At 66.2% G+C, this 53952-nt stretch carries 66 protein-coding genes, 1 tRNA gene and 1 riboswitch (2 of these 68 only partly in view); of the genes, 39 read left to right on the top strand and 28 right to left on the bottom strand.

Annotated features, from left to right (window positions below):
* Positions 1-573, top strand: partial view of a VWA domain-containing protein gene (locus MWU77_RS02135; RefSeq protein ID WP_247272822.1) — the 3' end only. It extends 1362 nt beyond the left edge of the window; 573 of the gene's 1935 nt are visible here — the last part of the coding sequence; its start codon lies beyond the left edge, outside the window; the stop codon is at positions 571-573.
* Positions 574-583: 10 nt separating this feature from the next.
* Here the strand turns inward: MWU77_RS02135 and MWU77_RS02140 are convergent, their stop codons facing one another.
* Together MWU77_RS02140 and MWU77_RS02145 are read right to left on the bottom strand one after the other, a co-directional pair.
* Positions 584-1753 (bottom strand): MFS transporter, encoded by a 1170-nt coding sequence (locus MWU77_RS02140; RefSeq protein ID WP_247272823.1) that lies wholly within the window; start codon positions 1751-1753, stop codon positions 584-586.
* A gap of 3 nt (positions 1754-1756) precedes the next feature.
* Positions 1757-2149 (bottom strand): hypothetical protein, encoded by a 393-nt coding sequence (locus MWU77_RS02145; RefSeq protein ID WP_169687866.1) that lies wholly within the window; start codon positions 2147-2149, stop codon positions 1757-1759.
* Positions 2150-2210: 61 nt separating this feature from the next.
* Here MWU77_RS02145 and MWU77_RS02150 point away from each other — a divergent pair, with 61 nt between their 5' ends.
* Together MWU77_RS02150 and MWU77_RS02155 are read left to right on the top strand one after the other, a co-directional pair.
* Positions 2211-3926 carry an ABC transporter ATP-binding protein gene (locus MWU77_RS02150; RefSeq protein ID WP_247272824.1) on the top strand — a complete coding sequence of 572 codons (1716 nt, stop codon included), beginning with the start codon at positions 2211-2213 and terminating at the stop codon, positions 3924-3926.
* Entirely contained in the window at positions 3923-5713 is a 1791-nt protein-coding gene (locus tag MWU77_RS02155; protein WP_247272825.1) for an ABC transporter ATP-binding protein, read from the top strand. Before MWU77_RS02150 ends, MWU77_RS02155 begins: the two co-directional genes overlap by 4 nt.
* Here MWU77_RS02155 and MWU77_RS02160 read toward each other — a convergent pair.
* On the bottom strand, positions 5702-6628 hold the full coding sequence (locus MWU77_RS02160; protein ID WP_247272826.1) for an AEC family transporter: 927 nt from the start codon (positions 6626-6628) through the stop codon (positions 5702-5704). The two genes, MWU77_RS02155 and MWU77_RS02160, sit on opposite strands and share 12 nt — an antisense overlap.
* 160 nt (positions 6629-6788) lie before the next feature.
* Between MWU77_RS02160 and MWU77_RS02165 the strand changes: the two genes are divergently transcribed.
* The gene (locus MWU77_RS02165; protein ID WP_169687862.1) at positions 6789-7652 is read left to right on the top strand and encodes a DUF559 domain-containing protein; all 864 of its coding nucleotides are present in this window, start codon (positions 6789-6791) and stop codon (positions 7650-7652) included.
* 104 nt (positions 7653-7756) lie between these two features.
* Here the strand turns inward: MWU77_RS02165 and rpsR are convergent, their stop codons facing one another.
* The 4 genes from rpsR to rpmB are packed head-to-tail and all read right to left on the bottom strand — an operon-like array spanning position 7757 to position 8734.
* Positions 7757-8014, bottom strand: a complete 258-nt coding sequence (gene rpsR / locus MWU77_RS02170; RefSeq protein ID WP_054719669.1) for a 30S ribosomal protein S18 — start codon at positions 8012-8014, stop codon at positions 7757-7759.
* 11 nt (positions 8015-8025) lie between these two features.
* On the bottom strand, positions 8026-8331 hold the full coding sequence (rpsN, locus tag MWU77_RS02175) for a 30S ribosomal protein S14 (protein WP_247272827.1): 306 nt from the start codon (positions 8329-8331) through the stop codon (positions 8026-8028).
* A 2-nt stretch (positions 8332-8333) separates the two neighbouring features.
* The gene (gene rpmG, locus MWU77_RS02180) at positions 8334-8498 is read right to left on the bottom strand and encodes a 50S ribosomal protein L33 (RefSeq protein WP_054719658.1); all 165 of its coding nucleotides are present in this window, start codon (positions 8496-8498) and stop codon (positions 8334-8336) included.
* Entirely contained in the window at positions 8498-8734 is a 237-nt protein-coding gene (gene rpmB, locus MWU77_RS02185; RefSeq protein ID WP_169687858.1) for a 50S ribosomal protein L28, read from the bottom strand. The genes rpmG and rpmB overlap by 1 nt, the downstream gene beginning before the upstream one ends.
* 117 nt (positions 8735-8851) lie before the next feature.
* Here rpmB and mrf point away from each other — a divergent pair, with 117 nt between their 5' ends.
* The 9 genes from mrf to MWU77_RS02235 all read left to right on the top strand — a co-directional run bounded on the left by mrf (position 8852) and on the right by MWU77_RS02235 (position 16835).
* Entirely contained in the window at positions 8852-10120 is a 1269-nt protein-coding gene (mrf, locus tag MWU77_RS02190) for a ribosome hibernation factor-recruiting GTPase MRF (RefSeq protein ID WP_247272828.1), read from the top strand.
* Positions 10117-10374 (top strand): type B 50S ribosomal protein L31, encoded by a 258-nt coding sequence (locus tag MWU77_RS02195; protein ID WP_169687856.1) that lies wholly within the window; start codon positions 10117-10119, stop codon positions 10372-10374. The genes mrf and MWU77_RS02195 overlap by 4 nt, the downstream gene beginning before the upstream one ends.
* 28 nt (positions 10375-10402) lie before the next feature.
* Positions 10403-10576 carry a 50S ribosomal protein L32 gene (gene rpmF, locus MWU77_RS02200; RefSeq protein ID WP_169687855.1) on the top strand — a complete coding sequence of 58 codons (174 nt, stop codon included), beginning with the start codon at positions 10403-10405 and terminating at the stop codon, positions 10574-10576.
* A gap of 45 nt (positions 10577-10621) precedes the next feature.
* A complete protein-coding gene (locus tag MWU77_RS02205; RefSeq protein ID WP_169687854.1) occupies positions 10622-11311 on the top strand; it encodes a response regulator transcription factor in 690 nt (229 codons plus the stop codon).
* Between the two features lie 8 nt (positions 11312-11319).
* Positions 11320-12702, top strand: a complete 1383-nt coding sequence (locus tag MWU77_RS02210; protein WP_247272829.1) for a HAMP domain-containing sensor histidine kinase — start codon at positions 11320-11322, stop codon at positions 12700-12702.
* Between the two features lie 113 nt (positions 12703-12815).
* Positions 12816-14048, top strand: a complete 1233-nt coding sequence (locus MWU77_RS02215; RefSeq protein WP_247272830.1) for a S1C family serine protease — start codon at positions 12816-12818, stop codon at positions 14046-14048.
* Between the two features lie 74 nt (positions 14049-14122).
* Positions 14123-14620, top strand: coding sequence for a molybdenum cofactor biosynthesis protein B (locus tag MWU77_RS02220; RefSeq protein WP_240959053.1), 498 nt, complete (start codon positions 14123-14125; stop codon positions 14618-14620).
* Positions 14621-15384: 764 nt separating this feature from the next.
* The gene (locus MWU77_RS02230; protein WP_247272831.1) at positions 15385-16146 is read left to right on the top strand and encodes an MspA family porin; all 762 of its coding nucleotides are present in this window, start codon (positions 15385-15387) and stop codon (positions 16144-16146) included.
* Positions 16147-16199: 53 nt separating this feature from the next.
* The gene (locus MWU77_RS02235) at positions 16200-16835 is read left to right on the top strand and encodes an MspA family porin (RefSeq protein ID WP_247272832.1); all 636 of its coding nucleotides are present in this window, start codon (positions 16200-16202) and stop codon (positions 16833-16835) included.
* 86 nt (positions 16836-16921) lie between these two features.
* Here MWU77_RS02235 and mscL (MWU77_RS02240) read toward each other — a convergent pair whose 3' ends face one another.
* The 4 genes from mscL (MWU77_RS02240) to MWU77_RS02255 form a co-directional block, all read right to left on the bottom strand.
* Complete coding sequence (mscL, locus tag MWU77_RS02240) at positions 16922-17350, bottom strand: large conductance mechanosensitive channel protein MscL (protein WP_247272833.1); 429 nt, start codon at positions 17348-17350, stop codon at positions 16922-16924.
* A gap of 116 nt (positions 17351-17466) precedes the next feature.
* Positions 17467-18201, bottom strand: coding sequence for an SAF domain-containing protein (locus MWU77_RS02245; protein ID WP_247272834.1), 735 nt, complete (start codon positions 18199-18201; stop codon positions 17467-17469).
* Between the two features lie 111 nt (positions 18202-18312).
* Positions 18313-18600: an FmdB family zinc ribbon protein gene (locus tag MWU77_RS02250; RefSeq protein ID WP_169687846.1), complete on the bottom strand. Its 288-nt coding sequence runs from the start codon at positions 18598-18600 to the stop codon at positions 18313-18315.
* A 67-nt stretch (positions 18601-18667) separates the two neighbouring features.
* On the bottom strand, positions 18668-19270 hold the full coding sequence (locus tag MWU77_RS02255) for a 5-formyltetrahydrofolate cyclo-ligase (protein WP_169687845.1): 603 nt from the start codon (positions 19268-19270) through the stop codon (positions 18668-18670).
* Positions 19271-19330: 60 nt separating this feature from the next.
* Here MWU77_RS02255 and MWU77_RS02260 point away from each other — a divergent pair, with 60 nt between their 5' ends.
* The 5 genes from MWU77_RS02260 to MWU77_RS02280 all read left to right on the top strand — a co-directional run bounded on the left by MWU77_RS02260 (position 19331) and on the right by MWU77_RS02280 (position 23537).
* Positions 19331-20242: a UTP--glucose-1-phosphate uridylyltransferase gene (locus tag MWU77_RS02260; protein WP_247272835.1), complete on the top strand. Its 912-nt coding sequence runs from the start codon at positions 19331-19333 to the stop codon at positions 20240-20242.
* A gap of 62 nt (positions 20243-20304) precedes the next feature.
* Positions 20305-21567, top strand: a complete 1263-nt coding sequence (gene glp, locus MWU77_RS02265) for a gephyrin-like molybdotransferase Glp (protein WP_247272836.1) — start codon at positions 20305-20307, stop codon at positions 21565-21567.
* Positions 21564-22199, top strand: coding sequence for a GNAT family N-acetyltransferase (locus tag MWU77_RS02270; protein WP_169687842.1), 636 nt, complete (start codon positions 21564-21566; stop codon positions 22197-22199). Before glp ends, MWU77_RS02270 begins: the two co-directional genes overlap by 4 nt.
* A 265-nt stretch (positions 22200-22464) precedes the next feature.
* Positions 22465-23319 (top strand): gephyrin-like molybdotransferase receptor GlpR, encoded by an 855-nt coding sequence (gene glpR / locus MWU77_RS02275; RefSeq protein ID WP_169687841.1) that lies wholly within the window; start codon positions 22465-22467, stop codon positions 23317-23319.
* A gap of 145 nt (positions 23320-23464) precedes the next feature.
* Positions 23465-23537: transfer RNA gene (locus MWU77_RS02280), tRNA-Ala, on the top strand.
* A gap of 282 nt (positions 23538-23819) precedes the next feature.
* Here the strand turns inward: MWU77_RS02280 and MWU77_RS24895 are convergent.
* Complete coding sequence (locus MWU77_RS24895) at positions 23820-24428, bottom strand: TetR/AcrR family transcriptional regulator (RefSeq protein ID WP_169687840.1); 609 nt, start codon at positions 24426-24428, stop codon at positions 23820-23822.
* Positions 24429-24488: 60 nt separating this feature from the next.
* Between MWU77_RS24895 and MWU77_RS02290 the strand changes: the two genes are divergently transcribed.
* Complete coding sequence (locus MWU77_RS02290; protein ID WP_247272837.1) at positions 24489-25559, top strand: GNAT family N-acetyltransferase; 1071 nt, start codon at positions 24489-24491, stop codon at positions 25557-25559.
* A 22-nt stretch (positions 25560-25581) separates the two neighbouring features.
* On the opposite strand, the gene MWU77_RS02295 is transcribed toward MWU77_RS02290, so the two are convergent.
* The 4 genes from MWU77_RS02295 to MWU77_RS02310 form a co-directional block, all read right to left on the bottom strand.
* Positions 25582-25941, bottom strand: a complete 360-nt coding sequence (locus MWU77_RS02295; protein WP_169687838.1) for a nuclear transport factor 2 family protein — start codon at positions 25939-25941, stop codon at positions 25582-25584.
* Positions 25942-25990: 49 nt separating this feature from the next.
* Positions 25991-26425 carry an SRPBCC domain-containing protein gene (locus MWU77_RS02300; protein ID WP_169687837.1) on the bottom strand — a complete coding sequence of 145 codons (435 nt, stop codon included), beginning with the start codon at positions 26423-26425 and terminating at the stop codon, positions 25991-25993.
* Entirely contained in the window at positions 26418-26780 is a 363-nt protein-coding gene (locus MWU77_RS02305) for a helix-turn-helix transcriptional regulator (RefSeq protein WP_240959051.1), read from the bottom strand. Before MWU77_RS02305 ends, MWU77_RS02300 begins: the two co-directional genes overlap by 8 nt.
* A 76-nt stretch (positions 26781-26856) precedes the next feature.
* Positions 26857-27498, bottom strand: a complete 642-nt coding sequence (locus tag MWU77_RS02310) for a bifunctional 2-polyprenyl-6-hydroxyphenol methylase/3-demethylubiquinol 3-O-methyltransferase UbiG (RefSeq protein ID WP_169687836.1) — start codon at positions 27496-27498, stop codon at positions 26857-26859.
* A 56-nt stretch (positions 27499-27554) separates the two neighbouring features.
* Between MWU77_RS02310 and MWU77_RS02315 the strand changes: the two genes are divergently transcribed.
* Entirely contained in the window at positions 27555-28010 is a 456-nt protein-coding gene (locus tag MWU77_RS02315; RefSeq protein ID WP_247272838.1) for a MerR family transcriptional regulator, read from the top strand.
* A gap of 33 nt (positions 28011-28043) precedes the next feature.
* Here the strand turns inward: MWU77_RS02315 and MWU77_RS02320 are convergent, their stop codons facing one another.
* The 5 genes from MWU77_RS02320 to MWU77_RS02340 all read right to left on the bottom strand — a co-directional run bounded on the left by MWU77_RS02320 (position 28044) and on the right by MWU77_RS02340 (position 32443).
* Complete coding sequence (locus MWU77_RS02320; RefSeq protein ID WP_374229795.1) at positions 28044-29378, bottom strand: LLM class flavin-dependent oxidoreductase; 1335 nt, start codon at positions 29376-29378, stop codon at positions 28044-28046.
* Positions 29378-30157, bottom strand: a complete 780-nt coding sequence (locus MWU77_RS02325) for a 3-oxoacyl-ACP reductase (protein ID WP_247272839.1) — start codon at positions 30155-30157, stop codon at positions 29378-29380. The genes MWU77_RS02320 and MWU77_RS02325 overlap by 1 nt, the downstream gene beginning before the upstream one ends.
* A 54-nt stretch (positions 30158-30211) precedes the next feature.
* Positions 30212-30303, bottom strand: a riboswitch (TPP riboswitch).
* A 43-nt stretch (positions 30304-30346) separates the two neighbouring features.
* The gene (locus MWU77_RS02330) at positions 30347-30937 is read right to left on the bottom strand and encodes a DUF998 domain-containing protein (RefSeq protein ID WP_169687833.1); all 591 of its coding nucleotides are present in this window, start codon (positions 30935-30937) and stop codon (positions 30347-30349) included.
* Positions 30938-30941: 4 nt separating this feature from the next.
* The gene (locus tag MWU77_RS02335) at positions 30942-31709 is read right to left on the bottom strand and encodes an ABC transporter permease (RefSeq protein ID WP_247272840.1); all 768 of its coding nucleotides are present in this window, start codon (positions 31707-31709) and stop codon (positions 30942-30944) included.
* A complete protein-coding gene (locus tag MWU77_RS02340; RefSeq protein ID WP_169687831.1) occupies positions 31706-32443 on the bottom strand; it encodes an ABC transporter ATP-binding protein in 738 nt (245 codons plus the stop codon). Before MWU77_RS02340 ends, MWU77_RS02335 begins: the two co-directional genes overlap by 4 nt.
* 111 nt (positions 32444-32554) lie before the next feature.
* Between MWU77_RS02340 and MWU77_RS24900 the strand changes: the two genes are divergently transcribed.
* Complete coding sequence (locus tag MWU77_RS24900; protein WP_247272841.1) at positions 32555-33655, top strand: sensor histidine kinase; 1101 nt, start codon at positions 32555-32557, stop codon at positions 33653-33655.
* The gene (locus MWU77_RS02350) at positions 33652-34296 is read left to right on the top strand and encodes a response regulator transcription factor (protein WP_169687830.1); all 645 of its coding nucleotides are present in this window, start codon (positions 33652-33654) and stop codon (positions 34294-34296) included. Before MWU77_RS24900 ends, MWU77_RS02350 begins: the two co-directional genes overlap by 4 nt.
* A gap of 25 nt (positions 34297-34321) precedes the next feature.
* Here MWU77_RS02350 and MWU77_RS02355 read toward each other — a convergent pair whose 3' ends face one another.
* Positions 34322-34609, bottom strand: a complete 288-nt coding sequence (locus MWU77_RS02355; RefSeq protein ID WP_247272842.1) for a metalloregulator ArsR/SmtB family transcription factor — start codon at positions 34607-34609, stop codon at positions 34322-34324.
* Here MWU77_RS02355 and MWU77_RS02360 point away from each other — a divergent pair.
* Positions 34600-34752, top strand: a complete 153-nt coding sequence (locus MWU77_RS02360) for a hypothetical protein (protein ID WP_169687489.1) — start codon at positions 34600-34602, stop codon at positions 34750-34752. The genes MWU77_RS02355 and MWU77_RS02360 overlap by 10 nt on opposite strands.
* A gap of 19 nt (positions 34753-34771) precedes the next feature.
* On the opposite strand, the gene MWU77_RS02365 is transcribed toward MWU77_RS02360, so the two are convergent.
* Both MWU77_RS02365 and MWU77_RS02370 read right to left on the bottom strand, forming a co-directional pair.
* Positions 34772-35437 (bottom strand): TrkA family potassium uptake protein, encoded by a 666-nt coding sequence (locus MWU77_RS02365; protein WP_247272843.1) that lies wholly within the window; start codon positions 35435-35437, stop codon positions 34772-34774.
* Positions 35430-36785 (bottom strand): TrkH family potassium uptake protein, encoded by a 1356-nt coding sequence (locus tag MWU77_RS02370; RefSeq protein ID WP_374229804.1) that lies wholly within the window; start codon positions 36783-36785, stop codon positions 35430-35432. The genes MWU77_RS02365 and MWU77_RS02370 overlap by 8 nt, the downstream gene beginning before the upstream one ends.
* Positions 36786-37010: 225 nt before the next feature.
* Between MWU77_RS02370 and MWU77_RS02375 the strand changes: the two genes are divergently transcribed.
* From MWU77_RS02375 to MWU77_RS02390, 4 genes are all read left to right on the top strand, one after another.
* The gene (locus MWU77_RS02375; RefSeq protein WP_247272845.1) at positions 37011-37565 is read left to right on the top strand and encodes a TetR/AcrR family transcriptional regulator; all 555 of its coding nucleotides are present in this window, start codon (positions 37011-37013) and stop codon (positions 37563-37565) included.
* Positions 37562-38296 carry an ABC transporter ATP-binding protein gene (locus tag MWU77_RS02380; protein WP_169687826.1) on the top strand — a complete coding sequence of 245 codons (735 nt, stop codon included), beginning with the start codon at positions 37562-37564 and terminating at the stop codon, positions 38294-38296. The genes MWU77_RS02375 and MWU77_RS02380 overlap by 4 nt, the downstream gene beginning before the upstream one ends.
* The gene (locus MWU77_RS02385) at positions 38293-39069 is read left to right on the top strand and encodes an ABC transporter permease (RefSeq protein ID WP_247272846.1); all 777 of its coding nucleotides are present in this window, start codon (positions 38293-38295) and stop codon (positions 39067-39069) included. The genes MWU77_RS02380 and MWU77_RS02385 overlap by 4 nt, the downstream gene beginning before the upstream one ends.
* A gap of 213 nt (positions 39070-39282) precedes the next feature.
* Positions 39283-40353, top strand: coding sequence for a TrkA family potassium uptake protein (locus MWU77_RS02390; RefSeq protein WP_247272847.1), 1071 nt, complete (start codon positions 39283-39285; stop codon positions 40351-40353).
* A gap of 94 nt (positions 40354-40447) precedes the next feature.
* On the opposite strand, the gene MWU77_RS02395 is transcribed toward MWU77_RS02390, so the two are convergent.
* Entirely contained in the window at positions 40448-40876 is a 429-nt protein-coding gene (locus MWU77_RS02395; RefSeq protein ID WP_169687823.1) for a DUF6653 family protein, read from the bottom strand.
* A 255-nt stretch (positions 40877-41131) separates the two neighbouring features.
* On the opposite strand from MWU77_RS02395, the gene MWU77_RS02400 reads away from it, so the two are divergent.
* The 5 genes from MWU77_RS02400 (at position 41132) to MWU77_RS02420 (ending at position 45909) form a co-directional block, all read left to right on the top strand.
* Positions 41132-42037 carry an alpha/beta fold hydrolase gene (locus tag MWU77_RS02400; RefSeq protein ID WP_169687822.1) on the top strand — a complete coding sequence of 302 codons (906 nt, stop codon included), beginning with the start codon at positions 41132-41134 and terminating at the stop codon, positions 42035-42037.
* A 28-nt stretch (positions 42038-42065) separates the two neighbouring features.
* A complete protein-coding gene (gene nhaA / locus MWU77_RS02405) occupies positions 42066-43358 on the top strand; it encodes a Na+/H+ antiporter NhaA (RefSeq protein WP_247272848.1) in 1293 nt (430 codons plus the stop codon).
* A gap of 84 nt (positions 43359-43442) precedes the next feature.
* Complete coding sequence (locus MWU77_RS02410) at positions 43443-44582, top strand: glycosyltransferase family 87 protein (protein ID WP_247273050.1); 1140 nt, start codon at positions 43443-43445, stop codon at positions 44580-44582.
* Between the two features lie 278 nt (positions 44583-44860).
* Positions 44861-45004, top strand: coding sequence for a hypothetical protein (locus MWU77_RS02415; protein ID WP_169687488.1), 144 nt, complete (start codon positions 44861-44863; stop codon positions 45002-45004).
* Positions 45005-45051: 47 nt separating this feature from the next.
* On the top strand, positions 45052-45909 hold the full coding sequence (locus tag MWU77_RS02420) for an SDR family oxidoreductase (RefSeq protein ID WP_247272849.1): 858 nt from the start codon (positions 45052-45054) through the stop codon (positions 45907-45909).
* 23 nt (positions 45910-45932) lie between these two features.
* Here MWU77_RS02420 and MWU77_RS02425 read toward each other — a convergent pair whose 3' ends face one another.
* Positions 45933-46412 (bottom strand): FABP family protein, encoded by a 480-nt coding sequence (locus MWU77_RS02425; protein WP_169687818.1) that lies wholly within the window; start codon positions 46410-46412, stop codon positions 45933-45935.
* Positions 46413-46481: 69 nt separating this feature from the next.
* Between MWU77_RS02425 and arcA the strand changes: the two genes are divergently transcribed.
* Positions 46482-47693, top strand: a complete 1212-nt coding sequence (gene arcA / locus MWU77_RS02430) for an arginine deiminase (protein WP_169687817.1) — start codon at positions 46482-46484, stop codon at positions 47691-47693.
* Positions 47694-47700: 7 nt separating this feature from the next.
* Here the strand turns inward: arcA and arsC are convergent, their stop codons facing one another.
* The gene (arsC, locus tag MWU77_RS02435) at positions 47701-48048 is read right to left on the bottom strand and encodes an arsenate reductase (glutaredoxin) (protein ID WP_247272850.1); all 348 of its coding nucleotides are present in this window, start codon (positions 48046-48048) and stop codon (positions 47701-47703) included.
* Positions 48049-48173: 125 nt separating this feature from the next.
* On the opposite strand from arsC, the gene mscL (MWU77_RS02440) reads away from it, so the two are divergent.
* From mscL (MWU77_RS02440) to MWU77_RS02465, 6 genes are all read left to right on the top strand, one after another.
* Positions 48174-48617, top strand: a complete 444-nt coding sequence (gene mscL, locus MWU77_RS02440; protein ID WP_169688006.1) for a large conductance mechanosensitive channel protein MscL — start codon at positions 48174-48176, stop codon at positions 48615-48617.
* A 67-nt stretch (positions 48618-48684) separates the two neighbouring features.
* On the top strand, positions 48685-49044 hold the full coding sequence (locus tag MWU77_RS02445; protein ID WP_169687815.1) for a GntR family transcriptional regulator: 360 nt from the start codon (positions 48685-48687) through the stop codon (positions 49042-49044).
* Between the two features lie 183 nt (positions 49045-49227).
* Positions 49228-50706 (top strand): BCCT family transporter, encoded by a 1479-nt coding sequence (locus MWU77_RS02450; protein ID WP_240959110.1) that lies wholly within the window; start codon positions 49228-49230, stop codon positions 50704-50706.
* Positions 50707-50768: 62 nt separating this feature from the next.
* Positions 50769-51113: a hypothetical protein gene (locus MWU77_RS02455; protein ID WP_247272851.1), complete on the top strand. Its 345-nt coding sequence runs from the start codon at positions 50769-50771 to the stop codon at positions 51111-51113.
* Positions 51110-52411, top strand: coding sequence for a cyclopropane-fatty-acyl-phospholipid synthase family protein (locus MWU77_RS02460; protein WP_247272852.1), 1302 nt, complete (start codon positions 51110-51112; stop codon positions 52409-52411). The genes MWU77_RS02455 and MWU77_RS02460 overlap by 4 nt, the downstream gene beginning before the upstream one ends.
* Before the next feature lie 96 nt (positions 52412-52507).
* Positions 52508-53281, top strand: a complete 774-nt coding sequence (locus MWU77_RS02465) for a hypothetical protein (RefSeq protein ID WP_247272853.1) — start codon at positions 52508-52510, stop codon at positions 53279-53281.
* Positions 53282-53315: 34 nt separating this feature from the next.
* Here MWU77_RS02465 and MWU77_RS02470 read toward each other — a convergent pair whose 3' ends face one another.
* A protein-coding gene (locus MWU77_RS02470) for a dolichyl-phosphate-mannose--protein mannosyltransferase (protein ID WP_247272854.1) crosses the window boundary here: on the bottom strand, positions 53316-53952 show its final stretch. The gene runs 917 nt beyond the window's last position; 637 of the gene's 1554 nt are visible here — the last part of the coding sequence; its start codon lies beyond the right edge, outside the window — the gene reads right to left on this strand; its stop codon occupies positions 53316-53318.

Raw genomic sequence — 53952 nt, forward strand, 5'->3', positions numbered from 1 at the left:
CGGGCACAGGCAGCGGTTGCGCTTCTCGTCGACACCTCGTTCTCCATGGTCATGGACGGGCGGTGGGTGCCGATGAAGCGCACCGCCCTCGCGCTGAATCATCTCGTGTCGACCCGTTTTCGCGGTGATGCACTGCAGCTCATCGCGTTCGGTCGGCACGCGCGCGTGGTCACAGCCCCCGAACTCGCAGGATTGGACGGCGTCTACGAACAGGGCACCAATCTGCATCACGCACTGTTGCTCGCCGGACGGCATCTGCGACGTCATTCGAACGCGCAGCCGGTGGTGCTCGTGGTCACCGACGGCGAACCGACCGCGCACCTGGAACCGGATGGGTATGCGGCGTTCGACTATCCGCCCAGCGCGCGGACCCTCGGGCTGACCGTGCGCGAGCTCGACCATCTCGCAAAAATCGGTGCGCAGGTGACGATCTTCCGGCTCGGCGACGATCCCGGGCTCGCCCGGATCGTCGACCGGATGGCCCGTCGCGTGGCGGGCCGGGTGGTCGCCCCGGATCTCGACGGTCTCGGTGCTGCGGTGGTGGGCAACTACGTACGGATGCGTCGCAGGTAGGTGCGGGCTGTCAGCGCAGCGCCCGCCACGTGGAGGTGGCTGCTGTGGACAACAACGCGGCCGTCACCCAGAACACCGACGCCACCCCCGCAACCCCGGCGACCGCGCCCGCCGCGAGCGGCACCGCGACCTGCCCGAGGCGGTTTCCCGTCAACCGCACCGCGAGCGCCGATGCCCGATCCGACGGTTCCACCAGTTCGACCACCCATGTCATCGTCAGTGGTTGACCCACGCCCCAGAACACCCCGCATACCGCGAGCAGCAGACCGATCACCCACGGGTTCGGCACCACGGGAATCAGCGCGACCGGCACGATCGTGCCCGCGGTCGCGGACAACAGCAGTCGGCGTCGCGGGATACGGCGCAGCGCCCACGGCAGCAGCGCCCGGGAGACGATCGATGCGACCGTCCGTGCGGTGAGCAGCACCGATACGAGCAGAACCCCGAAACCGAACTGCTCTCCGAGCAGCGGCAGGTACACGACGACGAGGTCGACGGAGGCCAGCACGATCAGGCTCGACAGCATCGCCGGCTTCATTCCGGGTGTGGCGAGCATCGAGCGCACCGACTGGGGTGGGCCGTCGTCTGCGGTGCGCCCGGAACCGGGTGGCTCCCGCAGGCCGATGACGAACGCCAGGGCGAGCGCCGCAAGCACTGTCATCGCGATGAGTGCGCCGGTGGTCTCGACGGTGCCGTCGCTCGTGCTGTGGGTCGCGGCGATCGCCCCCGCGACCGGAACTCCCACGGCCTGCCCGACCGACACACCGAGGGTGATGCCGGCGAACCCGCGGTCGAGTTCGCCGCGCGGCGACAGGATCGACACGAACGCCTGACCGGAGACGGTGACGAGCAGTTGACCGAGCCCGAGCACGATATTGCCGAGTCCGAGCACCAGCAGACCGGAACTGAGCGCGATCGATCCGACCCCCACGGTGGACACGACGATCCCGGCGCGCAGGATCACGGTCGCGTGGCCGCGGTCGACGGCGCGACCCATCCGCACCGCCGCGAGCAGCGGCACGATCGCATACAGGGCGGTGATGATGCCGATCGTCGCGGCGTCGCCACCGAGAGCGAGGATCCGGTACGACACCAGCACACGCACCGACTGGAATGCTGCGTGCAGCAACGCGGTGGAGACGCAGAGATAGAGCAGCCAGTGCCGGGGCGGGGAATGCATCGATCAGGAGGCGGTGACCACTCGATCCCCGAGAGGCGACTGCAACGGCACCTCGATGGTTCCGAACACCGCGACCATGATGCACATGCTGTCCTGCGCCTCCGGCAGGGTGCCACCCTCGAGTGACACCGTGACGACGTCCTCGGTCTCGATCACGGCGGGGGCGACGCCGAAACACTCCGGGGTTCCGGTCTCGAAATGCAGAGACAGCCGGTTGTCGTCGATGCGTGAGTACGACGTGATGGTGAGCGGATGCGCGTCGACGATGTCCGGTCGGGCCGAGAACACCGTGGCGCCTGCCGGTTCGGGGTTCTCCGGCAGCGGGTCGACATCCGGGGGCGTCGAACCGCACGCGGCGGCGAGAAGGCAGCAGGCGAAGAGCATGACGAGACGCATGCGTTCCACCGTAGGCGTGCCACGTGGCAATGTGTGTACCCGCGCACCACAACGGAGGACCATGAAGCTGCCAGTCTTTTTCGACCCGCCGCCCCAGGCGATGCCGACACCCGAGGTCGTCGTCGACGACACCCTGACGCCCCGCCGTTTCACCGTGCGGACGATGCTGGCGGCGAAGAAGTGGACGACCCCGGCTGCGTTTCTCGTTGCGGTCCATCAGGTGTGCGAGACGCTGGTGCCCGTCGTCATGGGGCATGCCATCGACCGGGCGGTCGCGACCAGGGATTTCGATGCCCTGTGGCGATGGTTGCTCGTCCTCGCCCTCGTATTCGCGGTCCTGACGGTTTCGGCGCGCTTCGGTGGACGTATCGGGCAGGCAGGCATGCTTGCGGTCCAGCATCGGATGCGCACGCGTGTGACCGACCGGATCCTCGACGTGCGTGGCGTCGGCGGCCCGCAGCGCACCCCGGGCGACATGCTGAATATCGCGACCTCGGACGTCGAACAGCTTGCGCGCGGTATCGCCGTCATGGTGTACCCGATCGGGCATGTCGTCGCGGTGGTGTTCGGCGCCGTCGTGCTGCTGAGCGTGTCGTGGCCGCTCGGCCTGGCGATCCTCGTCGGAGCGCCCGTGATCCTGTGGTTGCTCGACAAAGGTTCCGGTCCGCTGCGGCGGCGCAGCTTCGAGGAGCAGAAGGTGGCGGGAGCGGCAGCAGGTACCGCCACCGACCTCGTTACCGGCATCCGCGTGGTCAAGGGCATCGGCGCCGACGCGGAGGCGTCGCGGCGATACGTCGGCGCGAGTCGTCGAGCGCTCGACGGTGTGCTCCGTTCGGCGCGCGCCGAAGGCGCCTACATCGCCTCCATGGAATTCGCGTCGGGCCTGCTCATCGTCGGTGTCGCGGTGGCCGCAGGCGCGATGGCGGTCACCGGGTCGCTCACCGTCGGGCAGCTCATCACCGTCGTCGGCGTGACACAGGTGATCATGGGGCCACTCGCCGCGCTCGGATCCAACATGGGCGCTGTGTGGGCGGCAGCGGTCGCTTCCGCGGAGCGGGTCCTGAGTGTTCTGCAAGCACCCCCCGCAGTCGACACCGGTGATCGTGACGCCCCGGACGAGGGCACCCTCGAATTCGAGGCGTTCACGGCTGGGCGACTACGTGATCTGAATCTGACGATCGCAGCCGGCAAGTTCACCGTCGTCCATACCGACGCCGAGACCACCGCTGATCTGGTGGCTGTGCTCGCGCGGTCGCGTCACCCGGAACACGGACGAGTCCTGGTGGGCGGCGTCGACCTGTTCGATCTGGGGAACGACGCGGCGCGACGCAGCGTGCGGGTGGTGCCCCACGCGTCGCACCTGTTCGAGGGCACTGTCGTGGACAACATCGCTGCGGGTGTCCCGGACGACGCACCCGACGCCGATGCCCGGGTCACTCGCGCGGTGTTCGCCGCGGCGTGCGATGACGTCGCGCGGGTGCTTCCCGCCGGCCTCGACACACCGGTCGGCGAAGCGGGCAGGTTGCTCTCCGGTGGACAGCGTCAACGTGTCTCGCTTGCACGCGCTCTCGCCGCGCCCGCGGAAGTGCTGGTGCTGGTCGATCCCACGACGGCCGTCGATTCCGTCACCGAGGCCGCGATCGCCGAGCGCGTACCCGAACTCCGGCGCGGACGGACCACTGTGGTGTTCACGCGGTCGCCCGCGTTCACGGCGGCGGCCGACGATGTGCTCGAGCTGAGCGACCGTTCCTTCGCAGCTTCCGGAGATGATCGATGAGTACTACAGCTATTCGTGCGGGCGAACGGTTTCGGACCGCGGATGCGCGCGGCACCGTGCGTGTTGCACGGTCGGTGTTCGCCGGTAAGGGTCGTATGGCCGCCGGCGTATTCGTCGTGCTCGTGATCGGTGCAGCGGCCGGTCTGGTGACGCCGTGGGCGATGGGGCGATCCGTCGACGTCGTGCTCGAAGGCGGCGATCTCACCGACATCGCGTGGCTTGCGGGGACGATGCTCGCCGGAGTCATCGTGTTCGCAGCATTGAGCGGTCTCGGGCTCATGCTCACCTCGCAACTCTTCGAGACAGGCCTGGCGCGCCTGCGCGAACGTATGCTGGCGGCCGCGATGCGGCTGCCGCTGGCCAGGATCGAATCGGCGGGCAGCGGCGACCTCGTGTCGCGGGCGACCGACGATGTGGCCCAGGTCAGTTCCGCGATCCGCGAGGCCGCACCGGCGATCTCCGGTGCACTGTTCACCGTCGTCCTCACGATGTTCGGTCTCGCTGTACTGGACTGGCGGTTCCTGATCGTGCTGATCGTGGTGTTGCCGGTCCACTATCTGGGTGCGCGCATGTACACGCGGGATGCGCCGCCGATCTACCGGCAGTCGCGGGTGGCAATGGGGGAGCGTGCTCACCACGTGCTCGGCGGGATCCGCGGCCTTCCGACAGTGCACGCGTTCGATCTCGGCCCGAGCCTGGCAGGTCCCATCGACGAGCATTCGTGGTGGGTTGCGCGCTGGGAGTTGCGGGCCCGCATCGTCGTCAACCGGCTGTTCGGGCGAGTCAATCTCGCCGAGTTCCTGGGAATGGCCTCGATCCTGTTCGTCGGCTTCCTGCTTGTGGACAACGACGCGATCACCGTCGGCGTCACGACTACCGCGATGCTGTTCTTCTTGCGCCTGTTCGGTCCGCTGGGCCAGTTGCTGATGGTGATGGACTCGCTGCAGAGCGGTCTTGCCTCCTTGTCGCGGATCGCGGGTCTGATCGAGGAATGCGAGGAATTCGAAGACGCCGACCGTGAGCCTCGGGTTGCCGCGCAGCCGACAGGACGCGAACTCGTCGCGCGCGACGTGCATTTCGGATACGACACCGGGCCGGAGATCGTCCACGGAGTGGACCTGACGATCGGCGACGGCGAACACGTCGCGCTCGTCGGTGCCTCCGGGGCAGGAAAGACGACGTTCGCCGCGGTGCTCGCGGGTGTGCACCCGGCGAGCGCCGGAACCGTCACGTTCGGCGGGGTCCCCATCGGCGAACTGGGCGACGAGCGTCGCACGCGCGAGGTCGCTCTCGTCACCCAGGAAGTGCACGTGTTCTCCGGGTCGGTGCGCGACGATCTCCGGATGGCGGCGCCCGACGCGGCGGACGGCACGCTCGTGGAAGTGCTCGAGAGGGTCGGTGCGCACGGCTGGGTGTCGCGGCTGCCCTCGGGCCTGGACACCGAGGTGGGCTCGGGTGGCCACGTACTCACTCCGATGCAGGAACAGCAGCTTGCGCTGGCACGTCTGATCCTGCTCGATCCGGCGTTGGTGATTCTCGACGAGGCCACCGCGGATGCGGGGTCGGCCGGTGCCGACGAACTCGAGGCATCGGCCGAGGAGGCGTTGCGGGGACGGAGTGCCCTGATCGTCGCGCATCGGCTCAGTCAGGCGGCGCGCGCCGACCGCATCGTCCTGATGGACGACGGGCGGATCGTCGAACAGGGCTCACACGACGACCTGGTTGCTCGGGGCGGCCGGTATGCGCGGTTGTGGGCAGCGTGGTCGGTGGGCCGGTCAGGCGAGTAGTGCCGCGACCACGCCGAGGCCGGGGATCGCTGCGAGCGTCGTGACGAGCGCGGCGTCGCGAGCCAGGACCATGCCGCGACCGTAGGCGCTCGCGTAGACGAACACACTTTGGGCGGTCGGCAGCATCGCGACGACGACCACCGCGAACAGTTCGGTTCCGTCGAGACCGAGCAGGTAGCGACCCATCGCCCAGGCGAGCAGCGGTTGGACGACGATCTTGAGTACCGATGCGAGCGCAACGTCGCGACGGGGACTGGTGCCCTTCTGGAGTACGCGCACACCCTGCAGCGACAACCCGAACGCGAGAAGTGCGCCGGGTACCGACGCCCCGCCGAGTAGTTGGATCGGCTGCAGCAGCGCGTCGGGCACATGCCAGCCCGTGCCCGCGACGACGAGTCCCGCGGCGCCGGCGACGACGATGGGGTTCTTGAACGGTGTGATGAGCGTTTCGAGTCGCGATGCTCCCGGTCGCGCGGTGGACAGATCGAGAGCGGTGAGAGCGATGGGGGAGAGCACGATGATCTGGAAGAGCATCAGCGGTGCGACGAACGACGCGTCACCGAGAACGAACACTGCGATGGGGATCCCGAGGTTGGCGGAGTTGACGTACCCGGCGGAGAGCGCACCGACCGTCAGCTCCGGTACTGCACGCTTCAGCCACAGTCGCGCGATCAAGAGATACCCGATGGCGACGGCGAGTGCGGTGGCCGCGCCGACGTAGAGATGTTCGGAGAAGATCGTCGACAGGTCGGAGGTCGCGAGGGCGTCGAACAACAATGCGGGCGTGGCGACGACGAACACGATGCGGCTGAGCACGGTCTGCGCTTCGGCGCCGAGGGTGCCGCGCCGGCCCAGAACGAAGCCGATTGCGATGATCACGAAGATCACAGTGAACCCCGAGATCACACCAGACACGGTTGCTCAGTCTAACGATCTCCGGACGGCGCCCGATTGGCCGTGCACATCTGGTCTCACATGTCATGAAAAACTGCCCACTTGTGCACAACCAAGAAGCTGTCCACAATCGCTTCCCGCGCCTTCCCTGTCGGTGCGGCTCCGGGCATCGTCGGTGCTCATGGGGGAATTCGACGAACCGTTCATCGGCACCGAAGCGGTGGCCGCGGGCAGAGTGTCGCTGCGACAGCTCCGCCGCTTCCGACGGGTGCACCGCAACGTCTACATCCATCCGGACGTGGAGGTGACTCCGGTACTGCGGGCGCGCGCGGCGTGGCTGTGGTCCGCTCGGACGGGTGTGGCGGCGGGATTGTCCGCTGCCGCTCTGCACGGCTGCCGCTGGATCGACACGACTGCTCCGGCCGAGCTCGTGCGCACCGGCAGCCACCGCGGGTCCGCCGGAGTGATGATCCACAGCACCGCCTTGAACGACGACGAGGTATGTGTCGTCGACGGAATGCGAGTCACGACACCGGCCCGCACGGCATTCGACGTGGGACGACGGCTCGAGCGTGACGACGCGATCGCCACGCTGGACGCACTGTGCCGAGCGACCCGCATACACCCCCGCGGAGTCCTCGACATCGCTGCGCGTCATCCCGGTGTGCGTGGCCTGAAGCAGTTGACCGAGGTAGTGGCGTTGGTCGACCCGGGTGCCGAGTCGATACCCGAGACCAAGGTTCGGCTGCTGCTGGTCCGTAGCGGGCTTCCGGCTCCCGAGACACAGGTACCGATCGTCGACGGCTCACGGGTGATCGGGCACGCCGACATGGGATGGCGACACTGGCGCACGGCCGTCGAGTACGACGGAACCCATCATTGGACCGACGAACGTCAGCGCACGTACGACATCGAGCGTTATGAGGCGTTCGCGTCGCTCGGGTGGTCGGTGGTGCGTGTCAACTCGGAGCAGCTTCGGCGAAGGCCCGCGTCGATCGTGGCCAGGGTCCGGCAGCGGCTTCGCGCGTCCGGAGCGCCGGTTTGAGCGTGCACAACTCGGCGCGCATATCGAGTACCGGCGACAACAACTGCACGCCCGACACGAAGGTGCCCCTCCCGACGAATCGGAAGGGGCGTTGCGCGGAAAATCTACTTGCTGCTGACGTAGGGCAGCAGCGCCATCTCGCGCGCGTTCTTCACGGCGATGGCGACCTCGCGCTGCTGCTGCGGGGTCAGGCCCGTGACGCGGCGGCTGCGGATCTTGCCGCGGTCGGAGATGAAGGTGCGGAGCAGGTTCACATCCTTGTAATCGACGTGGTCGATCTTCGCCGCGAAGAGGGGATTCTTCTTCGGCTTGCGGCCCTCGACGGCCCGCGACTTCTTCGACGGCCCTCGTTTGACTGCCATGTTCTCGCTCCTCACCAGCTCGACTTGTGGACGCCGGGCAACTCCCCGCGGTGGGCCATCTCGCGTACACGTACTCGCGAGAGCCCGAACTTACGCAGGTGGCCGCGTGGGCGACCGTCGGCAGCGTCTCGATTGCGCAATCGTACCGGACTGGCGTTGCGGGGCAGGCGCTGGAGGGCGGCCTGTGCTGCGGCGCGCTCCTCGTCGGTGCTCGTCGGTCTGCGGATCGTGTCCTTCAGTGCTGCGCGACGCTCGGCGTAGCGCTCCACTACCAGCTTGCGCTGTTCGTTGCGGGCGATCTTGGACTTCTTGGCCACAGCTACTTCTCCTCTCGGAAGTCGACGTGCCTGCGAAGCGTCGGATCGTATTTGCGCAGGACCAGGCGGTCGGGGTCGTTGCGGCGGTTCTTGCGGGTGACATAGGTGTATCCGGTCCCTGCCGTCGACCGGAGTTTCACGATCGGCCGGATCTCGTTTCGTGCCATCAGAACTTTTCTCCTCTCGCGCGCAGTCGGGCAATCACGGCGTCGATGCCGTCGCGGTCGATGGTCTTGATGCCCTTGGCGGAGACGGTGAGCGTGACGCGTCGCCTCTCGGACGGGACGAAGTACGTCTTGCGCTGGATGTTGGGGTTCCAGCGCCGGTTGCTGCGGACGTGGGAGTGCGAGACGGCTTTCCCGAATCCGGGAGAGCGTCCGGTGACCTGGCAGTGCGCCGACACGGTGTGTCCTTCCTGTCGGCCGCCCCGTAGAGCGTAACGACAATCATTTTCGACAAATGGTTGGGCCGACTGTACGCTGCCGAATGGCTAATGACAATCATTGTCGAAAGGAGTGAGGTGGATACCAGGACACCGCTGATACTCGTCGCGGGACGGGGCGGAACCGGTACCCGCGACGCCGGTGCTGGGCAGGTCGCCCACGGATTCCTGCGGGCGGGCACGATCGTCGTCCACCACGACCTCGCGCACGTCGGGGACGGCATCGTGCACCGCACCGTCACCACACCGGGCGATCGGCGACACGAAGCTCTCGAACTCGCGCACGCGTGCGTGTCCTGCACCCTGCGGGAAGATCTCCTGCCGTTGCTGCGCCGGCTGCACAGGCGATCCGATGTCGACCGGATCGTGCTCCACCTCGACCCGCAACTCGAACCCGAGGCGCTGTGCTGGGCGATCGAGCACGTCGTCGTCGCCGATGTCGTCGGGCAGATCGACGGTCCCGCCTCCCGCGACGTACGCATCGAGGGCGTCGTCACGTGCGTGGATGCCGGCACGTGGATGGCCGATGCCACCGGCGACGAGGACATTGCGACCACGCCTGACGACGAACGCACCGTCGCCCAGGTGGTGGTGGGCCAGGTCGAGTTCGCAGACGCACTCGTCGTCCGGCCCGGAGCCGACGGCTGGGCACAGGCCCGGCTCCACGCCGTACTGGCCAGGCTCGCGCCCGACGCACCGATCGTGTGGAGCAACAGCCCCGACGTCGAGGCACTGCTGCGCCGCATCCCGGCCGGCGCGCGGCGCGGAGAGATCTCCGATGCACACTCACCGCTGCTGCGCGGCCAACCACCGCTCGACGACGACTGCGGAATCCGGCTGCTCGAATTCGGTGCGCAACGACCCTTCCATCCCCAGCGACTCCACGAGGCGATCGACGTGCTGCTCGACGGAGTCGTGCGCACTCGTGGTCGCGCCTGGGTCGCGACCCAGCCCGACACCGCGCTGATCATCGAGTCGGCGGGATGTGGCCTGCGAGTGGCACACGGCGGTCCGTGGCTCGCGTCGATGACACCCGAACAACAGCAGCGCGTCCCCGATGCCCGCCGCGCGATGGCGGCCCTGCGCTGGAGCGACACGTACGGAGACCGCGACAGCTCGCTCGTCGTGCTCGTCCACGACGCCGATCCCGACACCGTGCTCGGTGCATTGCGGGACGCCCTCCTCACCGACGACGAATTCGCCCACCCCGAGCTGTGGCCGACGTGGGACGACCCGTTCGGCCACTACCACCAGGACCCGTGCGCAGATATGCCGACCGACGGGACTCGCGGCGAGCAGGCCGCAGAACGCACGGAATCAAGCTTCGAAAAGAGAGGTCACGCATGAAATCCGGTCTCCACCCCGACTACCACCCGGTCGTGTTCCAGGATGCGAACACCGGGTCGACGTTCCTGACGCGTTCGACGATCACCTCCGACCGCACGGTCGAGTGGTCGGACGGCAACGTCTATCCGCTCGTCGTCGTCGACGTCACCAGCGAATCGCACCCCTTCTGGACGGGCACCGCCCGCGTTCTCGACGCCGCCGGACGCGTCGAGAAGTTCGAACGCAAGTACGGCACCCGGCGTCCCCGCGGCTGATCCCGCATCAACGGAAACGAGGTATCACATGGCAGTTCCCAAGCGCCGCATGTCCCGCGCGAACACGCGCAGCCGTAGGTCCCGATGGCACACGAAAGCGCCGGATCTGGTGCCGGTGACCGTGGGCGGCGTGACCCACCGCGTGCCACGCCGGCTCGTCAAGGCGGTCCGGCTCGGAATGGTCGACCCCGACACACTCTGACCCGTTCTCAGGCACCTCTCAGCGGTCGGGGCCAAAATGGTGCGCATGCGCATCTTGGTGGTCGACGACGACCGGGCGGTGCGGGAATCCCTGCGCCGGTCACTCAGCTTCAACGGCTACACGGTCGAACTCGCGACGGATGGGCAGGACGCGCTGGAGAAGGTCGCCGCCGCCCGGCCCGACGCGATGGTGCTCGACGTGATGATGCCCCGCGTCGACGGCCTCGAAGTGTGCCGTCGGCTGCGGAGCACGGGCGACGACCTGCCCATCCTCGTGCTCACCGCCCGCGACTCGGTCTCGGAGCGGGTGTCCGGGCTCGATGCGGGTGCCGACGACTATCTGCCCAAACCGTTCGCACTCGAAGAACTCCTCGCCCGGCTGCGGGCACTGCTGCGCCGAGCCGCCCCCGATCCGGACGGTGGACTCGAGGACACGATGCGCTTCGAGGACCTCACTCTCAACCCCGCGACACGCGAGGTCACCCGCGGCGAGCGGCAGATCAGCTTCACCCGTACCGAGTTCGCGCTCATGGAGATGCTCTTGGCGAACCCGCGGCGGGTGCTCACGCGTAGCCGGATCCTCGAGGAGGTGTGGGGCTACGACTTCCCGACGTCGGGTAACGCCCTGGAGGTCTACGTCGGCTATCTTCGCCGCAAGACCGAGGCGGGCGGCGAACCACGGCTCATTCACACGGTGCGCGGTGTCGGCTACGTGCTGCGCGAGACCCCTCCGTGAGCGGTCAGATGAGACCCCCCATGCTGTTGACCCGGTCGGTGCCCTTGCGCACCCGGGTCACGTTGCTCGCTGCGGGAGCGGTTGCCCTCGCGGTCGCGGTGACCTCCATTGCCGCCTACATGGTGGTCTCGCGGGCTCTCTACTCCGACATCGACAAGCAACTGCAGGCTCGTGCTTCTGCGCTCGTCGAATCGAGCACGCTGATCACCTACGACCCCCGCTATATCGGCGGGGCCCAGCTCTACAGTTCCGACATCAGCGTCGCTCTCATCTATCCCGATCTCGGACGCTATGTGCCGCCCGGATCGTCGGTACCGATCGGCGCACCGGAGCTCGCCGTCGCGGAAGGCGAGCAGACATCGTCGCTGCGGACCGTCGAACAGCAGCGGGTCCTGGCACAACAGATCCCCGACGGCAGCACCATCGTCATCGCACAACGCTTACGGCCCACAGGTGAGGTGCTCAACCGCCTCGCAAGCGTGCTGTTCGTCGTCGGCGGATGCGGGGTCGTGCTGGCCGCGGCCGTCGGTGCGACGGTGGGCCGGACCGGTTTGCGGCCGGTGGCGCGTTTGACCGCCGCCGCCGAACGTGTCGCGAGGACCGACGACCTGCGACCGATTCGTGTGACGGGGCACGACGAGCTGGCGCGACTCACCGAGAGCTTCAACATGATGTTGCGGGCGCTGGCCGAATCGCGGGAGCGGCAGGCCCGGCTCGTTGCCGATGCCGGCCACGAACTGCGCACACCGCTAACCTCGCTGCGGACGAACATGGAACTGCTCATCGCCGCGAGTCGCCCGGGGGCGCCGAGCCTGCCCGACGACGACATGGCCGAACTCCGCGAGGACGTCGTGGGACAGATCGCGGAATTGTCGACGCTGGTCGGCGACCTCGTCGATCTGGCCCGGGAGGAGGCGCCGGAGACGGTGTTCGAGGCCGTCGACATCGCCGAAGTCGTCGATCGCAGCCTCGAACGAGCACGACGACGTCGTACCGAGATCGATTTCACCGCCGTCACCGAGCCGTGGTTCGTGTTCGGCGACCACGCGACCCTCACCCGTGCGGTGGTCAACGTCCTCGACAACGCGGCGAAGTGGAGCCCGGCGGGTGAGGACGTGGTGGTGAAGATGCATCAGATCGGTCCAGGACTGATGGAACTGACCGTCGACGACGCCGGGCCGGGTATTCCCGAAGAGGAACGGGAGCTGGTGTTCGAACGGTTCTATCGTGCGACGACCGCGCGGTCGATGCCCGGTTCGGGGTTGGGGTTGGCGATCGTGCGGCAGGTCGTGATGAAGCACGGCGGCACGATCGCGGTGGACAGATCGGAACGCGGTGGTGCGCTCATCCGCATCGTGCTTCCGGGCACACCGCAGCTCGACGCGGACTGATTGCCAGGAAACTGTGAGCCGATTCTTCAGGAGCTTCTCAGCCGACAGGTCCATATTGGATGGAGTACACCCCCTCCACTCGGATCGACTGAAGGACGAAGGCGACGAACGAGATGACCGACCCCACCCACGGTTCCGGACAGCCCGCGCATGGACAGCCCATGCCCGGACAACCCGGTCCCGCGCAGCCGCAGCAGCCCCACCAGTACGGAGCGCCGCCGACTGCCCCATACCAGCCCGCGCCCGCACAGCCGCGCAAGTCCGGGCGTACCGCACTGGTCGTGGGCGCCATCGCGTTGGCGATCGTCAGTGGCGGTATCGGTGGCGCGGTGGGTGCGTTGGCGGTCCGTGATTCCGGGTCGGGCGTCGGGGTGACCAATGCGCTCGACTCGCCGCGGCCGGAGACCACCACGGTGGCGAACGCTCCCGACGGCACCGTGCAGGCGGTCGCGCAGCGGGTCGTGCCCAGCGTCGTCCGTATCGAGGTGGTCGGGCGTTCGGGTGCGGGTGAAGGGTCAGGTGTCGTCCTCTCGTCCGACGGCCTGATCCTCAGCAACAACCACGTCGTCGCGGGAGCCGGGCCGGGCGCCGAGCTCACCGTGGCCTTCGCCGATGGAACGTCCGCCAAGGCGAGCGTCGTCGGGACCGACCCGATCACGGACATCGCGGTGATTCGGGCAGAGGGTCGCGACGATCTCACCCCGATCGAGATGGGCAACTCCGAGAACCTTCAGGTGGGGCAGGCCGTCGTCGCGGTCGGTTCACCGCTCGGACTGGAGAGCACCGTGACTTCCGGGATCGTCTCTGCGCTCAATCGGCCCGTCTCCACCAGTGGTGAGACGGGTAATCAGAACACCGTGATCGACGCGATTCAGACCGACGCCGCCATCAATCCGGGCAACTCCGGTGGTGCGCTCGTCGATATGGAAGGCAACCTCGTCGGAATAAACACCGCGATCGCGACCTCGGGTCAGCAGTCCGGTTCGATCGGCCTCGGCTTCGCGATCCCTGTCGATCAGGCCCGGCGCATCGCCGACGAACTCATCGACACGGGAACCGCAACGCATGCCCTCATCGGTGTGCAGGTGCCCGCTCGCGCGGACGTGAACGGAGCCGCGGTCGTCGAGGTGGTTGCGGACGGGCCCGCTGCTCGTGCCGGAATCCCCGCCGGTTCGGTCATCACGAAGGTCGACGACCGGGTCATCACCGATGGCGATTCCCTGATCGCGGCGATCCGCTCGCAAGCGCCGGGCACCACGGTGAGCGTCACCTACACCGACGCGCGGGGCAACAACCCGACGACGGTCGATGTTCAAACCGCCTCCGACGCGGATGGTGGCCGATGATTCAGGAGGCAGACATCATGGAGATTGTCGAACATACAGCGCGTCCGGACGACCTGCGAACTACCTTTGGATCCATGGAACTCGAAGCCCCCCGAACCGGCCGCGCACTCGTGGTGATCGTCGACGACCGCGTCTCGCATGGCGACAGCCCCGATTCGACCGGCCCGCTGGTGACGGAACTGCTCGTCGAAGCCGGCTACGTCGTCGACGGTGTGGTGTCGGTGTCGGCCGACGAGGTCGAGATCCGCAACGCGCTGAACACCGCGGTGATCGGGGGAGTGGACCTTGTGATTTCCGTCGGTGGCACTGGTGTGACCCCGCGCGACGTGACGCCGGATGCCACCGCAGACGTGCTCGACCATGAGATCAGGGGCATCGCGGAGGCTCTGCGCTCGTCCGGTCTCGCATCAGGTGCAGTCGATGCCGGCCTTTCTCGCGGCCTGGTAGGCGTGTCGGGTTCGACGCTCGTCGTGAACCTCGCTTCGTCTCGCGCGGCGATCCGCGACGGCATGGCGACGCTGTTGCCACTCGCTACCCACGTGATCGACGAGTTGTCTCGGGTGGAGGAGTAGCGCCATTTCTGCCGACTCCGACAAGACTGACGACAAGAGCCGCGCCCGGATCGACCGGGCGCGGCTTGCCCGGATCTTCGGCGACCCACTTCCCGACACGACGAAGGACGAGCGCGGGGTCGGTGAAGACCGATCGGGCGACTCCGACGAATGGCTCAAACGTCAGGTTCCGCCTCATCACGGGTGACTGTGATATCAATCACTTTGCGTAGGGTAACTTAAGTCCCGGGTCCTGCTCGGTGTCGGCGTGTCGCAACCGGTTCGTAATGTCCCGTTTGCCTTCGGGGTGAGGTTCAGCGGGCATGGTGAGTGTTCATGATCACAGGCGCACATCACGTATGTGCACTTCAAGTGCACAAAATTCCTACAATTACCTGCGTGAACGTTCGGATCTTGGTGGCGAGTACCAATGGGCGGGGTTCGTCTCGACACTTAGGGTGAATCCCGGTAGCGCATATCCGAGATTTCCCACTTGTGTCCGACTGTGTTTCGTGAGCGTTCCGGTGGCCAGGTGTAGCCATTGCCTCGAGATTGGTCACGGTCTAATCTCCTGACAGGTTCGATCAGATCAAGGAAAGGTCTCAGGGGCCGCCTTTGATCACGAATCGGTAACGCAAACCGTGCGGACGTTGATCAACAACGAGCTCACCGGCGGCAACCACCGGCGGTGAGTTCTGTGTGGGATACGCCTCGCGGACGGCTAGGGCGACCAGTTGTCGGACGCGGGCGCGCATACCGGCACGCAGAGAACGGATGAGACATTCATGAAGATTCAGACGCGACGCGGTTTCCGAGCCGCCCGCAACGCCACGGTGGCGGCGGCCGCTGTGGCCGGTCTGGTTCTCGGATCGGCCGGGGCAGCAAGTGCCGAGGTCAATGATCAGAACCGGATCGTCTCCGACGGCCACGAAGTGATCGTCACCCAGGAAGACACCTTCATCAACGGTGTGCCTCCGATCGGTGGCAGCCCGCTGAGCCGTGAGTGGTTCCACAACGGTCGCGGCCTTGCCCACATCGTCGGCCCCGAGTCGGCGGACTTCGAGGCCACGACCTTCCAGTTCGGCTACCAGGTTGCGTGGTCGGCATCGCTCGACGGTGCGATCGGTTTCAGCTGGACCAGCCCGGACCTCGAGGCCAAGTTCGATACGGCTCAGGTCCAGGAGCCGATCCTCGACCCGGACGGAAACCCCGTATTCCAGTACGACGAGAACGGCGATCAGATCCTCGACTCTGAGGGCAAGCCGGTTCCTGCGTACAAATTGGTAGACACGATCAAGACGACGCCCACTGTTAAGGGTCTGCTTCCGCAGGTGACCGCTGGTGTCGAACTGACCCAGGCTCCCGGTATCGCGGAGATCGTCGTCGCAGAGAACGCATTCGACGGCGATTTCAAGGAAGTACAGATCGCCAACGTCCATGGTGCCGCCACCGGCGTCATCGGCCCGGTCTCGGTCCGCCCGTTCGTTCGTGCGATCACGGACAACGGCGACAACGTCACCACCTACGGCCAGGTCTGGACTCTCTGAGTCCGGTCCGAGCACTCCCGCAGTAAATCCCCACCACCAAATACGGAGTAATCATGGGAATCAAGTCGCGTGGCTTCAAGGCCGCTCGCAACAGCGTCTTGGCCGGTGCCGCCGTTCTCGGCATGGTCGTCGGTGCCTCGGGTGCCGCTTCGGCCGAGGTCAACGACCAGAACCGCATCGTCTCCGACGGCCTCGAGGTCGTCGTGACGCAGGAAGACACCTTCATCCAGGGTGTCCCGGCTCTCGGTGGCAGCCCGTTCAACCGCGAGTTCTTCCACAACGGCCGCGGCACCGTCAACCTCCTCGGTGAGGGCGCTGCTGACGAGTCCGGCACCACCATGCAGTTCGGCTACCAGTTCGCGTGGGCAGGCAGCATCGACGGCGCCATCGGCGTCACCTACTCGACCCCGCAGCTCGAGCTCTCGCTGAAGCAGTCGGGTCCTGAGGCCAAGGTCACCGACATCCTCCCGCAGGCGTACGCCGAGCTCGAGCTGACCCCGGCTCCGGGCATCGAGGAGCTCGTCGTCGCCGAGGGCGAGTTCGACGGCGACTTCAAGACCGTTCAGTTCTCGAACGTCCACGGCACCGCCTCCGGCGTCCTCGGCGCTGTCCAGGTGCGTCCGTTCGTCCGCGCGATCACCGCGAACGGCGACAACGTCACCACCTACGGTCAGGCCTGGACCGTCTAAGACGGACCATCCGGCGTAAGCCGACGCTCCACAAGCTGGGCCCGCTCGCACTGCGAGCGGGCCCAGCTTTCGTCTGCCTGTAGCGGTTACTCGGGCAGGGGCTTGGCGTGCGCTCCGCCCTGACCCGACTGCGCGGCCTGGGTTTCGAGGATGTCGCGGATCTGGATCAGCAGGTCTTCGGCGCTGGCCTTCTCGTCGGATTTCTCGGTCGCGAAGCGCTTCTTCGCCGCGTTGGCCGGGACGATGAGCACGAAGTACACGACCGCCGCGATGATGATGAAGTTGATGGCCGCAGAAATCACCGCGCCGATGTTGATGAATGTTGCGGGGTTGTCGGCGATGATCTGGAATCCCCACCCCATCTCGTTGTCGCCGCCGAGGGCCGCGATGAGCGGGTCGATGATGTATTCGGTGAAGGCGGTGACGATCGCGGTGAACGCGGTGCCGACCACCACTGCGACGGCAAGATCGAGGACATTTCCTCTCAGGAGGAAGTCCTTGAAGCCCTTCAACATGCTGCTCTCCCTTTCGGCTGGACCGCGCGAATGCGGCATCGACCCTGTGGCGACATGCGTGTTCTGCGTCACATGCCGATATGGGGACGATAAACCGCGAAGAGCGATCGCGTGGGTCAGTGCAATGTCACCGTCAGAGCGCTGGTGAGCGAGGCGGCCGCCACCGACACGGCCTGCTCGGGTTCGAGAGCCACGAGAATCACGCGTTCGCGCTGGTCGGTCGCCTCTTCATGTTGAGCGAGCACCACTACGGCTCCCTGCGCAAGGACGTGCGCATCAGGCGTCGCCGAGTCGGACTCGCTCGTCACCGTCAGGACGTCCACCTTGTCGCCTTCGCGCAGCAACCGGCCGACCCCCGCGTCGGCAAGCCGGATGGGCACGACGCGGGCATCATCGGCGCCGACGGCGGCAGCGGCGAGCCTGGGGCCGAGGATCCTGGTGTCGACGAGTGCCTCACCGGCAGGCACCGGACCGGCGAGTGTGTGGCCCACGGCGTCGGCGATATCGGTGAGGGTGCCCGCCGCGAGAGCGGCGGTGTCGCGGTCGGCGAACTCGACGTCGTCGGCGGTGAGCGCGGCTCCCGGCGCCAGATCGCGAGCCGCGACCACCACGGCGGTCCGTTCGGCAGAGGAATCGTCTCGGAACGCGAGGACCGCGGCGAGGACGACGAGGAGTGCCGCTATCGCACGCCTGACGGCCACGGTGCGGGCCCAGCCGGGGCGCAGCAGGGTGCCGATGCGGTCGGGGAGGCTCGGCTCCAGCGGCGACGCGGGTCGCTGCGCACGATCACGAAATTGCGGTCGATCTCGAAAGAACTGTAGATCTCGAGAAAACAAGGGTCCGGCGGGCATGCTCCGAACCTAGAGCTCGGATCGGCCCGTCGGACCTGAGGAACCGGGGGATTACCGCGACCTGTGGATGAACAGGACAGCTGTGGACAACTCCGGCGTGGAGCCGGAATGTCAGCTGGCGGCTGCGGCCGTCGAGGTCGACGACGTGGACGCTGCGGCAGGCGCGGAGTCGGACTTCGTCTCGGTCTTCGCAGGAGCCGCAGACTCGCTCGCGGTGCTGCCGCTGCGCGAATCAGTGCGGTAGAAGCCGCTTCCCTTGAAGACGACGCCCACGGAGTTGAAAAGCTTGCGGAGCTTGCCGCTGCACTGAGGGCATACGGTCAGCGAGTCGTCGCTGAACGACTGCACGATGTCGAACTTGTTCTCGCACGCTGTGCAGGCATATGAATAAGTGGGCACGGTGACTCCTCCGCGAATAAGATCGAACCGCAGCTTTAGCACTCTACAGTCGACAGTGCCAACAAATCTAGGGACTGTGTTGTTCCGCACCTTCGCCGGAGCCGAGACGGACCAGCCCCGCTCCCGGTGTGAGCGCCCAGCCCATACGAATGTCGTGCGGATCTTCGGGCAGCTCATCGACCAATTCGTCGTCGCGCACCACCGCAATGATCCGTGCCTGTGGCGCGGCCAGGTGAAGAGTGCGGTCGTAGAACCCGGCGCCGCGCCCCAGCCGTACGCCGCGCCGGTCCACCGCGAGTGCCGGGACGAGAACGGTGTGCGCCCGCCCCACCGTCTCGGACGGCAGTACCTCGCCGGTGGGTTCGTGAAGTCCGAAACCTGCCGCAGCCAGTGTGTCGGCCCCGAGAAAGTGTGCCCACTGCAACGGTGTGTCCCGTCTGGTGATCGGCACGAGGATCTCGGCACCCGCCTCGCGCAGTGCGTCGAGCATCGAGATGCCGCCGGGCTCGGACCCGACAGGGACGTATGCGCACACGGTCGTGTCAGCGGGAACCAGCGTTGCGGCTAACGTGGCCAAAGCGGCATTCTCGCTACGGCGCTGTTCGGCGCTGAGCGTGCGCCGTCCGTCGAGGACCTTGGTGCGCCAATCGGCCTTGGTCGGGGGATGCATATCCGTCACCTTAGGATCACCGAGCCATCACTTCGCCGGCAAAAGTTAGGGTTGGAGCTTATGACGAACAATTCGACCGAGGTCGCGCGGCATTTCAAAACCGCGGTCGTGCCGGCAGCGGGCATGGGAACGCGCTTCCTTCCCGCCACCAAGACCGTTCCGAAGGAACTGCTTCCTGTGGTCGACACACCGGGAATCGAGCTGGTGGCGGGGGAGGCCGCAGAGTCGGGTGCCGAGCGACTGCTGATCGTCACCTCGCCCGGTAAGGACGGGGTGGTTGCGCACTTCGTCGAAGATCTCGTGCTGGAGTCCAAGCTCGAGGAGAAGGGCAAGTACGAGCTGCTCGCGAAGGTCCGCAAGTCGTCCGGAATTCTCGAGGTCGACTCGGTGATCCAGGCTCAGCCGCTCGGTCTGGGCCACGCCGTGGCGTGCGCCGAGGATGCGCTCGACGACGACGAGGATGCGATCGCGGTACTCCTGCCCGACGACCTCGTGCTGCCCGTCGGCGTGCTCGAGACCATGCAGAAGGTGCGCACCAAGCGCGGGGGATCGGTGCTGTGCGCGATCGACGTGCCGAAAGACCAGGTGAGTGCCTACGGCGTGTTCGACGTCGAGGTCGTGCCCGACGCCACCAACCCAGATGTGCTCAAGGTGCTCGGCATGGTCGAGAAGCCGGCCATCGAGGATGCGCCCTCGACCTTCGCCGCGGCAGGCCGCTACCTGCTCGACCGCGCGATCTTCGACGCGCTGCGTCGCATCGAGCCGGGTGCGGGCGGAGAGCTCCAGCTGACCGACGCGATCGCGCTGTTGATCTCAGAGGGACACCCCGTCCACGTCGTGGTCCACCGCGGCACCCGACACGACCTCGGAAATCCCGGTGGCTACCTGCGTGCTGCGGTTGACTCTGCGTTGAACACCGAGGAGTACGGTCCCTCGCTTCGTGAGTGGCTGGTCGAACGTCTCGAACGATGACGTCGAACGGGTGATCTGTGAACGGTGACGCGCGGTAGTGCGGGCTGGAGGACGGTAGCGGTATGCGGTCGGTTGAGGATCAGCAGACCAGGGTGACGGCGGCAGCTGTTGCACCCAGGCCTGTGCGGGTGGCGATCTCGGAGGCGCAGGGATTGCTCTGCGCAGAAGAGGTGGTCACTGAGCGACCGTTACCGGGATTCGACCAGGCCGCAATCGACGGTTATGCGGTTCGCAGCGTCGATGTGCAGACGGTGGGTGCGCGCCCCGATCCGGAATCCGGTGAGGAACCGGCCGAGGTGACGCTCCCGGTGGTCGGCGAAGTGCGCGCGGGCTCGCGTCAGCCCATTCGGTTGCAGCCGCGACAAGCCGTGCGGGTCGATACCGGTGCGCCGCTGCCCACGCTCGCCGATGCGGTGCTTCCGCTCGGGAGCACCGACGGGGGAGACGCCCGGATCAAGGTCTTCGAACCGGTCCGCTCGGGCGACTACGTGCGACGCACCGGTGACGACGTCCAGCCCGGCGACGTGGCCGTGCGCGCGGGCGCGATCATCGGCGCCGCACAGGTGGGTCTGCTCGCCGCGGTCGGACGCGACAAGGTGCTCGTGCATCCGCGACCGCGACTGTCGGTGATCTCGGTCGGCGGCGAACTCGTCGACATCGACCGCACGCCCGGCCCGGGGCAGGTCTACGACGTGAACTCCTACGCGCTGGCCGCGGCCGCGCGCGACGCAGGCGCCGACGTCAATCGGGTCGGGATTGCGAGCACCGAGCCGAAACGGCTGCGCGAGGTGGTCGAAGGGCAGCTGATCCGCTCCGAGATCGTGGTGATCGCGGGTGCTGTCGGTGGCAGTGCGCTCGACGACGTCCGCGAGGCCCTGACCGATCTCGGCAAGCTCGAGGTCGAGCGGGTGGCCATGCATCCGGGTTCGGTCCAGGGATTCGGGCAGCTCGGACGCGACGAGGTGCCCACCTTCCTGCTTCCGTCGAATCCGGTCAGTTCGCTCGTGGTGTTCGAGGTGATGGTGCGTCCGTTGATCCGGATCGCGCTCGGGCGACGGCAACCGATGCGCCGCATCGTCACTGCCCGCACGATCTCCCCGATCACGTCGATTCCGGGGCGCAAGGGATTCCTGCGCGGGCAGCTGATGCGCGACGAGACGACAGGCGACTATCTGGTGCAGGCTCTCGGTGGCGCCGCGGGCGGATCGTCGCACCTGCTCGCGACCCTTGCGGAAGCGAATTGCCTCGTGCTGGTTCCGCCGGAGGTGTCCGAGATTCGCACGGGCGACCCGGTGGATGTGTCGTTCCTCGGGCAACGTGGATGAGCCGTCACCCCGGGTGGCCGGCCGACTTGGGGCCGCTTCGTGTCGCGGGTGGGTCGGTGACGGTGCGGTCGGTGCGGCTCAGGGACGCCGCCGCGTGGAGCCGGTTGCGCACACGCGACCGTGAACACCTCGAGCCGTGGGAGCCGACGGGGGAATCGCCGTGGGAGATGCGGCACCACATCTCCGTGTGGCCGGGCCTGTATCGGAGTCTGCGCGCGGAGGCGCGCAAGGGACTGATGGTGCCGATGGCGATCGAACTCGACGGTCGGTACTGCGGTCAGATCACGGTGGGCAACATCGTGCGCGGGGCGCTGAGATCCGCGTGGATCGGCTACTGGGTCGAGAAAGAGGTCAACGGGCTCGGCGTCGCAACCGCAGCACTCGCGCTCGGGCTCGATCACTGCTTCGGCCCCATCGGCCTGCACCGTGTCGAGGCAACGGTGCGTCCGGAGAATCAGCCCAGTCGCGCCGTGCTGCGCAACGTCGGATTCCGTGACGAAGGTCTGCTCCAGCGCTACCTCGACGTGCAGGGGCGGTTTCGTGATCATCTTCTCGTTGCGATGACGGCCGAGGAAGTACCCGGCTCGGTGGCCGATCGTTTGGTGCGCAGTGGGCGCGCGACCTGGGCGTGAGCGTCCGCCGCTGCCCGTTTCGCTGAGAACGGTGTGCTGCGTGTAATGCAAGTTACGTGCAACATGAGTAACAATCCCCACCGCAGAGATATACGTGTGTGACTAGAGTGAAGAGTGTGTCCCATGGTTTCGCGTGACTAGTGTGACGGCAGTAGCCGTCTGAGTCGGCGTTTCTGTAGAGATAAGAGTGATGATGCCGTTAACCTGGGAAAGGTCAGTGGCGTCGACGGACTGGTAGGCGACAACTGGGAGGAGGGCCGCCGGAATGCCGAACTCACTCCTGTGGATCGGGCTCGTTGCCGTGTGGTTGTTCGTCCTGGTTCCCATGCTGGTCACGAAGCGTCCTCGCATCCGTCAGACGACCGACGCCGCACTCGCCACACGGGTTCTGCATCGGGGTGACCAGAAGCCGAAGGCCCCCCGAGGTCCCGCGACAGGTCACCGCACCGATCCGAACTGGCGTCCGAGTCGTGATCACACGCACCGCCATGCGGAGGCTCGTATGAACACTCAGACCGACGACAGGCCCGACACCGAACCCGACTTCCACGACCTCGACGACGCTGCGGCGATCGACTCCGACGAGCACCGGTACGAGGCCCACGACCCCCCGGCGCGTCAGAGCGTTCCGCGCCGCCGCGGGCGAGGTGGATTCGATCCCCACGCCGATGCGGTGGCGTCGGCCGAACGATACGAGTTCCGCCAGCGCGCGGTCCTGGGTCTGCTCATCGGCTCCATCATGACTGCAGCGTTGGGCTTGATCCTGTCGCCCGTGATGTGGTGGGTATGCGCCCTGGTGGTGGCAGCATTCGTCGGTTACCTCTTCTATCTGCGCCGTCAGGTACGGCTCGAACAGGACATTCGCCGGCGCAGAATGGCCCGGCTGCAGAGGTCGGCAGCGACCGGAGTGCACGTGCGGGGCGACGGCGACTCCGGCGAGGTTCCGTCGCGGCTGCGTCGCCCGGGGGCCGTGGTTCTCGAACTCGACGACGAAGACCCCGAATTCGAGCATCTCGACGGGTACGACGACGAATACGCCGAGTACGTCGACCCGGGGTGCCTCGACCCGGGTTACGACGAACCCGACGACTTCCCCGTCCGGCACGCATCCGGTGCATGACGGACGCTGGGAAACGACTTCGGAAAGCCCGCACCACACGGTGCGGGCTTTCCTGCTTGTGAGGCCATGACCTGCGTCTATATCTTGATTTCGTGTTGAGGGTCTGCGTTTGCTAAGGTTTGCGAGTTGGTTCTACGGAACCCTCGGGGCTGTGGCGCAGTTGGTAGCGCGCTTCGTTCGCATCGAAGAGGTCAGGGGTTCGATTCCCCTCAGCTCCACAATTTCAGACGTACTAGAACACCTGACATCGGTGGAAGCCGGGGTTGGTGCGAGGGCGGCGAACGGCTCAGCGAGCTTGATCGTCGCCCTTTCGTATTCGCTGATCTCGATGCCGTCGGTGAGTGCTTGGTTCGTCAGCCGCCCCGTGGAGTGAGTGCGACGCGCCGCTGAACATCGCTCGATCAGTGGCCAGAGTCCTCTGGCACTGACCATGAATTTGCTCGTTACTGTGCGTCTGGCCGCGACTCGCGATCACTACGACCTTGTGGGTACGGGACGAGTCACTTCGCCACGTATTCGAGCAGGGCAGCGATCCCCGTAGTGAAGATGGCTTCGGTGTCGGCCCCATGTGCGACATGCAGGCGGGCGTAGGTGGGGGAGGTCTCGACGTCGATCGCCGTAGCGCGTTCGCTGTCTGCCATCGGAGCGGTCGTGGCGCTGCCAATGGCGAAGTTCGACAGTGCGTACGCCGCGCCGAGAGGATCTGGTGCTCCTGCCTGCTGGAGCAGGATCACCATGCGCTCGGAGAGTCGGAGGTAGTTTGGCCCTCGCGGTGCGCGCATCCCGATGACTTGGCAGGCCCAGCGATGGTCGGTCAGGTGCCGGTAGTAGGCGTGCATGAGTTCGAGCAGCGGTGCATCAGCGATGGCTTGGCTGATGGTCGGGTCGTTGCCGAGGGCTTCATCCAGAGCGAGGTCGAACAGGTCATCGACGGATTCGACTCGGGAATAGAGACTGGCGGGAGCCACGTCGAGTCGCGTCGCGACGGCGCGAGCGGTGAGCGCACGCAGCCCGCCGTCGTCCAGCAGGGTGACGGCGGCGCGGGCGATGTCCTGTACGTCGACAGCGCGTGCGCGGCGTACAGGCTTGCGGTGCTCCCAATAGCTCACCCTTCCAGTTTATCCGAACGATGTTCGCATTGTTATCCGCACTATGTTAGTTTTGCGGGTATGTTGGATGCCACGCTTCTCCCGCTTCGCAGCGAACACGCCGTGCTTAGAGCGATGCACACCGGCGACGCACGCCCATACGCCGAGGGGACTGCCGATGCCTCAGTACGCCGGTACGCGCATCTGCCCGAACCGGAGTACACCGAGGCGTCCGTTACAGCACTCATCAACGGCGCAATCGGCGAGCGGCTGGAGCGCGGCGACCTCGCGGTGCTCGCCATCAGCGACCCCTCCACAGGTGAGTTCGCCGGGAGCCTCGTTCTGTTCGACGTCACCGACAAGTCGGTTGAGGTTGGCTTCTGGGTGCACCCCGACCATCGCGGCAAAGGACTCGCCGGTGCCGCACTCTCCCTCGCTGACACGCTCGCCCAGCGCAGCGGACTCACCCGTCTGACAGCGCGCACCGTGCCGGAGAACCTGGCTTCCCAGCGCGTACTCGAACAGGCAGGGTTTTCGTGCGGAGCCGAAGTCAACGACGTCGCCCCCTCCGGCGAAGCGGTCGTCCTGTTGCACTACTCGCGTGAACTTGTATCGAACCCGCTGATTCCGGTGGAGACCGAACGCCTCCGTCTCCGGCTCCACGGGTCTGGCGACATGGGTTGGTTGCACCGTTTGTACTCGCAATCCAGTGTCGCGCGGTATCTGTTGGATGAGCCGTGGAGCCGCGATGACGCCGCCAAGCGGGTCAGCGAGCGACTGGCGAAGACCGGCCTCGACAGCGACGCTCGAGCGCTGGCGCTCGTTATCGAGCACGACGGAACGCCGATCGGAGATGTTCTCCTGTGGTTCGTCGACGCCGACCGCAGAGTCGCGGAGATCGGCTGGGTGCTCGACCCCAATCACGGCGGGAGAGGGTTCGCCCGCGAGGCGGTGAGCGCGGTGCTGCGGGTCGCGTTCGACCACTATCGAGTGCACCGTGTCTCCGCACAGATGGACGCGCGCAATACCGCCTCGGCCAAGCTCGCCACTGCCGTTGGAATGCATCACGAAGCGCATCTGCGCCGGGACTGGTGGAGCAAAGGTGAGTGGACGGACACCCTCATCTTCGGGATGCTTGCCAGCGACCGGTGAGCAGCACCACGCAAACGTCCCCTCAATCCTGTTGGGGAGGACCGTACGAGAGACGGTCGAAGATCAGCACACTCGCGCTGATCCTGCCGTCGCGCACCGTGAAGCATTCCGCGGCCGGGGCCGTGGCGGTTGCTGCGGTCTGTGGGTAGTAGAAGAGCGCGACGCGATCTCGGTCTGCGAAGTCGGCGATATCGGCCACACCGGTGAGTGCGGGTGCGAATGCGGCGATGAAGTCCTGGTAGGCGGCTTTGCCGTTCAGATCAATGCCCGGTGCTCGGCAGGTGATGTCGTCGGCAACGTGGGTCATGGCACGCGCGACATCCCCGCTCGTCCAGGCCCGGTGGTAGTTCTTCACGACATCGTAGGCGGATTCCTGTGGCATGGGAGACTCCCTCGATTCTCGTTCGTGTAGTGATGTCTTTCGGGTCGGTTCACTCGCCGCGCGGCTGCCACTCGTCCGGTCCGGCGTCGCCGCTGGAGCCTGCTGTGGCCAGACGGGGGAGGAAATGGTCCCATCCGTGGGCGTGCCCGCGCAGTTCGGTATCGGGAAGGCCGGAGTGGACGAGGTCGACGCGGGTGCCGCCGGCGACGGCGGTGAGCCGGAACTCGACCGTCGATGCTCCGATGGGCAGATCCGCATTCCCGGCAAATCCCCACGAGACGACCACGCGGGTCGGGTAGTCGACGTGAAGATACTCGCCACGCACCGGGTATCCGGCGATGTCGATCGCGAAGATGCCGCCGGGTCTCGGGTCGAGTTCGGCATACTGGCCCATCCACGCTGTCATCCCGGAGTTCGTGGTGAGGTACTCGAACACTGTCTCGGGCGCCGCGGCAATGTCGATCGAATCTCGGAACTCAGCCACGGTTCTCGCCCGCCCTCGCTTCGATCACGGTCTTGAGTACAGACAGCTTCCCCGGCCAGAAATCGTCGAGGTATGACCGCACTGCGGCAAGACCGTCGGTGTTCACTGTGAACAGGTGTCGTGTGCCCTCGCGTGTGCTGGCTGCGAGGCCCGCTTTCCGGAGGACTCCGAGGTGGTGCGACGTCGTCTGTTGGGACAATCCGACTTCCTCGGCGATAGAACCCACCGGGCGCGGAGCGGAGCGGATGACCCGTAGGATCGCCCGTCGATTCCCGTCGGCAAGCGCCCGTAACGCCCTATCGAGGTCCGCTGCAGCCTCGGCACCCATTGCTCGCCTCCGCTCATCGACTGCCATGAGGGCAACACAAATGAATACTTGTACTCATGTATATGTGTGGAATCGAGTGTTCAGAGTAGTGGTCCTGATTTGCTCACAGCCGCCGCAGGACCACGACGGTGTCGTCGAGTACGGCCTGTGTGCCGTCCGGGCCGACCGCGTCACGCGCGCGGGTCTCGGCGATCCGCACCTCCCAGCTACCCGGTTCGAGGTCGAGTGCCTCGATCTCTTCTTGCGGGCTCAGGAATCGGTGGTCGCCGTGCCCCTCGTGCGCATCCGCTCCTGCCCACGGTGGGAACGCGGCGTGCGAGACGATCACGAGGTGCCCGCGTGGCGCGACGAGTCCGGCGGCGTGGCGAAGCACCTCGGTGCGCGGAAACTCGACGGGCGAGTGCAGGAACGATGCGGCGACGAGGTCGTAGCTGCTGTCTTCGTGCCAGGTCGACAGGTCTGCCGCGACGAACCGGATGCGGCCGTCGGGAAGTTCGGCGTCGCGCGCAGCGTCGGTGGCGCGGCGGACGGCGGTGGTGGAGATGTCCACTCCGGTCGCGATCCAGCCGCTGCGTGCCAGCCAGATCGTGTCGGCACCCTCGCCGCAGCCGAGGTCGAGTGCAGTGCCCGGTGTCAGGCCGGATACGGCGTCGACGAGGGACGCGTTCGCGTTGCCCGACCACAGACCGTCGCTGTCGGTGTAGCGGTTCTCCCAGAATTGTGCTGGCGATGTGTCAGTGTGCATGAACTCTCCTCGTGTGCGGGCTTGCGTCACCGCCGATAATGCGACTTCATGTTGACATGAAGTCAACTGTGATCTGGACGATCGGTGAGGTGGCCGAGCGCTTCGGCCTCGCCACGCATGTATTGCGGCATTGGGAGGACGTCGGGCTGATCGCACCCGACCGCGACAGCGCAGGGCGCCGCCGGTACCGCGACGCCGACGTCACCAGGGTGGCGGTGATCATCAGGAGCAAGGCCGCCGGAATGAGCCTCGACCAGATCCATGTCCTGCTGGCAGGGCAGACGGACGAGCGGCGCGAGGTGCTCACCGCGCACCTCGACGACCTGGAGCGGCGGATGGCGGAGATGGCCCGCTCCCGGGAGATGACACTGCATGCACTCGAATGCCGCGCTCACGACATCGCGACATGCCCCAATTTCGCGGCAGGCGTCGCCGATCTCCTCGAGAACCCCACCGACACGCGTCCTGATTTCGGCTCGGGCCACACCATCACGGAAGACGCATCGCGATGAGTCGTTCTCGGACCCGGAACAATTCTCCGTGAGCTACCCGGCAACCACACTGTGCCGCTGAGGTAGAGCCGGTACCTCCAGCCCCAGTGAGTCACGCAAGGTACTACCCGGGTACTCGGCGCGGAACAGGCCGCGACGCTGCAACTCCGGCACCACGAGGTCGACGAAGTCGTCGAGAGAATCCGGGTAGGCAGGGCACATCAGGTTGAAGCCGTCGCAGGCGCCGGTGACGAACCATTCCTCGATACGGTCGGCGATCGATTCCGGCGTTCCGATCATGGTGGCGTGACCGCCGCCCGCAGCGAGAAACCCGAGCAGCTCCCGCAGCGTGGGACGTTGCGTCTCGATGATTCGCTGCACCGTCGAGTATCGCCCCTGCGGGCCGGTGAACTCCGATATGGGAGGCAGGTCCGAAACCGGAGCGTCGAGAGCATGACCGGTGTAGTCCTGTCCCGTGAAGGACCCGAGCTGGGCGAGCGCGCCCTCGACATCGAGAAGGGAGTCCAATGCGGCCTTCTTCGCGTGGGCTTCGTCGTCGGTGCGGCCGACGTAGGTGACGAGACCGGGCAGTATCGCGATCGACGCGGCATCACGTCCCGCGGCGGCGGTGCGGGCCCGCAGGTCGGTAGCGAACTCGAGCGCTGCCGGAAGATCCCAGGCGACCGAGTACACCGCCTCGGCGTGGCGTGCTGCAAGATCGCGTCCGGTGTCCGAGGACCCGGCCTGGAACAACACGGGGCGTCCCTGCGGGCAGCGTGGCACCGTGAGCGGGCCGTCCACGCGGAAGTGTCTGCCGTGGTGTTCGATCGGGTGGATCGCGTCGGCATCGAGGAAACGCCCGGCAGCGCGGTCCGCGATCACCGCGTGTTCGTCCCACGAATCCCACAGCGCGACAATCGCGTCGATGAACTCCTCCGCCCTTCCGTATCGTTCGGCGTGGGCCGGTAGCGACTCGAGTCCGTGGTTGCGGGCTTCGGCGTCGAACATCGAGGTCACGATGTTGGCACCTGCGCGTCCACCGCTGATGTGATCGAGCGAGGCGAGCATGCGGGCCGCGTGGAACGGCGTGTAGAAGCTTGCGGACACCGTGGTGACCAGGCCGATCTTCTCCGTGGCCCGCGCCATCGCAGACAGCGCCGTGAGCGGTTCGAGAAACCACGTCGTGCCCGCCGTGTACGCGGTGTTCACGCTGTGCCCGTCGGCGAAGAACACCGCATCGAAGCAACCGCGTTCGGCGATGCGCGCGAGTTCTTCGAAGTAGGCGATGTCGCCGATGCGCTCCGCGGCGGAGTCCGGGTGCCGCCACGCCGAAGAATGATGCCCGACACCGTACAGAAATGCGCCCAGATGCAGAGTGCGCCCCGTCATCAGTCCATCACCAGCCCGCCGTCGACGACGAGGTTCTGCCCGGTGACCGCGCGCGACCAGTCGGACGCGAAGAACAGCACGGCGGCGGCGAAGTCCTCCGGCGTCGTCACCGCACGCAGCGGGGTGGACCCGGCGATCAGATCGAAGACCTCAGGGGGTGTCGCGGACGATGCATCGGTGGTGCGCAGGAGTCCGCCGGACACCATGTTCACCCGGATGCCTTCGGGGCCCAGATCCGCGGCGAAGGTGCGGGTCGTCGACAGCAGGGCTGCTTTCGCCGCGGTGTAGTCGTGGTACGGCACGACCGGGTTCTGGAACAGGTTGGTCCCGATGTTGACGATGCTGCCGCCGCCCGCTTCGCGCATGCCGGGCAGGGCGGCCTGGATCGTGTTCACCGCGCCACCGACGATGCCTTCGAGTTGTGCCGCGAACGCGCCGTAGCCGATCTCGTCGGCCTTGTCGCGGGCGTCACCGTTGAAGGAGAAGTCGGGAAGGGCATTGTTGACCACGGTGGTCACCGGACGTCCGAAGTGTTCGCGCGCCCGGTCGAACGCGGCCTGTACCTGCGTGCGGTCGGTGACATCGGCCTGCACGGCAAGTGCTCGTTCGGGGCCGATGCTCTCGGCGAGAGCCCGTGCTGCGTTGCCACTGCGCCGGTAGTTCACCACGACCGATGCGCCTTCGTCCGCGAAGGCCTGCGCGATGCTGCTGCCGAGCCCGCGGCCTGCGCCGGTGATCAGGACGATCCGATTCTGCAGTGACGTTGTGACGAGAGCCATTGTGGCGCCTTCCCTTCGGAACGAGGGACACGCAGACGGCATCGGTCCACTGGCCTGTTGCCGACTCGGCATCCCTTCGCTCGCATGATCGAGATCAGGTTCTACGGGTGTGGTCTCAGCCGTTTCCGGCACCCCGTGTCGAGTTCCGAACGCCAGGTTAGCAGTGTGCACGGGCAACGACGGAGCGCGTCACGTTCCGGCACGGGCGAACAGCAACGCCAGCCACGCCCAGCCCACTGCGATCACGATCCGCTGCACAAGTCCGGCGGAGCGGGCGTCGCTTTCCCACGCCTGACCGAATGCGACGAAGCCGATGCTCAGCGCGACGGCGGTCAGGCCCGACAACCATGTCCACACCGTGCCGGGGACCGTGAACGCCGCGATGACCGCCGCTGCTGGAAGTGCGGCGAACACGACCGCACCCGCGTGGTCGTGAATCTTGTGGCGTCGCGTGTACTCCGTCGGTGTCCGGTCCGGTGTGCCCGGCGGATATCCACGCATCGCATCCATCGGAAAGAGTCCCGACACTACGAGCGCGACACCGAACACTCCGATCGTCACACCGAGCAACACGCTGCCGAATACATCGGCGACGCCGACGGATCCGAGGGCCACTACCGCACCGCACACGATGAAGTTGGTGCTCTGGATCCAGCCCCGGCGGCCCAGTGCGAGCGCACTGACGGGCTGGCGTACCGGGTGATAGCCAGGACGAGTCCACCCGTCGACGAGGAAGACCACGACGAACACCGTGAGCGCGACCGAACCGATGATCGTCACGCGGTTACTCCCACCGGAAGAGCGCCGCCGCGACGACAACACCGGTCACGATCACCACGCCGAGCGCGACGAAATGGGCCGGATCGGCCGGACTTCCGGCCCACGCCGCGGACATGGCCTGCGTCGAGGCGCCGAACGGTAGCCACTGTCCCACCGCGGCAACGGGATCCGGGAGTGAATCGGTGCTGCCGAACAAACCGCCGGTTGCGCCGAGTGCGAAGAACGCGACGAGACCGATCGCCACCGCGGAGTTCGGGGTCGGGGAGATCGCCGCGACGATCATTCCCACCGCGTACATCGCCGCCATCGAAAGCGCGAAGACACCCAAAGCAGTGCCCGGGTGCACAGGCAGACGGGCGTCGAAGAAGACGATCGCGACGACCAGCGCCGCACCGAGCCCGACCAGGGTCTGCAGCACGCTCACCACGACCTGCGCCACCAGGACCATCGCAGGCGACGCCGGCGTCACCGACAGCCGGCGCAGAATCCCCGTGCGACGGTAGTACGCGAGGAAGCTCGGCATGTTGATGACGCCGATCGTGGCGATGATGATCGTGAACACCAGCGGCAGGACGTACACATCGAGCGCCGACCGTCCGTTGATCACAATCTCGCCGCTCGCCGACGACGCACTCATGACGAGGATCAACAGCGGGAGGCCGATCGGCACGACGAGACCCGCAGTGTCGCGAGCCACCATCCTCCCTTCGCACGCGATCAGCGTCAGCCACGCTGCGAGACCGGGCCGCCGGATCTCGGTGCCGGTGTTCATACGGTGTCCTCCAGTTCTTTTCCGGTGAGCGCGACGAATGCCTCGTCGAGGTTGTTCGCCGAAGCTGCCGCAACGAGGCCGGGCGGAGTGTCCAGGGCGACGAGCCTGCCTGCGTCGAGCAGGGCCACTCGGTCGCAGAGACGTTCGACCTCTTCCATTGCGTGGCTGACCAGGAGGACTGCAACGTTGTCGTGGCGCAATCGCTCGACCGTTTCCCACATCTGTCGCCGGGCCCGCGGGTCGAGGCCGGTGGTGAGTTCATCGAGGATGACCACTCGTGGTCGTCCGGCGAGTGCCAGCGCGATCGACAACCGCTGCTGCTGGCCACCCGAGAGCTTCTCGAATCGGGTTCCTCGTTGCTCGGTGAGACCGACCATCTCCAACAGTTCTGCGGCACCGACGGGGGCCGGATAGAAGGTGCGATACAGACGGACGAGTTCGGCCACGGTCAATGCCCCGTGGAGGGTGGCCTCCTGCAATTGAACTCCGAGGAGCTGACGGGCGTGTGCACGGTCGCGGTGGGGATCGACGCCGAGAACACGCACACGTCCACCGTCGGGTGATCGCAAGCCCGCGACCATTTCGACGGTGGTGGTCTTGCCCGCCCCGTTCGTCCCGATGATCCCGAGGGTTTCGCCGACACCGAGTGTGAAGCTGATGTCGTCGACCGCGACCCTGTCTCGGTACCGCTTGCACAGGTGCTCGGCGACGATCGCCGGAGTGCTGGTGTCCATGACGCCGACGCTATGAGCCGAGCGTGCGTGCTCGCGCGTGCCGGATGTCAGGAATGCCGACCATGACTTTCGGCACCCGCTCAGCGTGTGGCCGCGGCTTAGAGTGATGTCGTGCATCGATGGACACCGGAGGGACTGTCGGGCGTGGCGATGCTCGTCGTCTCGGTCGTGGTGGGCGGACCGGTCCTGTTCGGCGGCGCTCGCACCGAGATCCCGCGTGTCGCGTGGATCGTGCTGTTCGGTGTCCTGCTCGTCGCAGTGTTCGGTGCCGCTGCGGCCCGACGACCGTCGGCAGGCAAGGTTTCGTTGGCAGTGGCCGTCGTCTCCGGCTGGGCGGTGGTGGCGACCGCGCCGGGTATGGGGCCGCTGCCGATTCTGCTCGTCGTCGTCGCTGCCGTGAGTGTCTACGTCGTACCGGTTCGCGTGGGTCTGTTCGTGGTGGTTCTCAACACGCTCGTCATCGCCTTCGCGGCGGCGCAGCAGACCGGGAATACGGGTGCGACGATCCTGACCGCAGGTTTCTATCTCCTCATCCAGCTGGCGACGCTGTTCAGTTCGTTGTCGCTGCTGCGGGAACAGCGGATGCGGCGGGAGCTGGCCGAAGCGCACGTCGAACTCCAGGCAGCGACCGTCCTGCTGTCGGAATCCGCGCGCACCGCGGAACGACTGCGGATCTCCCGCGACCTGCACGACCTCATCGGTCACCAGCTCACTGTGCTCGCGCTCGAACTCGAGACGGCACGGCACCGCGATGGTGACCGGGCTCGTGAACACGTCGAGCGAGCGAACGGGGTCGCACGGGAATTGCTCGCCGACGTCCGGTCCACGGTGGGGGAGCTGCGAGTCGAGCCCTTGAATCTCGAGGTCGCCCTGAACCGTGTGGTGCGGGATCTGCCCGGGCTCGATGTGCAGATCGACGTCGCATCCGATGTGGAGGTCCGCGAAGAGCAGGCTGCGGCATTCGTGCGTGCCGTGCAGGAGATCGTGACCAACGCGCTTCGGCACGCCGATGCTCGTACAGTTCGAGTCGAGGTCTCGTCGGAGGCCGGAAGCGTTGTCCTGTCCGCGACCGACGACGGTGCAGGCACCCGGAAGTTGACCGTCGGCAATGGTCTGCGCGGCCTCGCTGAACGGTTCGAAGCTCTGGGCGGACACGCCACATTCGACGGCAACGGTGGGTTCCGAGTCACAGCGAGAGTGCCGATCTCATGATCCGCGTTGTGGTGGTGGACGACCAGACCCTCGTGCGTCAGGGAATCCGGAGTTTGCTGGAGGTCGCCGAGATCGACGTGGTCGGGGAAGCGGACGACGGTCGGGTGGCCCTCGACGTCATCGCCGACACCGGCCCCGACGTGGTCCTGCTGGATCTCAGAATGCCCGGGTACGACGGTATCTGGACGCTCGATCGCCTGCGTGAGCGGGAGGTCGCGGTCCCGGTCCTCGTGCTCACGACATTCGACGACGACGCCCTCGTGCTCGATGCTCTGCGCTCGGGGGCGCGCGGCTACCTGCTCAAGGACGTCACGCTCGACCAGTTGACGCACGCGGTGCGGACCCTTGCCGACGGCGGAACGCTCATCGCCCCGTCGATCACCGACCGGCTTCTCCGTGCGATCCGGTCCGGCCCGTCACCGTCGGGGGCGGGGGCCTCGCGCGCACCGGACCTCACCGACCGAGAACTCGAAGTGCTTCGCCTGATGGCCGAGGGCTTCAGCAACCGCCGAATCTCCGAGGCACTGTTCCTCGCCGAGGGCACAGTGAAGAACCACGTGTCGTCGATTCTGCTCAAGTTCGGTGCCCGCGACCGGACCAACGCGGTGTTACGGGCACTCCACGACGGAGTTCTACGCTGAGTGGCCCGAGGACGACCCGAGCAGATCAGCGGCAGCAGTTCGGATCGAGCACCGTGCACAGGGCGTCGAGGGCTTCACCGTGGACTCGGTGATCGACGTTCATGCCTCGTCGGGTCGAGTCGACCATTCCGGCTCTGCGGAGTTGCCCGAGGTGATGGCTGACGGTTGATTCGGCCAGGCGCACCGCGCCGGCGAGGTCGCATGTGCACACCTCACCGACATCCGCTGTGAGCAGAATCGCCATCAGCTGGATGCGAGTCGGGTCGGCGAGCGCTCGTTCGGGCCGCTGATCGATCTGCCTCGGTGGGTGCACGATCTGTCCCGTTCGAGCACATCGCGCGCCTGCCGATGGACACATTGTCCTGGACCTCGCTGATCGTGCTCACGATGGTCGCGTTCGCGGTGTCCTCGCTCGGCGTGGCGGGGTTCCGCCACCGCGACCTGGAGACCACCTGACCACCCTGGGCCGGACTGCTCAGCTCAGATCGGCGAAGCGTTCGGTGTCACGGACCTGGCCGGAGACGATGATGGTGTCTCCGGCCGAGAGAACGGTGTCGGCGGTGGCGTAGGTGAAGCCTTCGCCGGGGCGTTTGATCGCAACGACAGTGACCTTGTAGGTGGAGCGGATGGTGGTCTCGGCGAGCCGCTTGCCGTGTGCGAAGGCCGGCGGGGTGGTCTTGACCATGGCGAAGCCGTCGTCGAATTCGATGTAGTCGCTCATCCGTCCGCGGACCAGATGCGCGACACGTTTACCCATGTCGTGCTCGGGGCGGATCACGTGGTGCACGCCGATCTGGGTGAGGATCTTGGCGTGCGCGTTGCTGATCGCCTTCGCCCAGATGTTCGGTACTTCCAGGTTGATCAGCGCGGACGCGGTGAGCAGGCTCGCTTCGAGGTCGGAACCGATACCGACGACTGCGCGGGCGTGCTCGGGTACCGACAGTTGACGTAGCGAATGCTCATCGGTGGTGTCGGCCACCACCGCGTGGGTCAGTCGGTCGGCGACCTTCGTGATGACCGTCTCGCTGCTGTCGATGCCGAGGACCTCGGCGCCCTGCGCCATCAGCTCGAGTGCCAACGATTTACCGAAGCGGCCGAGGCCGAGCACAACCACGACATCGGAAGCGGGTTTCCTAGCCAATGAACGGCCTTTCCACAGGGTATTCGTAACGGCGGCCACGGTGTCGGGCAGCCAGGGCGCTGACGAGGGTGATCGATCCGATGCGGCCGAGATACATCAGCAGCACCAGAATCAGCTGCCCCCAGGCGGGGAGCTGGGCGGTGATGCCGGTGGACAGGCCGACGGTGGCGAATGCGGAGGTGACCTCGAACAAGAGGACGTTGAGATCGAAGTCGGTTTCGGCGAGCAGGACGATGGTTGGCACCATGACCAGCGCGACACCGACCAGTGCCACCGACAGTGCCTGTCGCTGGACGCGGGTGTCGATGCGGCGGTCGAAGATGGTCACCGACTTCTGGCCGCGCACCTCGGCGGCGATGACGAACAGCAGCAGCACGAAGGTGGTGACCTTGATGCCGCCGGCGGTGCCGCCGCTGCCACCTCCGATGAACATCAGCACGTCGGTCACCAGCAGGGTGGCGTCGTCCATCTGGGCGTAGTCGACGCTGTTGAACCCGGCGGTGCGAGGCATGACGCCTTGAAACGTGGCGACGAGCAGTTTGTCGGCGAACGCGTACTGCTGCAGCGTCCGGGACCATTCGAGTAGCAGCACCAGGGCCGGTCCCACCACCAGCAGCACCGCGGTGACCGTCACGGTCAGCCGGGTGTGCAGGCTCCACCGACGGGAGCGGTCTTCGAGTGGGCGTCGAAGTCTGCGGCCGACTTCGAATAGCACCGGGAAGCCGATTCCGCCGAGAATCACGGCCACCATCAGCGGGATGCAGATCCACGGGTCGTCGGCGAATCCGATGATGTTGTCGCTGTAGAGGGCGAAGCCGGCGTTGTTGAACGCCGAAATCGCGTGGAACACGCCCAGCCAGAGCGCCCGCAATGGTGGTTCGTCGTATCCGAGTGCGAACCGGAGCGTCAGCGCCGCCGCGACAACGGCTTCGATGAGCACGCTGACCCGGACGACGCCGTAGACCACCGAGCGTACGTCTCCGAGCCCGGACGCCCGCGCCTCGGCAGCGGTGTTGAGCCTGGCCTTGAGTCCGATCCGGTTGGCGAGTACCAGTCCGACGAGCGAGGCCATCGTCATGATCCCGAATCCGCCGGCTTGGATCAGCGCGAGGATGACGCCTTGTCCGAACCCGGACCAGTGGACGGGGGTGTCGACGACGATCAGTCCGGTCAGGCACATGGCGGAGGTCGCGGTGAACAGGGACTCGATGACGGAGGTCTGCGCGCCGGACCTGGTCGCTGCCGGGATGAGCAGCAGGACCGAACCGATGATGATCGCCGCGGCGAAGCTCAACGCCACGACTCGGACCGGGGTGAGGGTGGCCTGCGCCGCGAGCCGGCGCCGCAGTGCAGTCCGTGTCGACGGTGCGGTGCGTTCGGTCACGCCGACGAACACTAGACCTGTCGACGCTGCTGACACAGCAGGCCTGCCAGGTGGCGCCGGAACAGGCGCATCCGGCCGTCGTTGACGCAGGACTTGTGATGGCATGCACCGAATCCCGATCCGCCTGGGGGCTCGGTAGAAGGCGAACCGCTCTTGCCACGCTGAATGTTAGTGACTAACATCCAGCGGGTGAGAAGGTCCGAACAGACTCGCGAGCGACTTCAGGCGACAGCGATCAGGCTGTTCGCCGAGGAGGGCTACGACGCCGTCACCATCGACCGCATCGCCGCCGCTGCCGGCGTCTCTCACATGACGTTCTTCCGGAATTTTCCTTCCAAGGACGCAGTGCTCCTGGACGATCCGTACGACCCGCTCATCGCAGAGGCCGTCGCCGCGCAACCGGCCGATCGCAGCCCCCTCGAACGGGCATGCAACGGAATCCTCGCCGCATGGACGCGCATCCCCGAGGAACATCTCGGCGACGTGCGACTCCGCCTGCAGATCGCGGTGTCACACCCGGCCCTTCGTGCACGGATGTGGGAGAACACCTTGGAGACCCAGGAGGCGATCGCGCACGCGCTCCGATCTCGCGGAGCGCGTGCGCTCGAAGCCGACGTGGCAGCCGGGGCGTGCGTGGGGGCACTGATGGCGGCGTTGACCGATTGGGCACGGCACGGCGAGGAGCCGCTCGGCAACCGGATCGCGCAGGCGATGCAGCTGCTGCTGCCGCAGGTCGGGTCATGACCGGCGCTGGAGTTGCGCTGCTCGAATGCCGCAACGTCCGCACCCGCTACGGCGATGCGGTCGTGCTCGACGATGTGACCACCGAGGTCAGATCCGGGGAAGTGCATGCCTTTGTCGGCCTCAACGGTGCCGGAAAGACAACACTGATGCGTCTGTGTCTCGGCATGCTCGAGCCGGACGAGGGCACCGTCCGGGTCGACGGGCGGGCACCGACAACGATGGCCGCGCGGTACTGGACCGGTGTCGGGCATCTGGTCGAGACACCGTTCGCCTACCCGGAATTGAGCGTCACCGAGAACCTGTGCATGGCGGGACGACTGGCGGGCCTGTCCACCAGGGCCGCCCGCGCCGCTGCCGACCGCGGGATCGAGGAACTGGCACTGACACCGTGGGCGATGACCGGGGCGCGGAAGCTGTCGCTGGGCAATCGTCAGCGGCTGGGCCTGGCCGCGGCCTTGATTGCCGATCCGCGTCTGCTGATCCTGGACGAGCCGACCAACGCGCTCGATCCGGCAGGGGTCATTCTGGTGCGCACGCAGTTGCAGCGGTGTCGCGAACGTGGTGCGGCCGTGATGGTGTCGAGTCACCATCTCGATGAGGTTGCCCGCGTCGCCGATCGCATCACGGTCGTGGGTGCCGGTCGCATCGTCGGGTCCCTCGATCCGGACGGCACCGACCTCGAGCGGCAGTTCTTCGATTTGGTGTATCGGGACAGCGAGGCGAGACGATGACCGGCACCGACCAGCTCCGCGTCGCCCTGGCGGTGGAATGGGTGAAATTCCGGCGAGCGCGTCCGGTATGGACCGCGACCGCGTTGCTCACGGTCGGGGTGATCGCCTTGTCCGTGGCCACCCTCGCGTCCGTGGGCGGCGCCAATCCGGCTGTTGCGAGCAAGGCTCAGTACCTCGTCGACGGCGGCGGGCAGGACGGCCTGTTCGCCGCCGCCTCCACGATCGTCTCGGTCGGCGGCATGCTCGGTTTCGGTGTGGTCGCGGGATGGGTCTTCGGCCGAGAATTCACTGAGGGCACGATCACCGGGCTGTGGGCCACCCCAGTCGCGCGGCCCGTCATTGCCACCGCCAAATTGCTGCTCCTGTCGGCGTGGAGTGTGGTCACCACGGTGGTGCTGGCCGTTGCGCTGACGGTGGCGGCCTTGTTCGCCGACCCCGGCACCCTCGGAGCCGACGTCGTCGCGCTCGTCGGCAAGTTCACCGCCATCGCCCTACTGACCGCCGGACTGGCGATACCCTGCGCATGGGTCGCCACCGTCGGACGGGGTTACCTTCCGGCGATCGGAGCGATCATCGCTGTCGTGCTCGTTGCTCAGATGGCGGTCATGGCGGGACTCGGCGGCTGGTTCCCGTTCGCTGCCCCCGGGGTGTGGGCGGCGGGAACGCAGGCCGGCACGGTAACGGGAGCACAATTGGCTCTCACACTCATGGTTCCCGCCATTTTCGCGGCCTTGACGATCCGATCGTGGCGCCGACTCACCCTGACGCGCTAGGTGTAGTTCCCTCGAGAGACACACGCTCCGGTACGAATCGTTTCGGACAGGTTGGGCACACGATAGGGTGATCGGCGGTGTGCCGGGAAGTCTGGTCGGCGAGCAGATGAGCGCTGGACCAACCAGGGAGACACCGTTGAATGCAGACAGGGTCCTGAAGCGGGTATTCGGGGTGAACTCGGTCCGGACCGGACACACTGTGCAGCTGTCGTGATGGTCGCCAAGAAATGGCGTAGCCACTCGAAGGGGACGGACTTACTCACCCAACGACCCTGGTTTGCGTTGGTGGGCGTGTTGCAGGTGCCGCAGCCGCAGACCAGCCCCGGCCGGGCGATCGTCCGCCGAATCGGGTACGCCCTGACCGCCCTGACTCTGGTGGTGCTCGTGGTCTACCTCGACCGCGACGGCTACACCGACGCCCAAGACAACGAGCTGTCACTGCTGGACTGCATCTACTACGCGACGGTGTCCCTGTCGACCACCGGCTACGGCGACATCGCCCCAGTGACCGACCACGCACGAATAGTCAACATTCTGCTCGTCACACCCCTGCGGATCTTCTTCCTGATCGTACTGGTCGGCACCACCTTGTCGGCCCTGACCGAAAGCTCCCGCGACGCCTGGCGCATCCAACGCTGGCGACGCCGAGTGCGCAATCACACCGTGGTCGTCGGCTACGGCACCAAGGGACGCGTAGCCGTGGACGCGATGCTCGGCGACGGCCTGCACCCGTCAGGGATCGTCGTCGTCGACACCGACCCGGCCGTCCTCGAAACCGCCACCGGCCAGGGGCTGGTCACCGTGCAGGGCTCGGCCACGAAATCCGATGTACTGCGCCTCGCCGGGGTACCGCACTGCACCTCGATCGTCGTCGCCGCCGACCGCGACGACACCGCGACGCTGATCACCCTCTCCGCCCGCGAACTCGCTCCCACCGCGAAGATTGCCGTGGCGATCCGCGAATCGGAGAACATCCACGTGGTGCGCCAATCAGGGGCCGACACCGTGGTCATCACGTCCGAAACCGCCGGGCGCCTGCTCGGGGTCGCCACCGCCGCACCGAGTGTGGTGCAGACCATCGAAGAGCTGCTCACCCCCGAAGCCGGATTCTCCATCGCCGAACGACCGGTCGAATCCGACGAGATCGGCCTTTCGCCGCGAGACCTACCGGACCTCGTTCTCGGTGTCGTGCGCCACGGTCACCTGCTGCGCGTCGGAACCCCCGAGGCGGGCACCGTCGACGTCGGCGACAGGCTGCTCTACATCCGCCGCAACTCGGGCTGACACCGCCGGATCCAGGTGTGGGCCGTCAGTATCTGCGAGAAAGTACCCGGCCCACTCCCACCGGACCGCAGGTCTCCCGTCTGCAACGAGAACGTCAGAGGGCATCTCGCGCTCCGTCGTAGAGGTCGGCGTAGCGCCGCCAGCCGTACAGCGTGAGCGCCATGGTGGCAGCTACACCGACGACAGTCGGAGCCTTCCGACGGTGCCAGGCCGCGAGGACGGCTCCTCCGAGGGCGACCACGCCTAATACGTTGAGCGCGCCCATCGTCCGGTCCAGACCAGGTTGGGCCAGCCAGCGCTCCTCGCCGAGAATGGCTCGGGTGGCAAACGATCTCCGGTCGGCCGGCTCGGGGGTCATGATCGGGTTCATCGCGAACCAGACCAGAACTCCTGCGGTCACGTCCGTCCTCCGGGTCCAGAACGGTGCGGCCACCAGCGGTACGGTGAGTAGTCGGCTCCAAGCACTGACCGGGTGGGCGTGCCGGACGAACATCCAGTGACGCAGTTGCTGCGCTCGATTCATGATCATTCCTCGATGTCTGCACCCGCACGCGGAGCGGTCCATGACGCCTCCGTTCGGTGCGCATACCGGCTTCTCTGGGCAACTGCGTGGACAACGACCGCCGCGCGGATCGATCCCGGTGCGGTACCGTATGCAGCGGTGCGCCGGGAAGTCTGGTCGGCAAGTAGGTGATCATACTGTCGACCCTGGAGGGCCCGTGTTCTCGTATTATCCTGTCCACACCACCGCTGGCGGCGGCGATGCGCGATCGGCGCAGTGACCGAATCTCGAACCAGGTATCCGTACCGCAGTCCCGGTGACCACGCCGCGGTGCAGGCTGCATGTCGCCGTGCGCTGACCGACTCAGGTCTCCCATGCGAGGTGCAGCTCGTCGACACTGCGCAGGGAGCCACCGGTGTCCTGGTCGCCGGACAACCATCTGCATTGCCACCCGTCGTGCTGGTACCCGGAGCGGAAGCCCCAGCCGTGACCATGACCGCGGCGATCGAGGCGATCGGACGGTCGCGGCAGGTCTTCGTTCCCGACCCGCCCGGGATGCCCGGTCTGAGTGCACCTAAACAACCGGAACGCGATTTCTGGGCCTCGTACGGGTCCTGGCTCGACACGGTGCTACCGGCACTCACGCCCGATCCCGTGATGCTGGTGGGGCACGGACTCGGAGCCGGCATCGCCCTGGCCGCCTCGCGTGAACACCAGGTCACGCAGCTCGTTCTGATCGGCCCACTCGGACTGTCCCCGGTTCGACCTTCGGTGGCGGTGAGATGGCGCCGGTGGCTATGGAGGGTCAACGCCGACCACCAGGCCACCGGTAGGCTCCTGCAGTCCCTGACCGCAGCCGGTTTTCGGCCCGACCCCGCAGCACTCGCGGTGTTGTGCGTGATCGGCGCGCACTACCGGCCCCCGCACATTCCACATCGGTTTCCCGAGGAATCGGTTCGACGGTGGACTCACCGCACGCCGCTCACCGCGGTCGTCGGCGAGTACGACCCCGTCCTGACCGGTCCGGCACTTCGCGCGCTGGCAGCGCGGCTGCCCACCGCATCGGTCCGCATGCTCGACGGCGTCGGGCACCTGTTGCCGCTCGAAGCGCCGGACCGTTTCGCCGAGCTGCTCGACCGTGTGACGACCGCACGGTCGGCACCGCGCAACGACCACCCCTGATGACTACCCGCACTCTCGAGGACCCCTCATGCCCAAAAGGTTTTCTGCTCTACCGTTCCTCTCCCGCGGCTCCTGGGACGACTCCCGTCGGGTGGCGGAGATTCTCCGCAAGGAAACCGTCGGCGGAATATTGCTGCTGATCGGCGCGCTGGCCGCGTTGATCTGGGCCAACACCGCTTGGTCCGACTCCTACCACGCGTTGCGCGATATCACCGTCGGCCCTGCTGCACTACACCTGGACCTGTCCCTGGGCACATGGGCAGCAGACGGGTTGCTCGCGGTGTTCTTCTTCGTGGTCGGTGTCGAACTCAAACGTGAATTCGTCGAAGGCAGTCTTCGCGATCCACGTCGGGCAGCGATGCCCGTTATCGCCGCACTCGGCGGAATGGTGGTCCCGGCGCTGATCTTCGTCGCGATCAATGTGCGTGGCGGGGCCGAGTCCTTGAGCGGGTGGGCCGTCCCGACAGCCACCGACATTGCCTTCGCGGTGGCCATCCTCGCCGTGATCGGGACCCACCTGCCGTCGGCCTTGCGGACTTTCCTGCTTACCCTCGCCGTGGTCGACGACCTGCTCGCCGTGACCGTGATCGCGATTTTCTACACCGATGAGATGAACCTGTTCTATCTCGGAGCAGCACTGATCCCACTGCTCGCCTTCGGTTTCGCGCTCAAAAAGGGCGTGCATGCCTGGTGGTTGCTGGTGCCCTTGGCGGTCGCGGCGTGGGTGCTTGTGCACGAATCAGGGGTGCACGCCACCATCGCCGGCGTCCTGCTCGGTTTCCTCGTCCCCGTCTCCCGCGATGCGGATGGAAAGAAGGTGCCCGTCGCCGAGCGCATCGAACACCGGATTCGACCGCTGTCGGCCGGCATCGCCGTCCCCGTGTTCGCGTTCTTCGCCGCCGGCGTCACGGTCGGTGGCCTCACCGGCTTGACCGAGGCGCTCACCGACACCATCTCACTCGGGGTGATCGCCGGATTGGTGCTCGGCAAGGTCGTCGGCATCTTCGGTGTCAGCTATCTGGTGGCCCGATTCACCCGCGCACATCTGGACGACGAGTTGAGATGGGTCGACGTCCTCGGGGTCGCGTTGCTCGGAGGCATCGGGTTCACCGTGTCCTTGTTGATCGGTGATCTCGCGTACGGTGCGGGCACAGTCGCCGCAGACCATGTCAAGGTCGCGGTCCTGGCCGGTTCGTTGCTCAGCGCCGCCCTCGCCTCGGTGGTGCTGACCATCCGCAACCGCGCTTACCGTCGGATCATCGCCCTCGAACAGGTCGACGACGACGGTGATGGAATTCCGGACGTCTACCAGGGACGGTGAACAGCCATGCCCTCCACCGAGTTCCGCAGATCGCCCTGGTGGACAGCGACCACTGTCGACTCGCCGGAGGCGCTGGTCAAGTGCATGCTGTGGCCGGTCGCGGTGATGCTCGTGATCCACCGCACGGTGATTCTCGCCGTCAACGGTGCCCGCACCGACGATTTCACCGGGGTGTACCGGGCTGCGGTCGCGTTCTGGAACCGCGAACCGGTCTACACCGCCGCCTACCAGCATGTTGACCCGCATTACCTCTATCCGCCGTCCGGATCCTTGCTGATCGCACCGTTCGCGGTCTTCGAGCCGGACAGTTCACGGTGGCTGTTCATCGGTGTCAACGCGGTTGCAGTGCTGATCGCGGTGTATCTGGTGGTCCGGATGTTCGGATTCACCGCACACTCCGCAGCGCTACCCGTGGTGATCGTGCTCGCCTTCGCATCGGAATCGGTGACCAACACTCTGGTGTTCACCAACATCAACGGGGTCATCCTGCTCGGCCAGATGGCGTTCTTGACGTTGCTGCTTGCCCGGCGAGATCTGTGGGCCGGTGTGGCGATCGGGCTGACATTCGCGATCAAACCGATCCTGGCACCGTTGTTGCTGCTTCCACTGCTGCGGCGCCAGGGCAAGGTGCTTGTTACTGCCGCGGCGGTGCCGATTCTGCTCACCGCGCTGGCGTGGCCATGGGCCGCGGATCCGTGGCAGTTCGTCGAACGCACCGTGCCCTATCTGCTGCAGTCCCGGGATTACTTCAACAGTTCGATCACCGGTAACGGCAGCTACTACGGCCTGCCGGATCTGTTGATCCTGTTGCTCCGGGGTGGTTTCGCGCTGTTGGCCGCGGCCACGATGTATCTGCTCTACCGCTACCATCGCCGCGATGACGTGTTCTTCGTCGTCACCAGCGCCGGGGTGCTGATGACAGCCTCATTCCTGCTCGGTTCGCTCGGCCAGATGTACTACTCGATGCTGCTGTTCCCGTTGCTGATGAGTGTGGTGTTGCCGCAGTCGGTGCTACGTAACTGGCCGGCGTGGCTCGCGGTGTACGGGTTCCTCAGCGCCGACGAATGGTATTCGGGGCGGTGGGTCGAAGCCGGACGGTTTGCGGAGTACATGCGTCCGACGTGGGGCTGGTCGTTGCTGCTCATCGTGATCTTCGCGGTGCTGCTCGACCGTCGCCTCGACATCCGGCGCCGGGACTCGGTCTCGGCCGGGAGCGACGGGTAGACCAATGTGCCGACGCCGTGGTGGTCGGAAGGTGAGGTCGCGGTATGTCCACGCGGATGCTGGGCAGTGTCGCCGCGTACCTCACCGCCCACTGCCGTGTCCCGGTTCGCGTCGTCAGCGCATTCGGCCGCGCCGTCACGGCACACCACGGGATGAGTTCTGGAGAGGTCGCACGTCGACACCGTCGGCCTGTGAGGAGCGTGTCGATCTCGCAATCGCACGTTCGGCTATGGCACGGACCAGGAGAAACCGGCACACTATGTGTTATGGATCACAGGATGAGTGACGACGAATTGCGGCGGGCCATTCGGGTGCTGCGCGAACGGGCGGATCTGGCGCGTAACGAGGGACGCGACGACGACGCCGACATGCTCGAGAAGACGATTCACGGTTACCAGGAAGAGATGTCCCAGCGGCTCTGACGATCGAGCTGCGCTTTCAGGAACGCCGCGGCGGTTAGGGTGTCGCCATGGCGATCAAGGACCTGCGCGGAACCAGATTTCTCGTTACGGGCGCGGCCAGCGGAATCGGCCGCGCTCTCGCTCTCGCGGCAGCCCGCGAGGGAGCCGATCTCATCCTGACCGACCTTCAGCAGGACGGTCTCGACAGCGTTGTCGACGCCGTGCGCGCAGGCGGCGGGACCGTACTGCATTCCGCAGCGTTCGACATCTCGGACTACGACGCCGTCACCGCGTTCGCACACGCCGTCCACGAGCGTTGCGAGTCGGTCGACATCGTCGCCAACGTTGCGGGGGTGTCGGTGTGGGGCACCGTCGACCGTCTCCAGCACAAGCACTGGAAGCTCATGGTCGACGTCAACCTCATGGGGCCGATCCACGTCATCGAGAACTTCGTGCCACCGATGATCGCGGCCGGTCGCGGAGGGCACCTGGTCAACGTGTCGTCGGCCGCGGGGCTTCTCGCATTGCCGTGGCATTCGGCGTACAGCGCCAGCAAGTTCGGGCTACGTGGCGTGTCGGAGGTGCTGCGGTTCGACCTCAAACGCGACAAGATCGGTGTTTCGCTCGTGGTGCCCGGAGCCGTGGCCACCCCGCTGGTCGACACGGTGGGCATCGTCGGCGTCGATCGCGACGCGCCCGCAGTCCGGAAACTGACGGGGCGTTTCGTCAAGCACGCGGCATCGCCAGAGAAGGTCGCCGAGTGCATTCTCACCGGTATCAGGAAGAGCCGCTTCATGGTGTACACGTCGTTCGACACCAGGTTCGGCTTCTGGTGGGCACGCAAGTTCGCCCCGCCCTACAACCTCGTGATGCAGGGCGCCAACGACTACTTCCGAAAAGTTCTACGTTCGAGCACCGCAAAGTAGCCGGGGCTGCCCGCGAAACCGATCTAGGCGTCGCGCCGGAGTGCGGCGTGCAAGTGGTGGGTGAGCGGGGTGTCGGCGTGCGCCATCCACAGGTCGTAGGTGAGCGTGTCGCCGTCGAGGACGTAGCGACGCTTCAGTTCGTGCACCGGCTTCGCATCGGGCGAGCGTTCGAGAACTACCGCGGTGAGGTCGAGCACTCCCTGGGTGAGTCGACCGCGCTGGATCTCGACGAAGCCCGTCGGCTGCGACACGAGCAGTTCGATGTCCTCGCCACTGTTGCGCAGATACCCGTTCTCGGTGTGCAGCGGTCGCGCCTCGGTGCGGTGACGGGTCCGGCTCACGTACATCAGAAACGGTTTGCCGGGGATCGAGGCGAACTCGATCGTCTCGTCGTACGAGAAGTCGTCGATGGTCGGGTAGTGGCCTTCGCCGCCTCCCACCCAGCGACCCGCGAACGCGGCGAGTTCGCCGAGCGGGTCGTTCTCGGCCGGATTATCGGACATCGGTAACTCCTTGCGGGTGGGCTGCGCGTGTGCACCCGCCATCCTTCCGCAGAGAGTTACCGTTGTCGCATGAACCAGCAGTGGGGTGTCGATTCCGAGGTGGGTGCGCTCACCTCCGTGATGCTGCATCGGCCCGGCGCGGAACTCGAGCGGCTCACCCCTCGGAACAACGATCAACTGTTGTTCGATGCGTTGCCGTGGGTCGCGCGAGCTCAAGAGGAACACGACGCGTTCGCCGAGGTGCTGCGGAGTCGTGGTGTGGAAGTGCTCCTTCTCTCGGATCTGCTCACCGAAACCCTCGAGGTCAGCGGGGCTGCGCGGGTGCAGAGTATTTCGTCGGCCGTCGATCCGCGTCGCCTGGGGCACTCGCTGGCCAAGGAACTCGCCGGTCATCTGCGCACTGTTGCCGCACCCGAACTCGCCCGAATCCTGATCGCGGGAATGACTTTCGACGAATTGCCCGCGGCGGGCATGGGTTCGCCACCGTCGCTGGTGCGGCTGATGCACCACGGCCCGGATTTCGTGATCGAGCCGCTCCCCAACCTGCTCTTCACCCGGGATTCGTCGTTCTGGGTGGGCTCCCGAGTGGCGATCTCGACGCTCGCGCTGCCCGCAAGGCGACGGGAAACCAACCTCACCGACCTCATCTACGCGTTTCACCCGAAGTTCCTCGGTGTACGACGGGCGTACGAGTCGCACACGGCTCCCGTCGAAGGTGGCGACGTGTTGCTCCTCGCGCCGGGCGTGATCGCGGTGGGGGTCGGGGAGCGAACCAGCCCCGCAGGGGCAGAAGCATTGGCACGCAGCGTCTTCGAAGACGGTCTTGCTCACACGGTACTTGCCGTGCCGATCGAGCAGCGACGCGCGTCGATGCATCTCGACACGGTCTGCACCATGGTCGACGTCGACGCCGTCGTGATGTATCCCGCCATCCGCGACACGTTGGAGGCGTTCACGATTCGACGCGAAGACGGGTCCGCGCGGATAACGGGACCACGGCCGTTCCTCGAAGCAGCGGCCGACGCAATGGGTATCGAGAAGCTCCGGATGATCGACACGGGGCTCGATTCCGTTGTCGCGGAGCGGGAACAGTGGGACGACGGGAACAACACCCTTGCGGTCGCACCGGGGGTGGTCATCGCGTACGAGCGCAACGTCGAGACCAATACGCGACTCGAGGATTCCGGAATCGAAGTGCTGCGGATCGCCGGGTCGGAGCTGGGCTCCGGCCGCGGCGGTCCGCGGTGCATGTCGTGCCCGCTCGCGCGGGCGGCGCTGTAGCAGCGCGTCAGAGAATATCGCGAACCTTGTCGACGGGGCGTGCGAGCACCGTTCCCTTATCGGTGACGACGAGGGGGCGTTCGATGAGGATGGGGTTGTCGACCATCGCGACGAGCAGTTCTTCCTCGGATGCTTCGGTGAGGTTCAGCTCCTTGTAGAGCGCTTCCTTCTTCCGGATTGCTTCGCTGGGACGCAGCCCCGCGTCGTCGAGGAGTTTGCGCAGGCCGTCGCGCGACGGCGGGGTATCGAGGTACTTCACGATCGTGGGTTCGAGACCTTCCTCGCGCAGGAGTGCGAGGGTGTTGCGAGACGTGCTGCAGCGAGGATTGTGGTAGATCGTTGCGGTGTGTGCCATGTCTCGATTGTGCCCTGCCGGTACGGCTGTCGGAAATGTCCCTGTTGAACGTGGTTACTCGCCCTATTAGCATTTCCGGGTCGAATTGTTCGCACCATGTGGCTCAATAACGAAAGGCCCGGGGAATGCTCAAAGGTTTCAAGGATTTTCTGCTGCGCGGAAACGTCATCGAACTCGCCGTCGCAGTCGTGGTGGGCGCGGCGTTCACTGCGATCGTCACCGCGTTCACCGACAACATCATCAATCCGCTTGTCGCGGTGGTCGGCGGCAACAACGAGATGGGCTTCGGCTTCAAGATCCTCGCGTCGAACGAGGCGACCTTCATCAACCTCGGTGCTGTGATCTCGGCGGTGATCAACTTCATCATCATCGCTGCGGTCGTCTACTTCGTGCTGATCGTGCCGGTCAACGCAGCCAAGGCCCGCTTCGCCCCGGACAAGGAACCGGAGGACGAGCCGCTCAGCGAAACGGACCTGCTCATCCAGATCCGCGACCTGCTCGAGAAGGGCAGCTACAACACCGTCGACGACGACCTCGACGGTCGCCACAGCGACAAGGCTCGTGTCTGATCGTCGCGAACCCCCGGCCCTCCTTCTTCCGGTCGAAACGTCTGGGAGACGCTGCTAGCCTGCAATGATGCTCGATATCGTGATCGATTCGGACTCGTCTGTCCCGCCGTTCGAGCAGCTTCGCCGACGGATCGTCGAACTCGTCCGGGACGGGGAGTTGATCGCCGGTACGAAGCTGCCCACCGTGCGCGCCATGGCCGAGACCCTCGGGATCGCGCCGAACACGGTGGCGAAGACGTATCGGGAGCTCGAGCAGCTCGGGGTCCTCGAAACCCGCGGGCGGGCCGGGACGTACATCGCGGATTCGGGCGATCCCACACGGTCGCTCGCACAGCAGGCCACTACCGAATTCGTCGCGGCCGTACGGGTGCTGGGAATGTCCGACGAGGAGATCGTCGACTTCGTCGAGGCTGCGCTGCGCGCCTAGAGTGCGACTTCCGCGAAAGCGACACAATTTCGGGGCAATGAAGGAAAGTTGGAACATATGACTGTTCCTGAGGGCAGGACCGACGACGCAGCCGCCGCTGTTGCCGCCGGACCACTGGATACTCCGCCGACCGACCCACCTCGTAGCCGCACCGACCGCGTCGTGTTCGGAATCTCCGCCGCCATGGTTGTCGCCATAGTCGTGTGGGGTCTCGCGGCTTCGGACAACTTCAGCTCGGTGACCGGATCCGTTCTCGACTGGATCGTCATCGAGATGGGCTGGCTGTTCGTCCTCTCGGCGACAGCCTTCGTCATTTTCGTGTTGTGGATCGCAGCAAGCAAATACGGCCGGATACCACTCGGCAAAGATGACGAGGTGCCCGAGTTCCGCACCGTCAGCTGGATCGCAATGATGTTCAGCGCGGGGATGGGCATCGGATTGATGTTCTTCGGCGTGTCCGAGCCGGTCTCGCACTACGTGACAGCGCCTCCCGGTACCGATGGCGGAACCGGAGTTGCGATGGCGACCACGATGTTCCACTGGAGTCTTCATCCGTGGGCGATCTACGCGGTGGTGGGCCTGGCCATCGCCTACGGAACCTTCCGAAAAGGCCGCAAACAGCTGGTGAGCGCCGCGTTCATTCCGCTTCTCGGGCGCCGAGCCGAAGGCCCCATCGGCAAGCTCATCGACATCCTTGCCCTCTACGCGACACTGTTCGGAACCGCTGCGTCGCTCGGCCTGGGCGCATTGCAGATCGGGTCGGGATTCGAGGTCACCGGATGGCTCGAGACGGCTGGGGTAGGACTCCTCGTGGCGATCGTCGCCGTGCTCACCCTCGCGTTCGTCGCGTCCGCGGTATCGGGAGTCGCGAAGGGCATCCAGTGGCTCTCGAACATCAACATGGTGCTTGCGGGTGTCCTCGCGCTGTTCGTGTTCGTGCTCGGCCCGACGATCTTCATCCTCAACCTCATTCCCACCACACTCGGCGCCTACGCTGCCGACCTCGCCGAGATGTCGGCTCGCACTGCGGCATCCGGTCCGGAAGCAGGCGAGTGGCTCTCCAGTTGGACGATCTTCTACTGGGCCTGGTGGATTTCGTGGGCGCCGTTCGTCGGCATGTTCCTGGCGCGGATCAGCCGTGGGCGCACCATCCGTGAATTCGTCATCGGCGTGATGATCGTGCCGAGTGTCGTGAGCCTGCTGTGGTTCGCCGTCTTCGGTGGCGCCGGGATCAATCAGCAGGAGCAAGGGTACGACGTCGCCGGTGCCGGAAGCGTCGAAGAACAGCTGTTCGGCATGCTCGACCACCTACCGCTCGTGGGTATTTCCACCGTCGTCGTGATGGTGCTCGTGTCCATCTTCTTCGTCTCGGGCGCCGACGCCGCATCGATGGTCATGGGCAGCCTCACACAACGGGGAACGCTCACACCGAGCCGCGGCGTCGTCGTGTTCTGGGGTGGTCTGACCGGCGGTGTCGCAGCGCTGCTGCTGTGGACAGGCGGCTCCGAAGCGCTCAATGCACTACAGACGATGACGATCATCGCCGCCGCGCCGTTCGTGATCGTGATGATCGGTCTGTGCGTGTCGCTCTACCGAGATCTGAGACGAGATCCGATCATCACCGGTGGTCGGCGACGGCGACTGCTCAGACGCGTCGAGTGACGCGCGGGCACGCGGCATTCGCGGTCGAGGTGACGGATCCACAGCCCGGATACAGTGTCCTCGTGATCGGGACGGTCGCCGCCGCCGAGGCATTCGCGGCGCGCGTCGGGCCGGGCGGCGTGATCCGAAGCAGCCGCACCCTGGCCGACGCGACCGGCACCTCCGATCTCGTCTGCGGGTTCGGGGTGCCGGAGTTCCGCGACAGCGACACGTCGCGGCTCAGCGGCATCGCGGAGCTGCTCGCCCCCGCCGGGCAACTGTGGGTATTCGATTCACCGGCGGCCGGCGAGTCGGCCGGGTTGCTGTCGATGCGCATCGGCACGACCCTCTCGCATGCGGGACTCGCGATCGTCGACATACTCGAAGGGCGGTGCGTGATCGGTGTCTGTGCCATGGTGAAAGGATGAGCGCCGCGCGCGACCTCCTGGCCACCTTCGAAGAGTTCCTGCGAGTGCAGATTCCGGTCCACGTCCGATGTTGGGACGGCTCCGAAGCGGGACCGCCGGACGCCGAGGCCCGCGTCGAATTCCGCAACCGCCGGGCGCTGCGCCGTGTGCTGTGGGCTCCCAACGAACTCGGATTGAGCCGCGCGTACGTCAGCGGCGACCTCGTGGTCGACGGCGATCTCTACGCGGTTCTCGGGCTTCCGGACCTCGTCGACAGACTCGGCAGCCGCACGCTGCGCGACACATCGCCACGTGAGTTCGCACGTCTGGCGCGGAAGTTCGCCGCGCTCGGCATCATCGGACCCTCTCCGCGACCACCCTCGGTGGAGATCCCTCGCCGGCGCGGTGCCCTGCACAGCAAACGACGCGACGCGCAGGTGGTCTCGCATCATTACGACGTCGGAAACGACTTCTACAGGCTGTTTCTCGGCCCCTCGATGGTGTACTCGTGCGGCTACTGGAGCCGGCCGGAAACCGGCACACCCGGCCTCGAGGACGCACAACACGACAAGGTCGACCTGGTCTGCCGGAAACTCGGACTCGAACCGGGCATGAGGCTCCTCGACGTCGGCTGCGGGTGGGGAGCGATGGCGCTGCATGCGGCGCAGCACTACGGCGTCGATGTCCTGGGCGTCACGCTCAGCGCCGAACAGCGCGACTTCGCGCAGGCGCGTATCGCTGCGGCAGGCATGTCGGATCGCATCGAGATCCGGCTGCAGGATTATCGCGACATCGACGAGACCCCGTTCGACGCGATCTCGAGCATCGGTATGTCCGAGCACGTCGGGGCGACCAAGCTTCCCACGTATGCGCAGCACCTGCACGAACTGCTGGTCCCGGGTGGGCGATTGCTCAACCATGCCATCGCGTCGGTGGTGCACCGGCCCGATTCCCGCAGTCGTCCCGCTACCTTCATCGACCGCTATGTGTTCCCTGACGGGGAGATACTGCCGCTGAGTCGTACCCTCGATGCGTTCGAACGCGCGGGCCTCGAAGTCCGCGACGTCGAGGCGCTGCGCGAACACTATGCGCTGACATTGCGTGCGTGGGTCGCGAACCTGCAGGAATCGTGGGAGGAGGCGAGCTCGCTCGTCGGAGCCGAACGAGCTCGAACCTGGTTGCTGTACCTCACCGCGAGCGCACTCGGCTTCGAGGAACCGGGCCGTCTGACGATCAACCAGGTACTCGCGGTACGTCCCACCTCTACCGGCGCGAGCAACATGCCGCGGACCCGTCACGAATGGCTCTCGAGCGGGTGATGTCCCGGACTCCGACGGTGCGCCTGACGGGAGTTGTCGGCACCTCGCAGTAGCGTGACCGCAGCCCGCTGTTGCACTGCGAGAGGGGAGTCACGGATGGCCCGCACAGACCGCTTCGACGGAATTCTGGAACGGGGCTGGGACCGTTTCCGCACTCGACTTGCGGGCCGGATCGCGGCGCTCGGAAAAGGCGAGCAGATCGACCTCGCCGCCGAGACCACAGGTGAACATCTCACCCTGGTGAAGATCGTCGCGCTCGATGCGAGGTGTATCGAGGTCGAGATGTCGGGAATCGGCCCCAGCATCAGCCCGGTACGTCAGGCCGACGAGATCGCGCACCACGTCGTCGCTGCGCTGCGTGAGGTGTACGGCGTGCTGCATCCCACCTTCCTGCGCAGCGACGAGCCCGACACTCCCCGCGCACTGCGCTCGCGTGTCGGTGAGGCACTCCGGCTACAGTTCGGGCGGCCGATCCCTCTCGACGCCGACGGAGATTTTGTCGTCGTCGTCGATTCCCAGGCGGTATTCGTCGTGGTCGACGACAGCGCTCGCACCATCCAGCTGTGGGCGCCGCTGCTGCACGGCATCACCGGGCGTGCGCGGGCTGCCGAGGAACTACTCAAACTCAACCGCGCATGGCCACACATCAAACTGCTTCTCGTCGAAGATCGGCTCGTGGCGACGATCGACGTGATGGGCGACCCGTTCGTGCCCCGGCACCTCGCCGACCTCTTCGGTGCGCTGAGAGTGCTTCTCGGCACCATCGACACCGGATTCGCACAGCGCTTCGACGGGGAGCGGTACACCGGCGACACCGATGCAGAGCCCACACTGTTCGACGAACCGACGGTGTTCGACGAACCGAGCTGACCGAGCCGGCCACGCACTGTCGGGGTCGGGAAAGTCAACGCCAGCTGGGCAACCACAGTTCGCTGTGCCAGTGCGCCACCGTGATCGGCAACCCGGTCAGGATCGGCCACAACCACACGAAGTTCGCGACCACCAGACCCACGTAGAGGCACACCACGAGCAGACCGGTGGTCCGCCTCTCCTGCGACGCGTACCGCTGTCCCAGCACCTCACCGAGGACCAGCGTGATCGCCATGACGAGGAACGGCGCGAGCGGAACCGCATAGAAGTAGTACATCTGCCGGTCGAGGCTCGCGAGCCACGGCAGAATGCCCGCTCCGTAGCCGGTGAGCACCGCAGCCCAGCGCCAATCGCGGCGGACCAGCATCTGCCACAAACCCCACCCGAGGACGGGCACCGACACCCACCACAACGCCGGAGTGCCGATGAGCATGACGGCCTTGACGCATTCGTCGGCTCCGCAGCCGTCGATGTTCGACCCGTCCGCGTAGTAATACAGCATCGGGCGCAGCCCCATGGGCCACGTCCACGGCTTCGACTCCCACGGATGGATGTTGCCCGCGGAATTGGTCAGACCCGAGTGGAACTTCAGCACACTCGCGCTGTAGTACCACAGCGACCGCAGCGCATCCGGCACGAACGAGAAGGCGCTGTCGTGACCGATCTGATTG

The organism is Rhodococcus sp. F64268, assembly GCF_023015605.1.
GTDB lineage: Bacteria > Actinomycetota > Actinomycetes > Mycobacteriales > Mycobacteriaceae > Rhodococcus.

Excerpts from the sequence above, each read along its gene's own strand:
- MWU77_RS02140 (WP_247272823.1), bottom strand. The coding sequence starts at position 1,753 with ATGCATTCCCCGCCCCGGCACTGGCTGCTCTATCTCTGCGTCTCCACC.
- MWU77_RS02145 (WP_169687866.1), bottom strand. The coding sequence starts at position 2,149 with ATGCGTCTCGTCATGCTCTTCGCCTGCTGCCTTCTCGCCGCCGCGTGC.
- MWU77_RS02150 (WP_247272824.1), top strand. The coding sequence starts at position 2,211 with ATGAAGCTGCCAGTCTTTTTCGACCCGCCGCCCCAGGCGATGCCGACA.
- MWU77_RS02155 (WP_247272825.1), top strand. The coding sequence starts at position 3,923 with ATGAGTACTACAGCTATTCGTGCGGGCGAACGGTTTCGGACCGCGGAT.
- MWU77_RS02165 (WP_169687862.1), top strand. The coding sequence starts at position 6,789 with ATGGGGGAATTCGACGAACCGTTCATCGGCACCGAAGCGGTGGCCGCG.
- rpsR (WP_054719669.1), bottom strand. The coding sequence starts at position 8,014 with ATGGCAGTCAAACGAGGGCCGTCGAAGAAGTCGCGGGCCGTCGAGGGC.
- rpmG (WP_054719658.1), bottom strand. The coding sequence starts at position 8,498 with ATGGCACGAAACGAGATCCGGCCGATCGTGAAACTCCGGTCGACGGCA.
- MWU77_RS02195 (WP_169687856.1), top strand. The coding sequence starts at position 10,117 with ATGAAATCCGGTCTCCACCCCGACTACCACCCGGTCGTGTTCCAGGAT.
- rpmF (WP_169687855.1), top strand. The coding sequence starts at position 10,403 with ATGGCAGTTCCCAAGCGCCGCATGTCCCGCGCGAACACGCGCAGCCGT.
- MWU77_RS02205 (WP_169687854.1), top strand. The coding sequence starts at position 10,622 with ATGCGCATCTTGGTGGTCGACGACGACCGGGCGGTGCGGGAATCCCTG.
- MWU77_RS02210 (WP_247272829.1), top strand. The coding sequence starts at position 11,320 with ATGAGACCCCCCATGCTGTTGACCCGGTCGGTGCCCTTGCGCACCCGG.
- MWU77_RS02215 (WP_247272830.1), top strand. The coding sequence starts at position 12,816 with ATGACCGACCCCACCCACGGTTCCGGACAGCCCGCGCATGGACAGCCC.
- MWU77_RS02220 (WP_240959053.1), top strand. The coding sequence starts at position 14,123 with ATGGAACTCGAAGCCCCCCGAACCGGCCGCGCACTCGTGGTGATCGTC.
- MWU77_RS02230 (WP_247272831.1), top strand. The coding sequence starts at position 15,385 with ATGAAGATTCAGACGCGACGCGGTTTCCGAGCCGCCCGCAACGCCACG.
- MWU77_RS02235 (WP_247272832.1), top strand. The coding sequence starts at position 16,200 with ATGGGAATCAAGTCGCGTGGCTTCAAGGCCGCTCGCAACAGCGTCTTG.
- mscL (WP_247272833.1), bottom strand. The coding sequence starts at position 17,350 with ATGTTGAAGGGCTTCAAGGACTTCCTCCTGAGAGGAAATGTCCTCGAT.
- MWU77_RS02245 (WP_247272834.1), bottom strand. The coding sequence starts at position 18,201 with ATGCCCGCCGGACCCTTGTTTTCTCGAGATCTACAGTTCTTTCGAGAT.
- MWU77_RS02255 (WP_169687845.1), bottom strand. The coding sequence starts at position 19,270 with ATGCATCCCCCGACCAAGGCCGATTGGCGCACCAAGGTCCTCGACGGA.
- MWU77_RS02260 (WP_247272835.1), top strand. The coding sequence starts at position 19,331 with ATGACGAACAATTCGACCGAGGTCGCGCGGCATTTCAAAACCGCGGTC.
- glp (WP_247272836.1), top strand. The coding sequence starts at position 20,305 with ATGCGGTCGGTTGAGGATCAGCAGACCAGGGTGACGGCGGCAGCTGTT.
- MWU77_RS02270 (WP_169687842.1), top strand. The coding sequence starts at position 21,564 with ATGAGCCGTCACCCCGGGTGGCCGGCCGACTTGGGGCCGCTTCGTGTC.
- glpR (WP_169687841.1), top strand. The coding sequence starts at position 22,465 with ATGCCGAACTCACTCCTGTGGATCGGGCTCGTTGCCGTGTGGTTGTTC.
- MWU77_RS02290 (WP_247272837.1), top strand. The coding sequence starts at position 24,489 with ATGTTGGATGCCACGCTTCTCCCGCTTCGCAGCGAACACGCCGTGCTT.
- MWU77_RS02295 (WP_169687838.1), bottom strand. The coding sequence starts at position 25,941 with ATGCCACAGGAATCCGCCTACGATGTCGTGAAGAACTACCACCGGGCC.
- MWU77_RS02305 (WP_240959051.1), bottom strand. The coding sequence starts at position 26,780 with ATGGCAGTCGATGAGCGGAGGCGAGCAATGGGTGCCGAGGCTGCAGCG.
- MWU77_RS02310 (WP_169687836.1), bottom strand. The coding sequence starts at position 27,498 with ATGCACACTGACACATCGCCAGCACAATTCTGGGAGAACCGCTACACC.
- MWU77_RS02315 (WP_247272838.1), top strand. The coding sequence starts at position 27,555 with ATGAAGTCAACTGTGATCTGGACGATCGGTGAGGTGGCCGAGCGCTTC.
- MWU77_RS02320 (WP_374229795.1), bottom strand. The coding sequence starts at position 29,378 with ATGACGGGGCGCACTCTGCATCTGGGCGCATTTCTGTACGGTGTCGGG.
- MWU77_RS02325 (WP_247272839.1), bottom strand. The coding sequence starts at position 30,157 with ATGGCTCTCGTCACAACGTCACTGCAGAATCGGATCGTCCTGATCACC.
- MWU77_RS02335 (WP_247272840.1), bottom strand. The coding sequence starts at position 31,709 with ATGAACACCGGCACCGAGATCCGGCGGCCCGGTCTCGCAGCGTGGCTG.
- MWU77_RS02340 (WP_169687831.1), bottom strand. The coding sequence starts at position 32,443 with ATGGACACCAGCACTCCGGCGATCGTCGCCGAGCACCTGTGCAAGCGG.
- MWU77_RS02350 (WP_169687830.1), top strand. The coding sequence starts at position 33,652 with ATGATCCGCGTTGTGGTGGTGGACGACCAGACCCTCGTGCGTCAGGGA.
- MWU77_RS02380 (WP_169687826.1), top strand. The coding sequence starts at position 37,562 with ATGACCGGCGCTGGAGTTGCGCTGCTCGAATGCCGCAACGTCCGCACC.
- MWU77_RS02385 (WP_247272846.1), top strand. The coding sequence starts at position 38,293 with ATGACCGGCACCGACCAGCTCCGCGTCGCCCTGGCGGTGGAATGGGTG.
- MWU77_RS02390 (WP_247272847.1), top strand. The coding sequence starts at position 39,283 with ATGGTCGCCAAGAAATGGCGTAGCCACTCGAAGGGGACGGACTTACTC.
- MWU77_RS02395 (WP_169687823.1), bottom strand. The coding sequence starts at position 40,876 with ATGAATCGAGCGCAGCAACTGCGTCACTGGATGTTCGTCCGGCACGCC.
- nhaA (WP_247272848.1), top strand. The coding sequence starts at position 42,066 with ATGCCCAAAAGGTTTTCTGCTCTACCGTTCCTCTCCCGCGGCTCCTGG.
- MWU77_RS02410 (WP_247273050.1), top strand. The coding sequence starts at position 43,443 with ATGCTGTGGCCGGTCGCGGTGATGCTCGTGATCCACCGCACGGTGATT.
- MWU77_RS02415 (WP_169687488.1), top strand. The coding sequence starts at position 44,861 with ATGAGTGACGACGAATTGCGGCGGGCCATTCGGGTGCTGCGCGAACGG.
- MWU77_RS02420 (WP_247272849.1), top strand. The coding sequence starts at position 45,052 with ATGGCGATCAAGGACCTGCGCGGAACCAGATTTCTCGTTACGGGCGCG.
- MWU77_RS02425 (WP_169687818.1), bottom strand. The coding sequence starts at position 46,412 with ATGTCCGATAATCCGGCCGAGAACGACCCGCTCGGCGAACTCGCCGCG.
- arcA (WP_169687817.1), top strand. The coding sequence starts at position 46,482 with ATGAACCAGCAGTGGGGTGTCGATTCCGAGGTGGGTGCGCTCACCTCC.
- arsC (WP_247272850.1), bottom strand. The coding sequence starts at position 48,048 with ATGGCACACACCGCAACGATCTACCACAATCCTCGCTGCAGCACGTCT.
- mscL (WP_169688006.1), top strand. The coding sequence starts at position 48,174 with ATGCTCAAAGGTTTCAAGGATTTTCTGCTGCGCGGAAACGTCATCGAA.
- MWU77_RS02445 (WP_169687815.1), top strand. The coding sequence starts at position 48,685 with ATGCTCGATATCGTGATCGATTCGGACTCGTCTGTCCCGCCGTTCGAG.
- MWU77_RS02450 (WP_240959110.1), top strand. The coding sequence starts at position 49,228 with ATGGTTGTCGCCATAGTCGTGTGGGGTCTCGCGGCTTCGGACAACTTC.
- MWU77_RS02460 (WP_247272852.1), top strand. The coding sequence starts at position 51,110 with ATGAGCGCCGCGCGCGACCTCCTGGCCACCTTCGAAGAGTTCCTGCGA.
- MWU77_RS02465 (WP_247272853.1), top strand. The coding sequence starts at position 52,508 with ATGGCCCGCACAGACCGCTTCGACGGAATTCTGGAACGGGGCTGGGAC.